The sequence below is a fragment of the Oceanisphaera sediminis genome (assembly GCF_039539745.1).
GTDB classification, from domain to species: Bacteria; Pseudomonadota; Gammaproteobacteria; order Enterobacterales; family Aeromonadaceae; genus Oceanimonas; species Oceanimonas sediminis.
This window is the reverse complement of record NZ_BAABDS010000015.1, coordinates 1-57,671: the sequence shown is the minus strand read 5'-3', so window position 1 is coordinate 57,671 and position 57,671 is coordinate 1. Positions and strand designations below refer to the sequence as shown.

46 protein-coding genes and 2 pseudogenes (1 of these 48 running past the window's edge) are annotated in these 57,671 nt (G+C 57.9%); 13 read left to right on the top strand and 35 right to left on the bottom strand.

The features are described from left to right. From ABD827_RS06405 to ABD827_RS06395, 3 genes are all read right to left on the bottom strand, one after another. Positions 1-600 carry the 5' portion of a Gfo/Idh/MocA family protein gene (locus tag ABD827_RS06405; RefSeq protein WP_344963398.1) on the bottom strand. Its footprint begins 348 nt before the window's first position, so the window shows 600 of its 948 coding nt (coding positions 1-600); it begins with the start codon at positions 598-600; the stop codon falls past the left edge of the window. A 119-nt stretch (positions 601-719) separates the two neighbouring features. After that, positions 720-1,997, bottom strand: a complete 1,278-nt coding sequence (gene tviB / locus ABD827_RS06400; protein ID WP_344963396.1) for a Vi polysaccharide biosynthesis UDP-N-acetylglucosamine C-6 dehydrogenase TviB — start codon at positions 1,995-1,997, stop codon at positions 720-722. Positions 1,998-2,021: 24 nt separating this feature from the next. Then, on the bottom strand, positions 2,022-2,744 hold the full coding sequence (locus tag ABD827_RS06395; RefSeq protein ID WP_344963394.1) for a hypothetical protein: 723 nt from the start codon (positions 2,742-2,744) through the stop codon (positions 2,022-2,024). Positions 2,745-3,309: 565 nt separating this feature from the next. Between ABD827_RS06395 and rcsF the strand changes: the two genes are divergently transcribed. The 4 genes from rcsF to ABD827_RS06375 all read left to right on the top strand — a co-directional run bounded on the left by rcsF (position 3,310) and on the right by ABD827_RS06375 (position 7,930). Then, complete coding sequence (gene rcsF, locus ABD827_RS06390) at positions 3,310-3,678, top strand: Rcs stress response system protein RcsF (RefSeq protein ID WP_344963392.1); 369 nt, start codon at positions 3,310-3,312, stop codon at positions 3,676-3,678. A gap of 190 nt (positions 3,679-3,868) precedes the next feature. Beyond that, positions 3,869-4,579, top strand: a complete 711-nt coding sequence (gene tsaA / locus ABD827_RS06385; RefSeq protein WP_344963390.1) for a tRNA (N6-threonylcarbamoyladenosine(37)-N6)-methyltransferase TrmO — start codon at positions 3,869-3,871, stop codon at positions 4,577-4,579. A gap of 78 nt (positions 4,580-4,657) precedes the next feature. Next, positions 4,658-6,376 (top strand): proline--tRNA ligase, encoded by a 1,719-nt coding sequence (locus tag ABD827_RS06380; protein ID WP_344963388.1) that lies wholly within the window; start codon positions 4,658-4,660, stop codon positions 6,374-6,376. 402 nt (positions 6,377-6,778) lie between these two features. Continuing rightward, on the top strand, positions 6,779-7,930 hold the full coding sequence (locus ABD827_RS06375; RefSeq protein ID WP_344963386.1) for a patatin-like phospholipase family protein: 1,152 nt from the start codon (positions 6,779-6,781) through the stop codon (positions 7,928-7,930). A 60-nt stretch (positions 7,931-7,990) separates the two neighbouring features. Here the strand turns inward: ABD827_RS06375 and tilS are convergent, their stop codons facing one another. The 20 genes from tilS to rpsB form a co-directional block, all read right to left on the bottom strand. Beyond that, a complete protein-coding gene (gene tilS / locus ABD827_RS06370; protein ID WP_344963384.1) occupies positions 7,991-9,310 on the bottom strand; it encodes a tRNA lysidine(34) synthetase TilS in 1,320 nt (439 codons plus the stop codon). Between the two features lie 326 nt (positions 9,311-9,636). Next, a complete protein-coding gene (locus tag ABD827_RS06365; RefSeq protein ID WP_344963382.1) occupies positions 9,637-10,386 on the bottom strand; it encodes a M48 family metalloprotease in 750 nt (249 codons plus the stop codon). A gap of 113 nt (positions 10,387-10,499) precedes the next feature. Next, on the bottom strand, positions 10,500-13,442 hold the full coding sequence (locus ABD827_RS06360) for a ligand-binding sensor domain-containing diguanylate cyclase (protein ID WP_344963380.1): 2,943 nt from the start codon (positions 13,440-13,442) through the stop codon (positions 10,500-10,502). A gap of 188 nt (positions 13,443-13,630) precedes the next feature. Then, positions 13,631-14,584: an acetyl-CoA carboxylase carboxyl transferase subunit alpha gene (gene accA / locus ABD827_RS06355; RefSeq protein WP_344963378.1), complete on the bottom strand. Its 954-nt coding sequence runs from the start codon at positions 14,582-14,584 to the stop codon at positions 13,631-13,633. A 12-nt stretch (positions 14,585-14,596) separates the two neighbouring features. Beyond that, positions 14,597-18,070 carry a DNA polymerase III subunit alpha gene (dnaE, locus tag ABD827_RS06350; protein WP_344963376.1) on the bottom strand — a complete coding sequence of 1,158 codons (3,474 nt, stop codon included), beginning with the start codon at positions 18,068-18,070 and terminating at the stop codon, positions 14,597-14,599. Further along, a complete protein-coding gene (rnhB, locus tag ABD827_RS06345) occupies positions 18,067-18,684 on the bottom strand; it encodes a ribonuclease HII (RefSeq protein ID WP_344963374.1) in 618 nt (205 codons plus the stop codon). Before rnhB ends, dnaE begins: the two co-directional genes overlap by 4 nt. A 10-nt stretch (positions 18,685-18,694) precedes the next feature. Further along, positions 18,695-19,843 carry a lipid-A-disaccharide synthase gene (gene lpxB, locus ABD827_RS06340; RefSeq protein WP_344963372.1) on the bottom strand — a complete coding sequence of 383 codons (1,149 nt, stop codon included), beginning with the start codon at positions 19,841-19,843 and terminating at the stop codon, positions 18,695-18,697. Next, positions 19,836-20,627 carry an acyl-ACP--UDP-N-acetylglucosamine O-acyltransferase gene (gene lpxA / locus ABD827_RS06335; protein WP_344963370.1) on the bottom strand — a complete coding sequence of 264 codons (792 nt, stop codon included), beginning with the start codon at positions 20,625-20,627 and terminating at the stop codon, positions 19,836-19,838. The genes lpxB and lpxA overlap by 8 nt, the downstream gene beginning before the upstream one ends. A gap of 2 nt (positions 20,628-20,629) precedes the next feature. Continuing rightward, entirely contained in the window at positions 20,630-21,091 is a 462-nt protein-coding gene (gene fabZ / locus ABD827_RS06330) for a 3-hydroxyacyl-ACP dehydratase FabZ (protein ID WP_071473405.1), read from the bottom strand. A gap of 34 nt (positions 21,092-21,125) precedes the next feature. Continuing rightward, positions 21,126-22,151, bottom strand: coding sequence for a UDP-3-O-(3-hydroxymyristoyl)glucosamine N-acyltransferase (lpxD, locus tag ABD827_RS06325; protein ID WP_344963522.1), 1,026 nt, complete (start codon positions 22,149-22,151; stop codon positions 21,126-21,128). Positions 22,152-22,189: 38 nt separating this feature from the next. Continuing rightward, on the bottom strand, positions 22,190-22,684 hold the full coding sequence (locus tag ABD827_RS06320; RefSeq protein ID WP_344963521.1) for an OmpH/Skp family outer membrane protein: 495 nt from the start codon (positions 22,682-22,684) through the stop codon (positions 22,190-22,192). Positions 22,685-22,970: 286 nt separating this feature from the next. Further along, positions 22,971-25,433, bottom strand: a complete 2,463-nt coding sequence (gene bamA / locus ABD827_RS06315; protein WP_425567971.1) for an outer membrane protein assembly factor BamA — start codon at positions 25,431-25,433, stop codon at positions 22,971-22,973. Positions 25,434-25,462: 29 nt separating this feature from the next. Then, the gene (rseP, locus tag ABD827_RS06310; RefSeq protein ID WP_344963517.1) at positions 25,463-26,812 is read right to left on the bottom strand and encodes a sigma E protease regulator RseP; all 1,350 of its coding nucleotides are present in this window, start codon (positions 26,810-26,812) and stop codon (positions 25,463-25,465) included. A 10-nt stretch (positions 26,813-26,822) separates the two neighbouring features. Continuing rightward, entirely contained in the window at positions 26,823-28,013 is a 1,191-nt protein-coding gene (gene ispC, locus ABD827_RS06305; RefSeq protein WP_344963368.1) for a 1-deoxy-D-xylulose-5-phosphate reductoisomerase, read from the bottom strand. Next, positions 28,013-28,861 carry a phosphatidate cytidylyltransferase gene (locus tag ABD827_RS06300; protein ID WP_344963366.1) on the bottom strand — a complete coding sequence of 283 codons (849 nt, stop codon included), beginning with the start codon at positions 28,859-28,861 and terminating at the stop codon, positions 28,013-28,015. Before ABD827_RS06300 ends, ispC begins: the two co-directional genes overlap by 1 nt. A 353-nt stretch (positions 28,862-29,214) precedes the next feature. Beyond that, positions 29,215-29,985, bottom strand: coding sequence for a polyprenyl diphosphate synthase (gene uppS, locus ABD827_RS06295; RefSeq protein WP_344963364.1), 771 nt, complete (start codon positions 29,983-29,985; stop codon positions 29,215-29,217). Positions 29,986-30,078: 93 nt separating this feature from the next. Next, positions 30,079-30,636: a ribosome recycling factor gene (frr, locus tag ABD827_RS06290; protein ID WP_298718201.1), complete on the bottom strand. Its 558-nt coding sequence runs from the start codon at positions 30,634-30,636 to the stop codon at positions 30,079-30,081. Positions 30,637-30,729: 93 nt separating this feature from the next. Then, the gene (gene pyrH / locus ABD827_RS06285) at positions 30,730-31,458 is read right to left on the bottom strand and encodes a UMP kinase (protein ID WP_204794428.1); all 729 of its coding nucleotides are present in this window, start codon (positions 31,456-31,458) and stop codon (positions 30,730-30,732) included. Positions 31,459-31,530: 72 nt separating this feature from the next. Next, complete coding sequence (gene tsf, locus ABD827_RS06280) at positions 31,531-32,409, bottom strand: translation elongation factor Ts (RefSeq protein WP_344963358.1); 879 nt, start codon at positions 32,407-32,409, stop codon at positions 31,531-31,533. Positions 32,410-32,516: 107 nt separating this feature from the next. Continuing rightward, a complete protein-coding gene (rpsB, locus tag ABD827_RS06275) occupies positions 32,517-33,242 on the bottom strand; it encodes a 30S ribosomal protein S2 (RefSeq protein ID WP_204794426.1) in 726 nt (241 codons plus the stop codon). A 379-nt stretch (positions 33,243-33,621) separates the two neighbouring features. On the opposite strand from rpsB, the gene map reads away from it, so the two are divergent. After that, positions 33,622-34,413, top strand: a complete 792-nt coding sequence (map, locus tag ABD827_RS06270; RefSeq protein ID WP_344963354.1) for a type I methionyl aminopeptidase — start codon at positions 33,622-33,624, stop codon at positions 34,411-34,413. Positions 34,414-34,649: 236 nt separating this feature from the next. Here the strand turns inward: map and icd are convergent, their stop codons facing one another. Next, positions 34,650-35,903 carry an NADP-dependent isocitrate dehydrogenase gene (icd, locus tag ABD827_RS06265; protein ID WP_344963352.1) on the bottom strand — a complete coding sequence of 418 codons (1,254 nt, stop codon included), beginning with the start codon at positions 35,901-35,903 and terminating at the stop codon, positions 34,650-34,652. Between the two features lie 190 nt (positions 35,904-36,093). On the opposite strand from icd, the pseudogene rluE reads away from it, so the two are divergent. The 6 genes and pseudogenes from rluE to ABD827_RS06235 form a co-directional block, all read left to right on the top strand. Further along, positions 36,094-36,705: pseudogene (gene rluE, locus ABD827_RS06260) on the top strand (23S rRNA pseudouridine(2457) synthase RluE); the annotation flags it as partial. Positions 36,706-36,738: 33 nt separating this feature from the next. Then, complete coding sequence (locus tag ABD827_RS06255; RefSeq protein WP_344963350.1) at positions 36,739-37,173, top strand: NUDIX hydrolase; 435 nt, start codon at positions 36,739-36,741, stop codon at positions 37,171-37,173. A 446-nt stretch (positions 37,174-37,619) separates the two neighbouring features. Next, the gene (mnmA, locus tag ABD827_RS06250) at positions 37,620-38,726 is read left to right on the top strand and encodes a tRNA 2-thiouridine(34) synthase MnmA (protein WP_344963348.1); all 1,107 of its coding nucleotides are present in this window, start codon (positions 37,620-37,622) and stop codon (positions 38,724-38,726) included. Continuing rightward, positions 38,723-39,346: a high frequency lysogenization protein HflD gene (hflD, locus tag ABD827_RS06245; RefSeq protein WP_344963346.1), complete on the top strand. Its 624-nt coding sequence runs from the start codon at positions 38,723-38,725 to the stop codon at positions 39,344-39,346. The genes mnmA and hflD overlap by 4 nt, the downstream gene beginning before the upstream one ends. Before the next feature lie 43 nt (positions 39,347-39,389). After that, positions 39,390-40,757, top strand: coding sequence for an adenylosuccinate lyase (gene purB / locus ABD827_RS06240; protein WP_344963344.1), 1,368 nt, complete (start codon positions 39,390-39,392; stop codon positions 40,755-40,757). A 439-nt stretch (positions 40,758-41,196) separates the two neighbouring features. Continuing rightward, on the top strand, positions 41,197-42,339 hold the full coding sequence (locus ABD827_RS06235; RefSeq protein WP_344963342.1) for a ribosomal protein uL16 3-hydroxylase: 1,143 nt from the start codon (positions 41,197-41,199) through the stop codon (positions 42,337-42,339). Between the two features lie 107 nt (positions 42,340-42,446). Here ABD827_RS06235 and ABD827_RS06230 read toward each other — a convergent pair whose 3' ends face one another. Both ABD827_RS06230 and pdxH read right to left on the bottom strand, forming a co-directional pair. Beyond that, a complete protein-coding gene (locus ABD827_RS06230) occupies positions 42,447-42,944 on the bottom strand; it encodes a GNAT family N-acetyltransferase (protein WP_425567970.1) in 498 nt (165 codons plus the stop codon). Positions 42,945-42,955: 11 nt separating this feature from the next. Next, positions 42,956-43,594: a pyridoxamine 5'-phosphate oxidase gene (pdxH, locus tag ABD827_RS06225; RefSeq protein ID WP_344963340.1), complete on the bottom strand. Its 639-nt coding sequence runs from the start codon at positions 43,592-43,594 to the stop codon at positions 42,956-42,958. A gap of 168 nt (positions 43,595-43,762) precedes the next feature. Between pdxH and ABD827_RS06220 the strand changes: the two genes are divergently transcribed. Beyond that, positions 43,763-44,014 carry a YfhL family 4Fe-4S dicluster ferredoxin gene (locus tag ABD827_RS06220; RefSeq protein WP_344963338.1) on the top strand — a complete coding sequence of 84 codons (252 nt, stop codon included), beginning with the start codon at positions 43,763-43,765 and terminating at the stop codon, positions 44,012-44,014. 268 nt (positions 44,015-44,282) lie between these two features. Here ABD827_RS06220 and ABD827_RS06215 read toward each other — a convergent pair whose 3' ends face one another. Then, positions 44,283-45,461 carry an MFS transporter gene (locus tag ABD827_RS06215; protein ID WP_344963336.1) on the bottom strand — a complete coding sequence of 393 codons (1,179 nt, stop codon included), beginning with the start codon at positions 45,459-45,461 and terminating at the stop codon, positions 44,283-44,285. Between the two features lie 128 nt (positions 45,462-45,589). Then, positions 45,590-46,114, bottom strand: a complete 525-nt coding sequence (locus tag ABD827_RS06210) for an acyloxyacyl hydrolase (protein ID WP_344963333.1) — start codon at positions 46,112-46,114, stop codon at positions 45,590-45,592. A gap of 227 nt (positions 46,115-46,341) precedes the next feature. Between ABD827_RS06210 and suhB the strand changes: the two genes are divergently transcribed. After that, positions 46,342-47,145, top strand: coding sequence for an inositol-1-monophosphatase (suhB, locus tag ABD827_RS06205; RefSeq protein ID WP_344963331.1), 804 nt, complete (start codon positions 46,342-46,344; stop codon positions 47,143-47,145). 721 nt (positions 47,146-47,866) lie between these two features. Here the strand turns inward: suhB and ABD827_RS06200 are convergent. From ABD827_RS06200 to ABD827_RS06170, 7 genes and pseudogenes are all read right to left on the bottom strand, one after another. Beyond that, positions 47,867-49,636 carry a DEAD/DEAH box helicase gene (locus tag ABD827_RS06200; protein WP_298715508.1) on the bottom strand — a complete coding sequence of 590 codons (1,770 nt, stop codon included), beginning with the start codon at positions 49,634-49,636 and terminating at the stop codon, positions 47,867-47,869. 123 nt (positions 49,637-49,759) lie between these two features. Continuing rightward, positions 49,760-50,182, bottom strand: coding sequence for a hotdog family protein (locus ABD827_RS06195; RefSeq protein ID WP_344963328.1), 423 nt, complete (start codon positions 50,180-50,182; stop codon positions 49,760-49,762). Between the two features lie 82 nt (positions 50,183-50,264). After that, positions 50,265-50,504 (bottom strand): GlsB/YeaQ/YmgE family stress response membrane protein, encoded by a 240-nt coding sequence (locus tag ABD827_RS06190; protein WP_344963326.1) that lies wholly within the window; start codon positions 50,502-50,504, stop codon positions 50,265-50,267. 114 nt (positions 50,505-50,618) lie between these two features. Then, positions 50,619-53,675, bottom strand: a complete 3,057-nt coding sequence (gene ydiJ / locus ABD827_RS06185; RefSeq protein ID WP_344963324.1) for a D-2-hydroxyglutarate dehydrogenase YdiJ — start codon at positions 53,673-53,675, stop codon at positions 50,619-50,621. Positions 53,676-53,958: 283 nt separating this feature from the next. Beyond that, positions 53,959-54,888, bottom strand: a complete 930-nt coding sequence (gene rluF / locus ABD827_RS06180) for a 23S rRNA pseudouridine(2604) synthase RluF (RefSeq protein WP_344963513.1) — start codon at positions 54,886-54,888, stop codon at positions 53,959-53,961. Positions 54,889-55,010: 122 nt separating this feature from the next. Then, on the bottom strand, positions 55,011-55,481 hold the full coding sequence (locus tag ABD827_RS06175) for a methyltransferase family protein (protein ID WP_344963323.1): 471 nt from the start codon (positions 55,479-55,481) through the stop codon (positions 55,011-55,013). A gap of 245 nt (positions 55,482-55,726) precedes the next feature. After that, positions 55,727-57,400, bottom strand: a pseudogene (locus ABD827_RS06170) (SulP family inorganic anion transporter); the annotation flags it as partial. Between the last annotated feature and the right edge of the window lie 271 nt (positions 57,401-57,671).

Sequence of the window (57,671 nt, the reverse complement as noted above, 5' to 3'; positions counted from 1 at the left end):
GATAATGTCGCCAAAGATGAAGTGCAGCATGTCGTAAAAATGCACCCCAATATTGGTGGCAACACCGCCAGACTTTTCATCAAACCCTTTCCAGGATTTCAAGTACCACTTACCACGAGATGTTAAATAGGTTAAATCTACATCAAAGACTTTATCTGCCGGTGCCGCTTGTACCTTATCGCGCAGAGCAATAATCGAAGGATGTAAACGTAACTGCAAAATAGAGTTTACCTTGGCGCCGTACTGTTCTTGATAACGGTTAAGGGTGTCTAAATCTTTAGTGTTCAGCACTAATGGTTTTTCGCAGATAACATCAATGCCATTTTGTAAAGCAAACTTCATATGCGGCAGGTGCAGATAGTTTGGTGAACAAATTGCGATATAATCCAGTTTTTCACCTTTTTGCTTGAGATCTTCAACATAGCCAGAAAACTCTTCAAACTCGGTGAAAAACTCTGCATCAGGAAAGTGACTATCCATGATGCCAACTGAGTCATTGACATCCATGGCAACTACAAGATCGTGACCGGTTTCTTTAATTGCTTTTAAATGACGAGGAGCTATGTAACCGGCAGCGCCAACAAGACCAAATTTTTTCATTTTACACCTTGAAAACATTCATTAAATTTTAACAAAACAATTATTTCTGCCATTAAACCAACTGGATACAGGGGTATTAAATAATGCAAATTGGCCTTACTCCCTATTCCATAAAAAGCTTATAAACGTAGGTCTGAGTGGCCTAGAGGAAGTACGTACTTGACGTCGTACAACACATGGTTCTGTTTACCCAAAGTACGAATTTTATCTTCGCCCCACTCTTTAAATTCAGTATGATCAACCGCTAGCACTATGGCATCGTATTGGTTCGGGGTTAAGTTTTTTACTAACTCAATGCCATATTCATGCTTCACTTCGCTGGCATCTGCCCAACTATCATGTACGTCAACCTGCATGTTAAAACTTTTTAGCTCATCGACCATATCAATGATTTTAGTGTTACGAACATCCGGACAGTCACCTTTAAAGGTGAAGCCTAATATCAAAACCCGCGCTTCATCTATGTGTATTTTTTTGCGCGCAACGGCTTTTACCAACTGAGTCGCCGTATAACGGCCCATGCCATCATTAATGCGACGACCAGCCAGGATAACTTCAGGCTGATAACCCTCTTCTTTTGCTTTATAGGTTAAATAGTAGGGATCAACGCTAATGCAGTGACCGCCTACCAGACCTGGCTTAAAGGGTAGGAAGTTCCATTTGGTACCCGCCGCTTCCAGCACCTCTTGGGTATCAATACCAAGTAGATTAAAGATCTTGGCAAACTCATTGATAATAGCGATATTCAAGTCACGCTGGGTATTTTCAATGACTTTAGCGGCTTCGGCCACCTTGATCGAGCTAGCCGAGTGGGTACCCGCAGTGATAATAGAACCATAAAGCTGGTCAATAAAATTAGCAATCTCAGGAGTAGAGCCGGAGGTAATTTTTTTAATTTTAGTTAAGGTATTAACCTTATCACCTGGGTTAATTCGCTCTGGGCTATAGCCTGCATAAAAATCCTGATTAAACTTAAGGCCTGAACCTTTCTCAACAATAGGTATACAAACTTCTTCCGTCGCACCGGGATAAACTGTGGACTCATAGATGACAACGTCATTTTCTTTCACTACAGTTGCCAGCATGGCTGACGCTTTACGCAGTGGCGTGAGATCGGGGGCGTTAGCTTCATCAATGGGCGTGGGTACGGTAACAATATAAACATTACAGTCAGCAAGATCGGCAACATTGCTGGTAAATTTTAAATTCTTTGCTGATATTAATAACTTGTCATCTACTTCTAACGTAGAGTCATGCCCGGCAACGAGCTCATTGATGCGATTTTGGTTAATATCAAAGCCAACTACATCGCGAGTCTTGCCAAACTCTACCGCTAAAGGTAAGCCGACATATCCCAAGCCAACGACTCCAACCTTAGCTTTTTCTAATTTACACATCACAGTACCTTAATATACTTAAATTTATTTATTATCGTTACGCAAGCTAGCGCAGACGTGACTGGAAAACTCACGAATAAAAACGAAAACGATCGCCAGAATAGTAGAGAGTATTAATCCCAAAGCAACAATGAGCCCAGCTCTGCTTTTGGCTACCGTGCTCGGTATATTTAATGGTTGAGCAAGAGACGCTATACTTGTTGCTATTGGCTGTACTCCTATACTTTCTAATGTTGAATTATCATATTTGTCGTTCAACTCCTTAACTAATCTTTCGTGTCGCAATAGCAAAGGCTCTAATATTTTCTCATGATATTTAGATACACTCTCACTTTGCCCTTGTTCGGCAATAGTGACCAACTTTATGATATTTGAACCACCGCTCTGATTATCTATTATAACATCAGCATTATGCGAGTTACTTTTAGTAGCCAAAGGAACAAATGCATCTGTTAGCTGAGTTTTAATTCCCGCAAGAGGCTCTATAAATACGGTTGGTGTTTTATAGCCAACCGTCACCAGCGTTGTAAACTCTTTGTTTGTATTCTCAACTACCGGCGCCGGGCGTTTTAGCCAAGCGAGCAAAAAAGTGACCAATAATCCGATAATAAAGGTAGAAAATAGCCAGTTGCGGCGTTTTACCAAGACTTTCGCCAAGTCGACTAACGAAATTTCATCATCTCTGTAGGCATAGGATGGCATGGGTTGGTTGAAACGTGCGTCTTGCGGGAGTGGTGATTGGCTCATATTGCTTCTTCTGATTGTCTGCTAGTTGTATTTATGGTGTTTTTGTTGCAGGCACGCTACCGCCCATAGGATTCTGTTGGCCATTCCCCCACGGCACATGTCTGCATTGGTATTTCTGCCCTATCTGTCTGCCAAAGCGCCAAAAATTGCATTATGCAAGCCACTGGCACCTTGCAAACAAAGGTGCGCAAGTTTACTGGATTTGGCTGATGGATAAAACCTTGTTAGCAGTATGCATATGGAGTAAGGGAGGATATTTTTTGCTCGGGGTATTATGTGGTTCTACCACTGACATTCTGACAATTTGAAGTCCGAAATAACGGAGTAGCCCCCACCCCGCCTCCCCTTGGCGGTAATCCGCTGTTAAGCTCGTATCCCCGCTGTTAGGGGAGGAGCAGATCGGCGCCGGTTTGCTGGCTCGGTGCTATCCTGTGCATTCCTTTGGTCGAATGAATTCGCTCCTACAACCACATTCGAACACTTGCGGCCCTAATTTCATTCGATCTTCTGTCATGCCTTGTGCAGAATAAGGTCAGCTTCTTTTTCTGAATTAAGGACTTGTCTTATGCGTCTTCTCGGGGTTTCTCTGCTGGCGGTTGCGTTGTCCGGTTGTGCGGGCTGGGGCTTTAACAGCAACGTGTCACCAGATGGCATCAAGGATTACTACAAGGGCGATGGCGTGCGACTGTACAGCAAGGCTGAGCTGGAAGGCGTGAATTATGTCACCCAGGGCTCGGTGGAAGGCGAAGCCTGCCAGATTGAAGCCGCCGAAGCGCCGCCGAAGGAAGCGGATGCTCGCGCCAGCGTGCGTCGCCGGGCGGCAGACATGGGTGCCAACGGTATTCTGATGGATCGCTGTATTCGCTTTGATGACATGCCCGGCTGTATCGAGCAGGTGCTATGCAGCGGCCAGGCGCTGAAGGTTGCGGAATAAAAATGTGAGGGGTGAAGAGTGAGGGGGGAGGATCGTTTTTCACGCCGGAGCGTGGGAGAGACAGCCATGTAGGCCCCGTTTCAACGGGGCTATGCGCCCAACACTGCATAATTCGCCCGGATAAACGGGGCCATAATGCCCATTAATACATGATTTGCCCTTAATACGGGCCTGCAACTGGAAATCCACTATGACTTCCATTCATTTGGACCCCATCGGTGTTATTCGCTCGCCCTATAAAGAGAAGTTTGCTGTGCCGCGCCAGCCAGGCCTGGTCACCAGTGCCCGGGCCCGGCTGGAGATGCTTCCGCCCTATAACGAGCCCAGCGCCTTTCGCGGCCTGGCCGAATTCAGCCACCTGTGGCTGGTGTTTGTATTTCATCAGACTCAGGACAAGGGCTGGAACCCTACCGTGCGTCCACCGCGCCTGGGTGGTAACGAGCGGGTCGGGGTCTTTGCCACTCGCTCCACCTTTCGCCCCAATCCGCTGGGATTGTCGGTGGTAAAACTGCACGACATGTGCAAAGACGGCAACAAGGTATGGCTGGAACTGGGCGGCGTCGATCTGGTCGATGGCACTCCCATCGTCGACATCAAGCCCTATCTGCCCTGGGCCGATGGTGTGGCTGGTGCCCACGGCGGCTTTGCGCCGGCACCGCCGGATATCAGCATGGAAGTGCACTTCAGCCCCGCCGCCGAGCAGGCCTGCGCCCGCTCCGACATTCCGGATCTGCGGCAGTTCATCAGCGAAGTGCTGGTGCAGGATCCGCGCCCGGCCTACAAGCGCAACGGCGAGCAATGGCAGCAGTATGGGGTACGGCTTTATCACTACAATGTGCGTTACGAAGTGTTGGGCCAGCTGACCCGGGTGTTGAGCATAGAGCCGGAAGCTCAGGGTTAACGGCGCTTCTGCCTGACGCCCCCCCCTGCTACAATCTCTTTCTTTAACGGATTTTAAAAATCAACAAGGTTTAAGCGCATGCGTACCACTCAATACTTGCTTTCCACCCTCAAAGAGACCCCGAGCGATGCCGAGGTGATCAGCCATCAGCTGATGCTGCGTGCGGGCATGATCCGCCGGCTGGCATCCGGCCTGTACACCTGGCTGCCCAGTGGCCTGCGGGTATTGAACAAGGTCGCCGCCATCGTGCGGGAAGAAATGAACCGCGCCGGTGCGGTAGAAATGCTGATGCCGGTGGTGCAACCCGCCGAGCTGTGGCATGAAACCGGCCGTTGGGACAAATTCGGCCCCGAGCTGCTGCGCATCAAGGATCGTCACGATCGCGGCTTTGTGCTGGGCCCGACTCATGAAGAAGTGATCACCGCCATGGTGCGCAACGAAGTCTCTTCCTACAAGCAGCTGCCGCTGAATCTGTATCAGGTGCAGACCAAGTTTCGTGACGAAGTACGTCCCCGTTTCGGCGTGATGCGCTCACGCGAATTCATCATGAAGGATGCCTACTCCTTCCATACCAGCATGCAGAGCCTGGAGCAGACCTACGACGACATGTACCAGGCCTATAGCCGCATCTTCGAACGCATGGGGCTGGACTTCCGCGCCGTGTTGGCCGACACCGGCGCCATCGGTGGCAGTGCCTCGCACGAGTTCCACGTGCTGGCCCAGAGCGGTGAAGACGATATCGCCTTTTCTACCGAGTCCGACTACGCCGCCAACATCGAAATGGCCGAAGCCGTGGCGCCCAAAACCACCGCCGATGCCGCCACCCGGGAGCTGAGCCTGGTTGATACCCCCAACGCCAAGACCATCGCCGAGCTGGTGGAGCAATTCGGGCTGGATATCGAAAAAACCGTCAAGACCCTGCTGGTGAAAGCCACCGAGGATCAGGAAGCCCCGCTGGTGGCACTAATGGTACGTGGCGATCACGAGCTGAACGAAATCAAGGCCGAGAAGCTGCCGATGGTGGCCAGCCCGCTGACCTTCGCCACCGAAGAAGAAATTCGCGCCCTCGTCGGTGCCGGCCCCGGCTCGCTGGGCCCGCTGAACATGCCACTGCCGGTGGTGGTGGATCGCGCCGTGGCGGTGATGAACGACTTTGGCGCCGGTGCCAACATCGAAGACAAGCACTACTTCGGTATCAACTGGGGCCGGGATCTGCCGTTGCCGCAAGTGGCCGATCTGCGCAACGTCAAGGAAGGTGACCCCAGCCCCTGTGGCAAGGGTGTGCTGCAAATCAAACGCGGCATCGAAGTGGGCCACATCTTCCAGCTGGGCAACAACTATTCCAGCAAGATGAACGCCACCGTGCTGAATGAAGAAGGCAAGTCCACCGTACTGGAAATGGGCTGCTACGGCATCGGCGTATCCCGCATCGTGGCCGCGGCCATCGAGCAGAACCATGACGATCGTGGCATCATCTGGCCAGAAGCCCTGGCGCCGTTCCAGGTCGCTATCATTCCGATGAACATGCACAAGTCTGCCCGAGTGAAAGAAGTGGCCGAGCAACTGTATAACGAGCTGACTGCCGCCGGTATCGAAGTGCTGTTCGACGACCGTAAAGAGCGTCCGGGCGTGATGTTTGCCGACATGGAACTGCTGGGTGTGCCCCACAGCATCGTCATCGGCGAACGCAGCCTGGACAACGGCGTGGTGGAATACAAGACCCGCCGCGGTGGCGAAAAGTCAGAAGTCGCCATCGACGACATCACAGCTCGGCTAATCCAGACCATTAAAGCGTAAGGGGTAAGGGGTGAGGGGTTAGAAGTGAGGGGGGAGGAGTAAAACCCGGCAACTCGGCTTCTGCTTCCGATGACAGCAAAACGGCGCCGTTGGTACGGCGCCGTTTTTGTTTGAACCAAAGCCTTATTTTCGTAGGGTCGAATTCATTCGACCAAAATGTTACGCCGAACCAACTCCGGTCCAATAAATTGGATCTACAGCCATCGCATGTTTTATCCCTCACACCTTTCGCCTCACACTTCTCTGTGACTTCCCTTCCTGCCCTAGAAACGGCCATTTATACTGAGCCATAAAGGAATGTTCTTTCGTAGGGTCGAATTCATTCGACCAGGGTGTTACACCGAACCACCATCGGTCCAATAAATTGGACCCTACGGCCATCCTTACAAGGGAGGGACACGTATGGAGCAAGAAGAAAGCAACGCCTGTGCCATGGTACTGACCGGGGGTGGCGCCCGGGCGGCGTATCAAGTGGGCGTGCTCAAGGCGATTTCCGAGTGCTATCCCCGTGGCCAGCCCATTCCCTTCCCCATTCTTTGCGGCACCTCGGCCGGTGCCATCAACGCCACCGCCCTGGCCTGCTACGCCTCCTGTTTTCACCTTGGGGTGCGCAAGCTGGAATACGTTTGGCGCCATTTGCATACCGAAGACGTATTGCGGTTGCAGGTTGGCAGAATCGTTCGCCACTCCCTGAAAAGCCTGGTTTCCGGACTGCTGGGCCGCCCCACCCAGATGGCCCTGCCGCTGTTCGACAACAGCCCGCTGGAGCGGTTGCTGGAAAAGCTGATCGACTTTCAGCGTATCGACAACAATCTGCTCTACGGCGCCCTGGAAGTGCTGGCCGTCACCGCCTCCAACTACAACACCGGCGACTCCACCACCTTTTTTCAAGGGCGGCCCTATCATCAGCCCTGGGCCCGTGCCGGCCGTTCCGGTCGCTCGGCCATTATTACACCGCCGCACCTGCTGGCCAGCAGCGCCCTGCCCTTTATCTTTCAGCCCAGCCAGCTGCAAAACCACCACTATGGCGACGGCTCCATTCACCAGCTCAATCCGCTGAGCCCGGCCATTCACCTGGGCGCCAACCGTATTCTGATCATCAGCTTGGCACCGGACGAAACCGACTCCGGTACTCTGCCCAGCGACCCCAGCAGCTCGGACATCGCCGGTCATTTACTTGATACCGTATTCACCGACGCACTCACCTCGGACATAGAACGACTGCAGCGTATCAACAGCACCATACGGCTGGTGCCGGAGCGCAAGCGGGCGCAACTGTCGCTGCGCCATATCGACAACCTGGTGCTGAAACCAAGCCTCAACCTGGACGATCTGACCCACAAGCATTTTCACAAGCTGCCGTTCAACATTCGCGCCCTGCTGCGGTTGTTTGGCGTCGACGCCGGTGACGCCACCGGTCTGGCCAGCTTTCTGCTGTTCGAGCAGGATTACTGCCGCGAATTGATTGAACTCGGCTATCAGGATACCCAGCCCCGGCTAGAAGAGATCTGCCATTTTCTGGCGGTAGAGCCGAAGTTGAAGAAAACCGGGTGAGTTTCGTAGGGTCGAATTCATTCGACCGAGGGTATTATGCCGAACCGGCGTTACCATGCCTCACTCCGCCTCCCACTCCAGCTGCCAGCCGGCTTGTTCCGGATTCGGGGTGTAGTCTTTGCACACGAACAGGCCGATCGCGGCGACCAGTTCACTGCCCTGCATCAGCAACGGTATATTGGGGCGTTGCCAGGGCGGAATGCCGTATTCCTGCCACAGTTTTTTCAGCGGCCGAGAGCCGGAGCGGCCCGCCGGGCGAGCACGCAGGCCCGGCAGCTGAAAGGCGATATGCAATTGCTCCGGATCCAGATTAGCAATAAGGTCCGCACCAGCAGTCACCGGGCTGAGTCGCAGCCGGCCTGCGCCACAATGCAACCATTCGCCGGCATTCAGGCTGGCCAAGGGCTTGGGTTGTGCTTGTTCGTTCGGCAGGTAGAGACTTCCCTGATAACGACGAATGCAGGCCTGCCCCAAGCGCACTTCCGGCACCGCATCCGCGCGGGCCAGCGCCAGCTCCTGCCAGATCGCCTGCAGCTGACTGCGGCTGCTGTGAATATGATGCCGCTGCAGCCAGTGGCGCAGCACGTTATTTCGCCGGGCACGACTCAATGACTGCAGACCGGTAATCGACAGGCCACCGGCCGGGTTCAGCAGCCCGGGCAGATCCTGCTCGGCCAGCTCCAGCGCCAGCTCCACCTGCTCGGCGCACAGCTCGGCGCTACGGGCCAAGGTACGGTTGAAGGAAGGCCATTGCTGCAGCAAGGGTGGCAGAATGCGGTTGCGCAAGAAGTTGCGGTCAAAATCATCATCGGCGTTGCTGGGATCTTCCACCCAGTGCAAACCCTGTTCACGGGCAAAGGCTTCCAGCTGTTGCCGTGAACAGGCCAGCAGAGGCCGCCACTGCTGGCCCGGGCCAAACGACTTGCGCATAGGCATAGCCGACAGCCCCGCCACGCCGGCCCCCCGCTTCAGCGCCAGCAGCAGCGTCTCGGCCTGATCGTCCAGGTGATGGCCGGTCAGCAGGATCTCGCCGGGCTGCATGGCCTCGGCCAGCGCGGCGTAACGGGCATCACGCGCCGCCGCCTCAAGGCTGACTCTCGGCCCCAGCGCCACCTGCACCCTGACGGTTTGACAGATAATGCCGAATGACGCGGCCACCTGTGCACAGTGGGCCGGCCAGTCTTCTGCCGCCGCCTGCAGACCGTGGGCTATGTGCAGCGCCCGTACCGCTCTGCCCTGCTCCCGGGCCAGCCGTGCGGCCAGCGCCAGCAGCACCGTCGAGTCCAGCCCACCGCTAAAGGCCACCAGCAGACCGGTGTCGGGTGTCAGGTCGGGTGTCAGGTCGGCTGTGTGTCGGCAAAACTCGGCGTATAGATCCATGGATTAACTCTGCTCGTTGGGTGAGGGGTGAGGGGAACGACAGAAACCGGCGGCATCTGTGCCTAGGAACGATTTCATTTGACCAAAGATGTTACACCTAATACCGCCGGTCCAATGAATTGGACCCTACAGATGCCCACCCCGACACCGGGGTATGATTTTCGTAGGGTCGAATTCATTCGACCAACGGTGTGGTACCAAAACCGGTCGAATAATCTTACCTAAATAAGTCGACCCTACGAATAATCTGCAGGCGCGTATTTTACCCCTCACTCCTTTCTCCTCACCCTTTTCCCCTCACACCTTCCCCCTCACCCCTCACGCTGTTACCGGCAGCTGGAGTTGGCTGCCGCGTCTCGGGCCAGTTCGATACGCTTGGCGGTGGACGGGTGGCTGGAGAAAAGGCCGCCGCCGCTACCGGCATGCTTCATCAGTACTTGTTGCGCGCGCATGGCGGCGTAAGGATCCATCTTCAGCTGGCACAGCACTTCTACGCCGTAGGCATCAGACTCAAGCTCGTCTTTCTGGGAGAACTGGGCGCTGAGGAACTTGGTGCCAATGTCGCCATACTGGGAGGCAGCCAGCGCGCCTACGGTGCCACCGGCGGCCGCTGCCGCCTGACGCGCGGCGCTGGTCAGATAGGCGTTTTTGTACTGGTTCAGCGAATGATCAAACTTGATGTGGCCAATTTCGTGACCAATCACCGCCATCAGTTCGTCATCTTTCATCACGTCCATCAGGCCGGAATACACCCGCACCGTGCCGTCGGGCATGGCAAAGGCGTTGATTTCGTCGGCCAGATAGACCTGAAAATTCAGCGGCGTACCGTCAATGCTGGTCAGCCCCCGGGTCAGCCTGGTCAGGCGCTGGCTGTAGGCATTGCCGGCCGGAGCCAGCCGGTTTTCTTCATCCATCTGTTTGGCGGACAGGCTGGCCTCGGCCTGCAGTTGACTCTTGCTCAGGGTAAAACCCTGTAGTGCCGTCAGCCCGGCACCGAGCAGAGCACCGCTATCGCCGGACGCACAACCACTCAGACCCAGGCCGGCCAGTAGCGCGGCTATCAGTGTTTTTTTCATGTTGATCCCGATAAGTACATTCACAATGGCAATATCAGAAAGGAAAAAGGGGTCAGAGTCAATTAAGGGTTAATTGACTCCGACCCCTTTTATGCTTTTATGCTTTTATGCTTTTATGCTTTTATGCTTTTATGCTGAAACACCACCACCTGATTTCGGCCCTGATTTTTGGCCTGATACAGCGCCTTGTCCGCCTGAGACAGCAGCTTTTCTTCCGCAAAGAGATCGGCCTGTACCAGCCCCATGCTCACGGTCAGGCTCAACCCCGGTGCAATATGCCGGCAGTCGCACTCGGCAATGGCCAGGCGCACCCGCTCACACAATGTAAACGCATCGGCGGCATCGGTATCGGGCAACAGCAGGGTGAACTCTTCGCCGCCCCAGCGCGCCGGCGTATCGGTCACGCGCAGCTGCTGTTGCAGAATATCGGCAATCAGTTTAATCGCCTCATCACCGACCGCATGCGACCAGGTATCGTTCACCCGCTTGAAGTGGTCGATATCGACGATCGCCAGGCTTAGCGGCTGCCCGCTTCTTCTGGCACGAGCCAACGCATCGAATAGCGCCTCGTCAAAGGCACGGCGATTGGGCAGGCCGGTCAGTTTGTCTTCCCGCGCCTGACGCTCAAACGCCAGGGCCTGACGCCTCAGCTCATCGGTTTTTTCGGCCACCTGCCGTTGCAGCTCAACGGCTCGGGATTTCAACAGCCGTACCCGCAAGCGCATCAGCAGCCACAGCCCCAGCAACGCCAGGCTGCCGACCCCGACCCAGAACAGCGGCCGCTGCCACACAAAAGGCGCTATGGTCAGCGTCAGGCTCGCTTCCTGTTCGCTCCAGTCATCGTAGGGATAAGCTGCCGTCACCCGAAACACATAGTCTCCCGGCGGTAAATTGGTATATTCGGCCAGATGTTGCCGGCCACGCTCGACCCAGTCCTGATCAAAGCCTTGCAGCAGGGTACGGTACTGAATGCGCTCCGGCGTCACAAAACCCAGACCGGCAAAATGCAGTAACAGCCTGTTGCTGCCCGGCGCCAGCGAGAGCGACTCCTGGAAATCAACGACTTTGCCGTTGACCTCCAGTGACTCCAGTACCACCGGCAGCTCATTATCGGAAAATTCAACCAGGCGCCGTGGCTGGGTTCGGGCCACCCCTCGCGCCGTGGCTATCCACACACTGCCATCATTCGCCAGTGTGGCCGCCGGGCCGGAGCCACCGTTGGCCTGACTGCTGACCATGCCATCTCCCTCGCCAAAGAGTTCAAAATCAATCTTTGAGCGCGTTCCATCGGCCACCTGGTGCGCCTGTGCCAGACTGATCCGGATCACGCCCCGATTGGTGGTCAGCCACATGCCACCCAGGTGGTCCACCACAGGCTGAAACATTTTTTCGATAGGCAGGCCGTGCTTTTTCCCCACCGATGCCAGGCTGCCATCCGCATAACGATAGCGCAGCAGCCCCCGGTCGGTGGCCAGCCACACATAACGATCGTCCTCGGGATCCTGATAAAAACCAAAGGCATATTCGGCATTGTCCTGGCTGTTCAGATACACGGGTATGATACGGCCCTGTCGCACTATGGCCGCGCCAACACCGGTACCCACCCAGATATCGCCGTTGCTCGCTTCAAACAAGTTCATCACAAAAGAGCCCGGCAGCCCGTCCTGCTGGGTAAAGGTACGAAAGCGTCCCTGCTCAAAAAGACTGAGTCCTTCTGACGTTCCCACCCAGAGGCGACCGTCGCTGGCCGGCAATATCGCTCGTACTTCGTTGGCCGCCAGCCCCTGCTCCCGCTCATAGCGCGCCGTCATGTCGCCATTCATCAGCCGTAACAGGCCATGAGTGTAGGTACCGACCCACAGCTCGCCGGTATTCCCTTCCGCCAGGCTCAGCACCGAGGGGGCAAGTCCACCGGGCATGGTCAATGGCAGAGTGCCGATCTGTTGCTCCCGAATATGGCCCAGACCATTACTGGTACCCACCCATAAGGAACCATCGCTGTGCGCCAGCACGGTGCGCACATAGTCACCCACCAGGCCATCCTGCTCGGTATAACTGCTGAAGGGAGCATCGCGCAGCCGCATCAGGCCGCCATTGGTGCCGACCCAGATGCTGTGCTCGGCATCCTGCAGCAACGACACCACCCGCTGATCCGGTAACCCCTCGGCCAGCCCCATGCGTTCCATGCCAAAACGGCTGATGCGGATAAGGCCTCGGTCTATGGTGCCCAGCCACAGGTCACCGGCATCATCCTGCAGCAGGCTGCTGATGGACTCCCCGGCCAGCTCCGGATACAGAGTGCGAACCTCTGGTTGTTTGCCAGAAGATTCGGTCGCCGGCTCGGCCACATACATTCCTCGCTCCGAGCCTATCAGCACCCGCCCGCGGTTATCTCGCAGCAAGGCCAGTACCGGCACCGCCGGCACACTGGAAACCGGATGTATCTGCCCCTCGTCAATCCACACCAGGCCCTGAGCGGTACCGGCCCAGATTCGGCCGCTATCATCCTGCAGCAATCGATATACCCCGGCACCGGGCAGGCCGTCCTCCTCGCCGTAATGGGCCACGGTCAGTTCGCCGTCACGCACATAAATGCCGTCGTCCTGGGTGGCCAGCCAGAGCCGGTCGTTGCGGTCACGCAAAACGTGATTGATCATCGCCGGCGCATCGGGCTGTGGCGCCCAGCCTTGATGTTGATAACGGCTGAGCCCGCCTCGCGCCCCGGCGACCAGCAGCCCCTGGCCATCACTGACCAGGCTGCGTATTCCCGAGTCGGGCAGGCCGGTTTCTTCGCCGCGGCTAAAGACGCGAAACGCCTGCCCGTTGTAGCGGGACACCCCTTCCCAGGAGGCAAACCACAGGTAACCTTCTTCCGTCTGGGCCATGGCATTGATGGAGTTGTGCGGCAGCCCATCGCGGGTGGACCAGTGATCCTGATAAAAATGCGCCAGCGGCGCCTGAGCGGCCCACAGTGGCGGGCAGCACATCAGCAGCATGGCAATCCCGAAAATTCGCCATCCGTCATGCTGGCGTAAGCGGTTAAATAGCGCGTTCATCCGTGTGGTTGGCCTTTATGATGTGAGGCGTAATGATGGTATTCGATTGAGAATGGCAGGATCCTGCCATAGCCGGTTTAAAAAACAAACAGCTAAAAAATGTGAAGTGTTAGGGGTGAGGAGTGAGGTGAGGAGTGAGGTGAGGAGTGAGACGCCTTGCCCCTCACCCCTCACCCCTCACAACAGAATCAGCAGTAACCGTAGTTCATCAAACGCTGGTAACGCTGTTCCAGCAGGGTGTCGGTATCCAGCTGATCCAGATCGTTCAGATCGGTGATCAGCCGCGCTTTCAGGTTTTCGGCCATGTGCTGCGGATTGCTGTGGGCGCCGCCCATCGGCTCTTCCACCACGTTGTCGATCAGCTTCAGCTCGTGAATGCGGCTTGCCGTAATGCCCATGGCTTCGGCGGCCAGCGAGGCCTTGTCGGCACTCTTCCACAGAATGGAGGCACAGCCTTCGGGCGAGATCACCGAATAGGTGGAATACTGCAGCATGTTGACCCGGTCACCCACGCCAATGGCCAAAGCGCCGCCGGAGCCGCCTTCGCCGATCACGGTACAGATGATGGGGGTCTTGAGACCGGCCATGACTTTCAGGTTACGGGCAATGGCTTCAGACTGGCCACGCTCTTCGGCACCCACACCCGGGTAGGCGCCGGGGGTGTCGATAAAGGTCAGGATCGGCATCTTGAAGCGCTCGGCCATTTCCATCAATCGCAGCGCCTTGCGGTAACCTTCGGGGCGGGGCATACCGAAGTTGCGCTTGATCTTCTCTTTGGTTTCACGGCCTTTCTGCTGGCCAATCACCATCACGGGGCGACCTTCGAAGCGGGCAACGCCACCGACAATGGCCTTGTCATCCGCATAGGCGCGGTCACCGGCCAGCTCGTCGAATTCACCAAACATCATCTCGAGATAATCGAGGGTGTAAGGGCGACGCGGATGGCGGGCCAGCTGGGAGATCTGCCAGGGGCCCAGGTTGTTGAAGACCTTTTTGGTGAGCTCGTCGCGCTTGATTTCCAGACGCTTGATATCTTCACCCAGGTCGATCTCCATTTCGCCTTCACTGACATGGCGAAGTTCTTCAATCTGGGCCTGCAGCTCGGCAATCGGTTGTTCAAAATCCAGGAAATGGTGGCTCATCAAAGATACCTTCTATTCAAAAATTAGTTCGACTTTATCCTGACCCAGCAACTGCTTCAACGACGCCAGCATCTGGTCGGTGGGGGTTACCCGCCACTCGGTGCCCAGAGTCAGCTGCGCCCGCGCTCCTGGTCGGCAATAGGTCACTCGAACAGGACAGACTCCCGCCCGCACGGGGGTGAGTATGTCCAGCAATTGGGTAAAAAAGTCCTGATCTACCTGACTTTTATCGATGTTCAACGCCAAACCACGAGCAAAGCGCTCGCGGGCGTCACTGATATCAAGCACTTCTCGTGCCGACATTTTAAGGCCGCCGGAGAAGTCATCAAAGCTGACCTGTCCGCTGATGACCAGGATTTTATCCTTTTCCAGCAAAGACTCATAGCGTTCCAGTGCTTCCGAGAACAGGGTCACGTCCAGGCGGCCGGATCTGTCGTCCAGGGTAAGGATGCCCATGCGGTTGCCCCGCTTGGTGGTCATCACCCGGGCGGCAATCACCAAGCCGGCGGCGGTGGTGGTTTTATCGCGACTGGTGGCCTGCAATTCTATCAGCCGCCCCGTGGTGTAATGGCGCAGCTCTTTGGCATACTGGTTGATCGGGTGCCCGGTCAGATACAGCCCCAGGGTGTCCCGTTCGCCGTCCAGCCAGACGTTGTCGGGCCAGGCCGGCACATCCACGAAGGCATGCTCTATGTGCGCTTCTTCCACCAGCACGCCGAACATGTCGCTCTGACCCAGTGACTCGGCCCTGGCATGCTGCTCCGCCGCCTTCATCGCCTCGGTCAGGGTCGCCATCAGCGAAGCCCGATGCGGGCCCAGCCGGTCCATGGCACCGGACAGGATCAGCTTTTCCATCACCCTTTTGTTCAGCTTTTTCAGATCGACCCGGTTGCAGAAGTCGAACAGATCACGGAACGCACCGCCCTGCTCTCTCGCCGCCAGAATCGAGTCTATCGGTGCCTCACCCACGCCCTTGATGGCGCCGATGCCGTAGACGATATGGCCGTCTTCGTTAACGGTGAAGCGATAACGGCCGGAATTGACGTCCGGCGGCAGCAAGTTCAGCCCCATGCGCTGGCATTCGTCGACCAGGGTCACCACCTTGTCGGTGTTGTCCATGTCGGCGGTCATTACCGCTGCCATAAACTCGGCCGGGTAGTGGGTTTTCAGCCACAGGGTCTGGTACGACACCAGGGCGTAGGCGGCGGAGTGGGATTTGTTGAAGCCGTAGCCAGCAAACTTTTCCACCAGATCGAAGATCTTGATCGCCAGTTCGCCATCGATGCCGTTTTCTGTCGCCCCGGCCTCGAAACCGGCACGCTGCTTGGCCATTTCTTCCGGCTTTTTCTTGCCCATGGCCCGGCGTAACAGATCCGCGCCGCCGAGCGAATAGCCTGCCAGCACCTGGGCGATTTGCATCACCTGCTCTTGATAGAGAATGATGCCGTAGGTGGGCTCCAGAATCGGCTTGAGTGACTCGTGCTGCCAGGTGGCATCCGGGTAAGACACCGCCTCGCGACCGTGCTTACGGTCGATGAAGTTGTCTACCATGCCCGACTGAAGCGGCCCGGGCCGGAACAGCGCCACCAGGGCGATCATATCTTCGAACGAGTCGGGCTGCAGCCGCTTGATCAGATCCTTCATGCCGCGGGATTCGAGCTGGAACACCGCCGTGGTTTCGAAGCGCTTCAGTACCTTGAACGAAGCCTGATCCGTCATGGGAATGGCGGCGATGTCGACCGGGGGCTTGCCTTCTTTCGCCAGCCTGGGGTTAATCATGCCCAGCGCCCAGTCGATGATGGTCAGGGTACGCAGGCCGAGGAAATCGAACTTCACCAGACCCGCTTCTTCCACATCGTTCTTGTCGAACTGGGTGACCGGGTTGCGGCCGTGCTCGTCGCAATAGAGCGGCGAGAAGTCGGTGATGCGGGTGGGTGCTATCACCACACCCCCGGCGTGCTTGCCGGCGTTACGGGTCACCCCTTCCAGCGCCCGCGCCATGTCGATCAGCGCCTTGACCTCTTCGTCCTGATCGTACATTTCGGGCAGCTTGGGCTCGACCTCGAAGGCCTTGGCCAGGGTCATGCCCGGATCCGGCGGTATCAGCTTGGAGATGCGATCGACAAAACCGTAAGGGTGGCCCAGCACCCGACCCACGTCGCGTACCACCGCCTTGGCGGCCATGGTGCCGAAGGTGATGATCTGGCTTACCGCGTCCCGGCCATACAGCTCGGCCACGTGGTCGATCACCTCGTCGCGTCGGTCCATGCAGAAGTCGATATCGAAGTCGGGCATCGACACCCGCTCCGGATTCAGGAAGCGTTCGAACAGCAGATCGAATTCGAGCGGATCCAGGTCGGTGATCTTGAGCGCATAGGCCACCAAGGATCCGGCGCCCGAGCCCCGACCGGGACCGACCGGAATGCCGTTATCCTTGGACCACTGGATAAACTCCATCACGATCAGGAAGTAACCGGGAAAGCCCATCTGGTTGATCACTTCCAGCTCGATCTTCAGTCGCTCGTCGTACTCGCCCCGTTTTTCGGCACGCACGGCCGGATCGGGAAACAGAAACGCCAGTCGCTCTTCCAGCCCGTCTTGCGAGCATTTGACCAGAAAGTCTTCGATGCTCATGTCGCCGGTAGGAAAGTCCGGCAAAAAGTACTCACCCAGCCGCACCGTCACGTTACAGCGCTTGGCGATCTCCACGCTGTTTTCCAGCGCCTCGGGAATGTCGGCAAACAGCTCGACCATCTCGGCCGGGCTTTTCAGGTACTGTTCCGGGCTGTAACGCCGGGGGCGGCGCTTGTCGTCCAGGGTGTAACCGTCGTGAATGGCCACCCGGATCTCGTGGGCGTCGAAGTCGCTTTTATCGAGAAACACCACCTCGTTGGTGGCCACCACCGGCAGGCCGTCGCGCTCGGCCACCGCCACCGCCATGTGCAGGTAGCTTTCTTCGTCCGGTCGCTCGGTTCGTTGCAGCTCCAGGTAATAACGATCCGGAAAATGCTGCCGGTAAAAACCGAGACACTGGCTGACCAGCGCCTCGTTGCCCTTGAGCAGGCCGATGCCCACATCGCCTTCGCGCCCGCCGGACAGCACGATAATGCCTTCGCTGAACTCGGCCAGCCAGGCCTTGTCCACCAGCGGCCGATGCTGTACGTGACCGCGCTCGTAGGCCTTGGAAATAATGCGGGTAATGCTCTGGTAGCCGGTATTGTCCATCGCCAGCAGGGTGAGGCGAAACAGCTGTTCGCCCAGCTCGTCGCTCTGTACCCAGATATCGGTGCCGACGATGGGCTTGAGCCCCTTGCGGTGCGCATCGCCGTAAAAGCGGACCAGGCCGCAGAGGTTCATCTGATCGGTCAGCGCCAGCGCCGGATAGCCCAGCTCGCTCGCGCGCTGGTTGATGGGGCCGATTTTGGCCACCCCATCCACCATGGAAAAGTCCGAGTGAATGCGCAGATGGACGAAAGGCGTACTCATTTGCCAGCCGCCGCTAAGTCATTGCCGGCAGCCAGCAGCGCCGCCACCGGCTTGAAGCTGCAACGGTATTCCGGCAGCACGCCATGCTCGGCCAGCGCCGCCAGGTGATCCCTGGTCGGATAGCCCTTGTGGCGGGCAAAGCCGTACTGGGGGTGCAAGGCATCCAGCGCGATCATCTCCTGATCCCGCGCCACCTTGGCCAGAATGGAGGCGGCACTGATTTCGGCCACCCGGCTGTCGCCCTTGACCACCGCCTGAGATGGCATCGGCAGGCTGGGGCAGCGATTACCGTCGATAAACACGAAGCCGGGTTGCACGGCGAGTGCCGCCACCGCCCGGCTCATGGCCAGCATGGTGGCCTGCAGAATATTCAGCTCGTCGATTTCGGCCGGCGAGCAGCGACCGATGGCCCAGGCCAGGGCGCGTTCGCGAATAAGTGGCGCCAGCAACTCGCGTTTTTTCTCGCTCAGTTTCTTGGAATCATTGAGACCGGGAATGGGGTTATTCGGGTCCAGGATCACCGCGGCGGTGACCACATCGCCGACCAGCGGGCCGCGGCCCACTTCATCGACGCCCGCCACCAGCACGCCCTGGGGATAAACGATGTCTGTCATATCATGTTTGTCATATTCTATTGGCCAGTTCCAGCACCGCCAGCGCGGCCTGCTCGTCGGCGTTACAGCGAATTTTTTTATGCAGTTGGGTAAATTGCGCCACCAAGCTACTGGTGTCGTTGTCCAGCAACTTGCCGACTTCGTCCACGATATGGCCGGGCGTGCATTCATGTTGAATCAGCTCGCTCACCAGCATTTGATCCGCCAGCAGGTTGGGCAGTGAGGCATAGGCGGTATGCACCAGCTTGTTGGCCAGCCAGTAGCTGACCGGCTTGAACCTGTAGCCCACCACCATCGGCTTCTTGGCCAGCATTGCCTCCAGGGTGGCGGTGCCGGATGCCAGCAGAATCACATCGGCGGCGGTCATCACATCCCGCCCCCGGCCTTCGATCAGGGTGATATCGAGATGGGGCGCCACCTGCTGCTTGATGGCCATAAACTCTTCACGCCGTTTGGCACTGACCAGCGGCACCACAAATTCCAGCTCGGGGTGGCGCACCTTGAGCTGTTTGCAGGCTTCCAGATACACGGGGCTGAGCAGGGTCACTTCCGCATGCCGGCTGCCGGGCAACAGGGCCAGGTAACGGCCATCGGGCTTGAGGCCCAGCCGCTCGCGCGCGCCTTGAGTGTCGGGCACCAGCGGCATTTGATCGGCCAGGGTATGGCCGATGAAGCGACAAGGGGCATCGAAACGGTCGTAGAAGGCTTTTTCAAACGGCAGAAAGGCCAGCACCATGTCGGTGGCGGCCTTGATCTTGTGAATTCGGTTTTGCCGCCAGGCCCATACCGAGGGGCTGACGTAATGCAGGGTGGCAATGCCACTCTTGCGTAATTTAAGTTCGACACCGATGTTGAAGTCCGGGGCGTCGATGCCCACGAACACGTCGGGCGGATTCTCGATGAAGTGGCGAATGATCTGCTTGCGAATGGTCAGAATACGCGGCAGTCGGCCCAACACCTCGACCAGCCCCATCACCGCCAACTCCTCCATCTCGAACAGGGCGGTACAGCCCTCGGCCACCATCTGGGGGCCGGCGATGCCTTCGAACACCGCATTCGGATGGCGCGCCCGCAGCTCGCGAATCAGACCGGCGCCCAGGGTGTCGCCGGACACTTCGCCGGCGACGATACCGATACGCAGGGGGCGAGCCTCAGGCACGAATGATACCGCGCTCGTTTTGCTTGAGAAACTCGACCATGATGCCCACTTCCGGCTGCTGCTGGTTCAGCGCTTCCAGCTCGGGAATCACTTCGTCCACGGTTTTTCCGCTTCTGAAAATGATCTTGTAGGCTTTCTTGATGGCCGAAATCCCCTCGGGGGAAAAGCCTCGACGGCGCAAACCCTCGGAGTTCACGCCGAACGGCTTGGCGTAGAGACCGGCGGCCATCACATAGGGCGGCACGTCCTTGTTCAGCGCGGCACAGCCGGCGATAAAGGCGTGGCTGCCGACCCGGCCAAACTGGTGAATGGCGGCATGACCGCCGAAGATCACGTGCGAGCCGATGTGCACATGGCCCGCCAGGGTGGCGTTGTTGGCAAAGATGCAATCGTCACCGATGCGACAGTCGTGCGCCACGTGCACGTTCACCATGAACAGGTTGCGGCTGCCGACCCGGGTCAGGCTTTCATCCTGACTGGTGCCCCGGTGAAAAGTGCAGGACTCGCGAATCACGTTATCGTCGCCGATTTCCAGCACGGTACGCTCGCCGGCGTATTTCTTGTCCTGGCAGTCTTCTCCGATGGAGCAAAACTGAAAGATGCGATTACGCTGGCCGATACGGGTGGGCCCCTTGATCACCACATGGGGGCCTATCCAGCAGTCGTCGCCGATTTCCACTTCCGGGCCAATCAGGGTCCAGGGGCCGATTTCGACCCCCTTGCCGATTTTGGCGTCCGGATGGACGATGGCGGTTTCATGAATTACTGCACTTGGCTCTATCACACTCAACCCTCGCGTTTGGCACACATCAGTTCGGCGGTACAGACCACTTCGCCGTCGACGGTGGCAACACCGGTAAATTTGGCGATACCACGACGTTCTTTAAGATAGACCACGTCCAGCACCAGCTGGTCTCCCGGCACCACGGGGCGCTTGAAGCGGGCGTTGTCGATAGAGGCGAAATAATACAGCTCGTTGGGCTTGGGCTTGCCCACCATCTTGAACGCCAGAATGCCGGTGGCCTGGGCCATGGCTTCCAGGATCAATACCCCCGGAAACACCGGCTTGTTCGGAAAATGGCCGGTGAACATCGGCTCGTTGAAAGACACATTCTTGATGCCTCTCAGGGTCTTGCGCTCAGGGCTAATTTCATAATGTGCCACCTTGTCTACCATCAAAAACGGGTAGCGGTGCGGCAGCAGTTCCAGAATTTCCTGGATATCCAACTGATTCTGTTCGTTATTCAGTTCATTGTTCAAAATGTAACCCTACCAATTTTGCTTAATTTTTTTTGTCTGACTGCTTTTCAAGCCGGTTTAACCGCTTGTGCATATCGTCGATGCGCATCACCCGCGCCGCCGTTTTACGCCATTCTTTATTGGGCTGCAACGGAATACCGGAAGAATAGAGACCCGGCTCGGTAATGGGCCGCATTACCATGCTCATGCCGGTGATGGTCACTCCATCACAGATCTCGATGTGACCATTGATCACCACGGCGCCGCCAATAATACAATATTTACCGACTTTGAGACTACCCGCCATCACGGTACCACCGGCAATGGCGGTGCCGTAACCGATGCTGACGTTATGGGCAACCTGGCACAGATTGTCGATTATCACATTATCGGCAATGCAAGTATCGCCCAATGCACCGCGGTCTATGGTGGTGCCGGCGCCAATTTCGACCCGGTTACCGATAATCACGGTCCCCAGCTGCGGAATCTTGACCCACTCGCCCTTGTTGTTGGCATAACCGAAGCCGTCGCCGCCAATGATAGCACCCGACTGCACCAGGCAGCGTTCGCCCAGCTCGACTCTATGGTACAGAGTCACGTTGGCCCACAGGCGGCTGTTGGCGCCGAGACGAGCGCCTTTGCCGATAAAGCAACCGGCGCCAATCACCACGCCATCTCCCAGCACCACCCCGGATTCGATCACCGCATTGGCACCGATGGCCACGCCTTCCCCCAGAGTGACATCGTCGGCAATCACCGCCGTGGGATGAATATCCACCGCCGGTTGCGGCGTGGTGTCCAGCGCCTGGGCGGCCAGGGCAAAGCCCAGATACGGGTCGGTCATCACCAGGCTGGCCACCGGGCACAGTGCCTGATCGGCACTCGTGACGATCACCGCCCCGGCCCTGGTGTTTTTCAGCAGGGAGTGATACTTGCTGTCCGACAAAAAGGCCACCTCGTCCGGGCCTGCCTTGTCCAGAGTGTTGACCCGACGAATAACCCGACTCGGGTCACCCTTGAGTTCGGCATTCAGCTGCCGGGCCAGTTCCTGTAACGTGATCTCTTGCAACCTACTAGTCATAATCAAATACTCATCAAAACCGGGCTTTACTTGCTGACCTTGCCGATCACCTGTTTGGTGATATCGAGGGCCGGTGAAACATAGACGACGGCGCCCCGCTCGATCACCAGATCCAGCCCCCTGGCCCTGGTGATCTCGTCGATGGCGGTTTGAATACGCGCCAGCATTTTCTTGCGCTCTTCGCTCTCGCGGCGAGCCTGATCTTCTTCAAGCTTGCGACGCTTCTGCACATAGGCGCTCTGCATTTCGTTCAGCTTTTTCTGGGCCTCGGCCTTTTGCTGATCGTTCATGAACGCCATGTCCTTTTGCTGCTTTTCAATAAAGCTGCGGCCATCGGCTTCCATTTTCTGCACTTCCTTGACCCGGGCACCAAACTCGCTTTCCAGTTGCCTGGCCACCGCCTGACGCTGGGGCATGTTCTGGAAGACGGCACCGGTGTCTACCACCGCAATCTTGCCACTTTGGGCATGAGCCAGAGTCGCGGTCAGCATCAGGGCCAGTACGCCCATCATTTTCATCATCTGTTTCAAGGTAAGCTCCTGTTTAAGTAAATGTGAGGAGTGAGGTGTGAGGGGAAACCCCTGCCCCCCCACCCAGCCTCCCCCTGGCGAAAACCTGCCGTGATATCTGTATCCCCGCTGCCAAGGGGGAGGAGCAGAACGGCGCCGCCTTTTACAATCGACGCCATACGGTTCCCTCCCCTTTAACCTCATCCCTGCAGAATAACGGCGGGGTGCAACGCAAGGGGAGGGTCAGGGTGGGGTTACTGTACTTCCCTCACCTCTAACACCTCACCCCTAACGGGGTTTAAAACGTCCGGCCGATGTTGAAGTTGAACACCTCGGTACGGTCGCCTTCCACTTCTTTCAGCGGGCTGGCGAGCGAGAACACCAGCGGGCCCAGCGGTGACAGCCATTGCATGCTGACGCCGGCGGAGGCGCGAATGTTGGACGGATCGCCGAAGTCGTAGATCAGGTCGCATTGGCTTACACAGTTAGCGGCATAGTCCGCCGAGAAATTGGTGTTCCACACGCTACCTACGTCCATGAACACGCTGGTACGCAGCGAGCGTTGCAGATCTTCACCGGCGAACGGCGTGGGCACGATCAGCTCGGCCGAGGCCGCCACCAGGGCGTTGCCGCCGATGGTGCTGTCGTCGCCTTCAAATTTGCCATTTCTTTCATATACAGCCCGCGGGCCCACCGAGTTGCTCTTGAAGCCACGCAGGGTGCTGAAGCCACCGGCGTAGTAATTCTCGAAGAAAGGCAGGCCCTGGCTGCCGTTGGTGGCATCGCCGTAACCGTCACCGTAAGAGGCGCGGAACTTGCCGGTCAGCACCCAGTTATGCTCGCGGTCGAGCGGGAAGTAATGGGCATCGTCGAAGCTGGTCTTGTAATACTGCAGATCCGAGCCGGGTACCGTTACCTTGAGCGACAGGTTCTGGCGATTACCGGCGGTGGGGAAGTAACCCCGGTTCAGGGTATTGCGGGTCCAGCCGGCGGTGACATCGAAGGTATTGAAGCTGATTTCATCGTTCGCAGACACATTCTCGCCATGCAGTCTCCAGAAGTCGTCCAGCTGCACATAGCTGTCGCTCGGCTTGCCCAGGCTGTTGTGCTCGAAGCCGGCACTGAAGTTCAGCCGGTTGTCTTCGTCAATCGGGAAGCCGCTCAGGGCACGAACGCCATAGAGGGTGCTGTCGTAATCGGCCAGGTTGGCGTCGTCGGCTTCAAACTGACGGTAATAGAGTCGGCCACCGAGGCTGACACCATCGACGGTGAAGTAAGGGTCGGTGTACTCCAGCGACACATCCTTGGAGTAGTCGTTCATCTGGGAGTTGATGCCCACCCGGTTGCCGGTACCGAGGAAGTTGTCCTGCTGCAGGCCCGCCTGAATGCTGAAACCGGAGTCGGTACCGAAGCCGATGCCGAAGTTGATGGAGCCGGCCGGCTGCTCCTTGACGTTGACGTCCAGATCCACCTGATCGTCTTCACCGGGAATGCGGCGGGTTTCCACCTCGACGGTTTCGAAGAAACCCAACCGGTTCAGGCGGGTACGGGATTGCTCCACGTCTTCGGTTGACAGCCGGGCGCCTTCCATCTGGCGCATTTCACGGCGCAGCACCTCGTCTTTGGTGATGGTGTTACCGCCGAAGTTGATGCGGCGCACATAGACCCGGTTACCCGGATCGATATTGACCACCAGCTCCACTTTCTTGCTGTTTTCATCGATCTGCGGAAAGGTGGCAATCTTGGGGTAGGCGTAGCCGAAGCGGCCGAGGAATTTGGACAGCACCTCTTCCATATGGGCCACATCGGCGGCGGAATAGAGATCACCGGCACGCAGTGGCACCAGCGCTTCCAGCTCGGACTGGCGGTCGATAAGATTGCCGCGCAGGTTGACGCCAGACACCGTATAGCGCTCCCCTTCGGAAACGTTGAGGGTGATATAGACCCCTTCCTTGTCCGGCGACATGGACACCTGGGTCGAGGTCACCTCGGCCTTGAGATAACCCCGATCCCGGTAGTAGGAACGCAGGGTTTCTATGTCACCGGCCAGCTTCTGCTTCTGATAGCGCTGATCGGCCATGAAGTTCCACCAGGGCACGCTGTCTGACAGCTGCAGCTGACCCAACAACTGTTCTTCGCTGAACGCCTTGTTGCCGACGATGTTGATCTGCTTGATCTCGGCGGCCGGACCTTCCACGAATTCGAATTTAAGATCGACCCGATTGCGCGGCAGCGGCGTCAGCACCGCCTTGACCTGGGCCGAGTATTTGCCCACGCCGTAGTAAAAGTCTTCCAGTCCCTGTTCGAGCGAGCTCAGGGTGGTGCGATCCAGTGGCTCGCCAATGCGTACCCCGGCCCCTTCCAGACTCTGCTTGAGCTGCTCTTCCTTGATTTCCTCGTTGCCGCTGAAGCTGATACCGGCAATGGTCGGCCGTTCGGTCACCTGTACCACCAGAATGCCGTTGTCGCGCAGCAGCTGTACATCTTCGAAGTTACCGGAGGCATACAGGCTCTTGATGGCCTCGGCCAGGCGTGCGGAGTCCACTTCTTCACCGACTCGCACCGGCAGGCTAAGCAGGGTCGCCCCCAGGGTGACCCGCTGCAGCCCCTTGACCTGAATGTCCTGCACCACAAAAGGGCTTATGCCACCCTGAGCATGGGCCAGCATACTGGCGCCCAGCAGGCAGGACGCCACCAGCGTATTTTGAACCGATCTTTTTTTAATTGCCCTTTCTTTGGCAGACCTTTCTTTAACAGACATGGTGTGACTTTATCCTTGTGTCGGTCGCCCTAGAGGCGAGCAAAATCGTTAAACAGCGCCAGTCCCATCAGCATTATCAAGAGCGCAGCGCCAATCCTGAAACCGATTTCCTGTATTTTTTCCGGTACCGGTCGTCCGGTCACCGCTTCTATCACATAAAACAGCAGGTGCCCGCCGTCGAGCACCGGCAATGGTAACAGGTTGATGATGCCGAGGTTCACGCTGACCAGCGCCATGAAACCGAGAAAATAAACCAGGCCGAACTCGGCGGTCGCGCCGGCGCCCTTGGCAATGGAAATGGGGCCGCTCAGGTTGTCTACCGAGACGATGCCGGTCAGCAGCTTACCGAGCATCTGGAAGGTCAGCACCGTCAGATCCCAGGTTCGGCTGATACCGGCGCCGATGGCCGCCAACGGGCCATAGGTGAGCTCGAAGCGATACGCTTCGTCTACCGGCAGCACCTCGGGCGCCACGCCCGCATAACCGATGACCCGGTCGCGGCTTTCACGCCGCTCCGGCGTCAGCGTCAGCGTCAGGCTTCGACCCTCACGCATCAGCTGAAGTTCCACAGGAACCTCGGGAGAAGCCTGAACCAGCGACACCAGTTGCCGCCAGTCGGCCAGCGGCTCACCATCGATGGCCTGCAGGGTATCACCTGACTGCACACCGGCCGCGGCGGCGGGGCCATTATTGACCACCTCGGCTACGGTCAGCGTGAGTTCGGGACCGACCGGCTCCAGCCCCAGGGCTCTGATCGGCGACATTTCATCCGGGTCAAACTGCCACTCGGCCAGTGGAATAATGGCCTCTCGCCGTTGCCCGGTGCCGTCGGCTACCTCGAACCGGGTTTCGTCATCACCAATACGCCCAAGCAGGGCAAAGTTGACTTCTTCCCAGGTACGCACCGCCTTGCCGTCGATGGCCAGAATTTCCATGCCCGGCGCCAGGCCGCCCTCGGCCGCCGGTGAGGATAAGGTCACATCGTTCAGCACCGGCTTGACCGCCGGCACGCCAATCAGAAACATCAGCCAGAAAGCGAAAATGGCAAAGGCAAAGTTGGCCATGGGGCCGGCAACCACGATCGCCATACGCGCCCACACCGACTTGCGGTCGAACGCCTGATCCTGCAAATGGGCAGGCACCTCATCCACCCGGCCGTCGAGCATCTTGACGTAGCCGCCGAGCGGGATCAGCGCCACCACATATTCGGTGCCGTCCTTACCCATGCGTCGCCAGATGGCCTTGCCGAAGCCGATGGAGAAGCGTTCTACCTTGACGCCGTTGCGCCGCGCCACCCAGAAGTGGCCGTACTCGTGTACCGCCACCAGAATACCGAGGGCGACAATAAAGGCGCCCAGATTCCACAGTATGTCGCCCATCATGTTTTCCTTATCGATTCTGTATCAAAGCGGTGGCACAGCGGCGTGCTGCGCCATCCAGCGCGATGATCTCGTCCAGGCTCGTCGCCCGGGTGCTGCCCAGCTGTTGCATCACAGCGTCGTTAACCGAAGCGATGGCCATAAAATCAAGCGAGCCGGCCAGAAAGGCCGCGACCGCCTCTTCATTGGCCGCATTCAGTGCCGTGGTGGCGCCCTGGCCGCTGGCACAGGCGTCGATGGCCAGCTGCAGGCAAGGGTAACGCGCCATGTCCGGCGCCATAAAGCTGAGCTCACCCAGCTTGCAGAAGTCCAGCGGTGCCACCCCGGAGGCGATGCGCGCCGGATACGCCAGCGCATGCGCTATGGGGGTCATCATATCCGGCTGGCCGAGCTGGGCCAATACCGAACCGTCCGAATACTGCACCATGGAGTGAATGACCGACTGGGGATGCACCAGCACCTCAAGCTGGCTCGGCGCGGCATTGAACAGCCAGCGCGCCTCTATGTATTCCAGCCCCTTGTTCATCATGGTGGCGGAGTCGACCGAAATTTTCGGCCCCATCGACCAGTTGGGGTGCGCCACCGCCTGAGCCGGCGTCACACCGGCCAGCTGGTTCACCGGGGTATAACGGAAGGGACCGCCGGATCCGGTAAGCAGTATCTTGCCGACCCCCGCCTCCGCCAGACTGCCCCGCCCCGGGTTTTGCTGCAACTCGGCGGGCAGGCACTGAAAAATGGCGTTGTGTTCGCTGTCTATCGGCAACAGCTCGGCACCGCTGCGATGCACCAGGTCGATGAACAGCTCGCCACTCATCACCAGCGCTTCCTTGTTGGCCAGCAAGACCCGCTTGCCACTCTTTACCGCCGCCAGGGTAGACAACAAACCGGCGGCCCCGACGATGGCGGCCATCACTGTGGTGACCTCCGGCTCGGCGGCCACCTCGCACAAGGCCTCGGCCCCGCTCAGCACCCGGGTTTTACTGCCCTGCTCCGCCAGCTGCCGACGCAGCTCCCGCGCCGCCGACTCATCCACCATCACCGCATAACGGGGCGAGAATTCCAGGCAATCGGCCAGCATGCGTGCAACCTGCCGGTGGGCGGTCAACGCAAAAACGCGAAAGCGCTCGGGGTGCCGACGCACCACCGACAGCGTGCTCTGACCGATGGAGCCGGTAGCCCCGAGTATGGTGATGAGTTCCATCAGCTTAATACCCGAACGACGACGATAAATACCGGTAGGGCGGCGGTGAGGCTGTCGATGCGATCCATGATGCCACCGTGACCCGGCAAAATGCTGCCCGAGTCCTTGATGCCCGCTTCACGCTTGAACATGCTCTCGACCAGATCGCCCAGCACGGACGCGAATACCGCCACCACGGAGGCCACCAGCAGCACCACACTTTGTTGCATCGGTAGCGCCATGGTCTGCGTGACCACCAGTGCCAGCAGGCTTGCCGCCACCACACCGCCGATCATGCCTTCTATGGTCTTGCCGGGGCTGACCCGGGGGCACAGCTTGTGCTTGCCGAACGCCTTGCCGGCAAAATAGGCACCGGTGTCGGCCACCCATACCAGCGACATCACGAACAACAGCAACCAGGCACCGAAATAGGGATTCTGTTCATATTCGTAGCTGCGCAGCGCCAGCAACGCCCAGAAAAAGGGGATCAGGCTGAACAGCGCAAACAGCGCCTTCAGCCACAACCGGCCTTGCCAGAAGGCCGCGCTGCGCGGGTACACCAACACCAGCACCAGCGACATCAGCCACCAGACGGCGCCGGCGCCGAGCACCAGCGCGACGGTATCATTCAGATCCGGACGCCAGACCTGATCGATCGGCACCATGGCCATCAGCCCAATCAATACCAGGGCCAGCGATACCATCACCACATTGGCCTTGCGCGGATCGATAAAACGCCCCCACTCCCGGCCCGCCAGCAAAAAGACACCGCCGGCAAAGAGCGTAAAGAACGGCAGCGGCAACAGAAAAATGGCGGCCAGTACCAGGGGGATCAGGCACAGGGCCGTGATGATTCTAAGCTTTAACAAGAAATATCCTCTCTTATTGAAGTGAGGGGTGAAATGTGAGGAGTGAGGGGTAAACACCTGACTCTTCACTCCTTACGCCTCAACGCTCACGTCTTTATATGTACGTAAGATCGATTTCAATCGACCAACCCAACCTGGGTGCTCCCCGTAGGGTTGAGTTCAATCGACCCACGAACGTAACATCAAATCAAAAACGGTCGAATAAATTCGACCCTACGCTGACGAACATTCCGACTACACCGTCATCCTGACGAAAGTCAGGATCTTGTGTAGTCTGCAGCAAGATACCAGAGCCGAGCCCAAGGGGAGGGAGCAAAACTATTCCCTAATCCCTATTCCCTAATCCCCAGTCCCTAATCCCTATTCCCTATTCCCCGCCCTTCTGCCAAGGCGCGAATTTGTGCGCCGGTGCAGCCGAAGCGGCGTTCCCGTGCCACAAAGGCGGCAATCGCCTCACTGAAAGCGGCTTCGTCGAAGTCGGGCCAGAGTACAGGGGTGAAGTGCAGCTCGGCGTAGGCCAGCTGCCACAGCAGAAAGTTGCTGATACGCTGCTCGCCACCGGTGCGGACCAGCAAGTCGACCTGCGCCAGGTCGGCCATGGTCATCAGGCTTCCCAGCTGGTGCTCGGTGATGTCGGCGGGGTCGAGTTTACCGGCTGCCACCTGCTCGGCTGCACGGCGACAGGCCTGGGTGATGTCCCAGCGGCCACCGTAGTTGGCGGCAATATTGAGGGTCAGCCCGGTATTGGCGGCGGTAAGCGCTTCGGCATCGGCAATTTTGCGTTGCAGATGCTCGCTGAAACCGCGGTGATCGCCGATCACCCGCAGGCGAATGTTGTTGCGGTGCAGCTTGCGAACCTCCGAGCCGAGCACGGCAATAAAGAGACTCATCAGGGCACTAACTTCATCTTCTGGCCTGCGCCAGTTTTCGCTGGAGAAGGCGAACAGGGTCAGGGCATCCAGCTTGAGCCGATAGGCAAAACTGACGGCGGCACGCACCGATTTTACACCGGCCTTGTGCCCGCTGACCCGGAACTTGCCCCGTTGTTCGGCCCAGCGGCCGTTGCCGTCCATGATGATGGCGACATGACGGGGTAGCTGAGATGGGTCGTCGAATGCTGCCATTGTTTGGCTCGCTGGCATTAAATCACTCCTGCACAAAGACAAACGCCGTGCAGGCAAGCTACACGGCGTCGGCTACTATACCTGATGTAAGTATCAGATTTCCATTAACTCTTTCTCTTTGACGGCGAGGGCTTCGTCTATCTTTTTGATATAGAGATCGGTCAGTTTCTGGATGTCGTCCTGAGCACGACGATCGTCGTCTTCGGAAATTTCCTTTTCTTTCAACAGTGCCTTGAAGTCACCGTTGGCGTCGCGACGGATATTGCGAATGGCCACCCGGCCCTGCTCGGCTTCGTGACGTACGACCTTGATCAGGTCTTTACGACGCTCTTCGGTCAGTGACGGCAACGGAATGCGGATCATGGTGCCGGTGCTGGACGGGTTAAGACCCAGATCGGAACTCATGATGGCCTTTTCTACCGCCTTGATCATGGTGCGATCGAATACCGTCACCGCCAGGGTACGGGAGTCTTCGGTGGTGATGTTGCCTACCTGCTTCAGCGGGGTAGCCGCACCGTAGTAATCCACATAAATGGTGTCCAGCAGGCTGGGATGCGCCCGGCCGGTACGAACCTTGTTCATCTGGCCCTTGAGTGACTCAAGGCTCTTTTCCATCCGCGTGTTGGCGTCGTTCTTAATCTCGTTAATCACGGTTTATATCCTTGTTTTATCGTAAGGGGTGAGATGTCAGGCGTGAGGAGTAAAACACCTCACCCCTTTTACCCTTCACCCCTCACCTGCTAATTATTTCCGGCTGATGAGGGTGCCTTCGGTTTCCCCCATCACGGCACGGCGCAACGCACCCGGCTTGTTCATGTTGAACACTCGAACCGGCAGGTTATGATCCCGGGCCAGGGTAAAGGCGGCCAGATCCATCACCTTGAGTTCGCGATCCAGTACATCATCATAATCCAGCTGACTGTACAGCTCGGCATCCGGGTTTTTCATCGGATCTTCACTGTAGACGCCGTCCACCTTGGTGGCCTTCAATACTACGTCGGCTTCAATTTCAATGCCACGCAAACAGGCGGCAGAATCGGTGGTGAAGAAAGGATTGCCGGTACCGGCAGAGAAAATCACCACGCGGCCCTTGCGCAGCAAGCTGATGGCATCGGCCCAGTTATAAGGGTCGCACACGCCTTCCAGAGTAATAGCAGACATCAGACGGGCATTCACATAAGCACGGTGCAGGGCATCGCGCATGGCCAGCCCATTCATCACGGTGGCCAACATACCCATGTGGTCGCCCACCACGCGGTTCATACCCGCCTGGGCCAGGCCCGCACCGCGAAACAGGTTGCCGCCGCCAATCACCAGGCCGACCTGAACACCCAGTTCAACCAGTTCTTTGATTTCCTGAGCCATACGTTCGAGTACGGCGGGGTCAATACCAAAGCCTTCTTCACCTTGCAGCGCTTCGCCGCTCAGTTTAAGAAGAATGCGTCTGTATGCGGGTTTAGGATTGGTACTCATGCTTTTCTATTCCTGGTCATAGAAAGACCGCGACACAAGTCGCGGTCTGGATAGCACTAACAACGGCGGGAATTAACCCTTGGAAGCAGCGATTTGTGCCTGAACTTCGGCAGCGAAATCTTCTTCTTTCTTCTCGATGCCTTCACCCACTTCAAAGCGGACAAAACCGATGGCATCGGCGCCGGCCTGCTTGAGGCGCTCGGCAACAGAGATAGAAGGATCCTTAACGAAGGGCTGACCGGTCAGAGAGATTTCACCGGTGAACTTCTTCATGCGACCTTCAACCATCTTCTCGGCGATTTCTTTCGGCTTGCCGGAGTTGACGGCGATGTCGACCTGAATTTCGCGCTCTTTGGCCACGACTTCTTCAGACACATCTTCGGGCTTGACGAACTGCGGGTTGGAAGCAGCAACGTGCATTGCCACGTCTTTGGCCACTTCTTCGTCACCGCCTTTCAGGTTGGCGATAACGCCGATGCGGGTGCCGTGCAGGTAAGTGGTCAGGTTGTCACCTTCCACCAGCACGATACGACGCAGGCTCATGTTTTCACCGATCTTGGCGATCAGGTTGGTCAGAGTCAGCTCGACGCTTTCGCCATTTTCATACTCGGCCGCCTTCAGGGCGTCCAGGTCGTTGATTTTGTTTGCCAGCGCAATGTCGACAATCTTGTCACCGAAGGCGCGGAAACCGGCGTCTTTGGCGACAAAGTCGGTTTCGCTGTTCAGCTCGATCATCACGGCGGTGTTGCCAGCCTGACGCTGCAGGATGATACCTTCTGCGGCAATACGGCCGGCTTTCTTGGCGGCTTTGGCCTGACCGGACTTGCGCATCTCTTCGATGGCCAGTTCAATGTCGCCATTGGCTTCGGTCAGGGCTTTTTTACAATCCATCATGCCAGCGCCAGTGCGCTCACGCAGTTCTTTTACCAGGGCGGCGGTAATCGTTGCCATGTCTAATTTCCTCGATCTTGGTCTACAAGAAAACAGGGGCACAAGGCCCCTGTTAACCCATTACTTTCGTATGGTTAATAAAGGCTGAAGCCTAGGCTTCGACTTTATTACTCTTCTACGACGTAGTTGTCTTCGGCTTGCACGGCCAAGTCTTGCGCACGGGCAGCAATCACGGCGTCGGCAGCGGCATTCAGGTACAGCTGGACGGCACGGATAGCGTCATCGTTACCGGGAATGATGTAATCGATGTTGTCCGGGTTAGAGTTGGTGTCAACAATCGATACTACCGGAATGCCCAGGTTGTTGGCTTCCTTGATAGCGATGTGCTCGTGGTCAGCGTCTACTACGAACAATACGTCGGGCAGACCGCCCATGTCCTTGATACCGCCCAGGGACTTCTCCAGCTTTTCCATTTCGCGAGTACGCATCAGCGCCTCTTTCTTGGTCAGCTTGTCGAAGGTACCGTCTTGAGCCTGGCTTTCCAGCTCTTTCAGGCGGCTGATGGATTGACGTACAGTCTTCCAGTTGGTCAGCATGCCACCCAACCAGCGATGGTTGACGTAGAACTGATCACACTTGGTAGCGGCTTCTTTGACGGCTTCAGAGGCTGCGCGCTTGGTACCAACAAACAGGATTTTACCCTTCTTGGAAGCCACGTTGCCCAGATAGTTCAACGCATCGTTGAACATGGGAACGGTTTTTTCCAGGTTGATGATGTGAACCCGGTTGCTGGCGCCGAAAATGAACGGCTTCATCTTGGGGTTCCAGTAACGAGTCTGGTGACCAAAGTGAACGCCGGCTTTCAGCATGTCGCGCATAGATACTTGTGCCATGATTTCCTCAAATAAGTGTATTGGGTTAGGCCTCCACACATCCCATGACTCCGACCCGAAGGCACCCTGGAGCATGTGCCGATGTGTGTGTGTATTAAGAAGGTGAATGTGTGTGATGGATAAATCTGCAGGCATGCCCGCAGATGCAACTATCACGGCGCGCTTTATACCATAAAACCGGCCCCTGCACCAGCGTTGCCGTTATTCGTCTGCAGCCTGGCTACGGCTTGACTACTGGTGGAACTTAGCGGCACTTGGCGTTACACTTTTTGTCCTTTTGTCGGCCATCCTTATCGGCCTTCCTTATTGGCATAGCCGATAGCCGCCCTGCAAGACAACGCAGCCCTGAACCGGACGCCCACCCACAGAGACGAGTTTGATGAGCATAGTCATAAAAACCCCGGAAGAAATAGAAAAAATGCGCGTAGCCGGTCGCCTGGCCGCAGACGTGCTGGAAATGATTGAACCGCACGTGCAAGCCGGCGTGACCACCGACCAGCTGAACCAGATCTGCCATGACTATATCGTGAACGAGCAGCAGGCGATTCCGGCGCCGCTGAACTATCACGGTTTTCCCAAGTCGATCTGTACCTCGGTAAACCACGTGATCTGCCACGGCATTCCGGCGGACAAGAAGCTCAAGGAAGGCGACATCATCAATATCGATATCACGGTGATCAAGGATGGCTACCACGGTGATACTTCAAAAATGTTCATGGTCGGGAAGCCCGGCATCATGGCCGAACGCCTGTGCCGGGTAACCCAGGAATGCCTGGAGCTGGGCATCAAGATGGTGAAGCACGGAGTACACCTGGGCGACATCGGTGCCGCCATTCAGCAGCACGCCGAGGCGCACAACTATTCGGTAGTGCGGGAATATTGTGGCCACGGCATCGGTGCCGAGTTCCACGAAGAGCCGCAGGTACTGCATTACGGCAAACCGGGCACCGGTGAAGTACTGCAAGCAGGCATGTGCCTGACCATAGAGCCGATGATCAACGCCGGCAAACGCCAGAGCAAGATGCTGGGCGACGGCTGGACCGTGGTGACCAAAGACCGCAGCCTCTCGGCCCAGTACGAGCACACCCTGCTGGTAACCGAAGACGGCTGCGAAGTACTGACCCTGCGCAAAGACGACAGACTGCCGCGGGTTATCAAGGCTGGCAGCTAAACTCCGGCAAGCTGTCGCGGCCCCTTCCGTCGACAAACTCTGCCCTGCAGAATAAAAAACGGCGCTGTTGATACAGCGCCGTTTTTGTTGGTATTGCACTACCTAATGGTTTGCACCGTATAAATCGGAACCTACAGATGTCGTAGGGTCGAATTTATTCGACCGACTTTAATTCTGCGATTCCCTCTTGGTCGATTGAAATCGACCCTACGATCGTTCGACGAACATTGAGCCTTTTACATCTGCGTCACTATGTCTTCGGCAAATTCGGAGCAGCTGCGCAGGGTAGCACCGTCCATTTGCCGCTCAAAGTCGTAGGTGACCGTCTTGTTGGCAATCGCCCCTTCCATGCCCTTGACGATAAGATCCGCCGCCTCGGTCCAGCCCAGGTGGCGCAGCATCATCTCGGCGGAGAGGATAAGCGACCCCGGGTTGACCTTGTCTTGCCCCGCGTACTTGGGTGCGGTGCCGTGGGTGGCTTCAAACAGGGCCACGCCGTCGCCGATATTGGCGCCGGGGGCGATGCCGATGCCGCCCACCTGGGCCGCCAGCGCATCGGAGATATAGTCGCCGTTCAGGTTCATGCAGGCAATGACATCATATTCCGCCGGGCGCAGCAGTATTTGCTGCAGGAAGGCGTCGGCAATCACGTCCTTGACCACAATTTCCTTGCCGGTGTTGGGATTTTTGAACGAACACCAGGGGCCGCCGTCAATCAATTCGGCACCGAATTCTTCTCGCGCCAGCGCATAACCCCAGTCTTTGAAGGCACCTTCGGTGAACTTCATGATGTTGCCCTTGTGCACCAGGGTCAGGGAGTCGCGGTCGTTATCGATGGCATACTGCAGGGCGGCACGCACCAGGCGCTGGGTACCGGCCTTGGAGGTCGGCTTGATGCCGATGCCGCAATCTTCGGGAAAGCGGATTTTCTGCACGCCCATGTCGTTGCGCAGAAAGTCGATCACCTTCTGGGCTTCGGGGCTGCCGGCCTGCCATTCGATACCCGCATAGATGTCTTCGCTGTTCTCGCGAAAGATCACCATGTCGGTCAGCTCGGGCTGCTTTACCGGGCTCGGGGTGCCCTGGTAATAACGCACCGGACGCAGACACACATACAGATCCAGTTGCTGGCGCAGCGCCACGTTGAGCGAACGAATGCCGCCGCCCACCGGGGTAGTGAGCGGCCCCTTGATGGCCACATGGTAATCACGAATAAGCTCGAGTGTTTCTTCCGGCAGCCAGGTGTTTTCACCGTAAACATGGGTCGACTTCTCGCCGGTATAGATTTCCATCCAGCTGATCTGCCGCTCGCCCTGATACGCCTTGGCCACGGCGGCATCGACCACCAGCTTCATCGCCGGGGTCACATCCACGCCGATGCCGTCGCCTTCGATAAAGGGAATAATGGGATGGTGGGGTACCTGCAGCTTGCCGGTGTTATCCAGGGTGATTTTTTGCCCTTCTGCCGGCACCGTTACCTGTGAAGTCATCGTGTTCTCCTGCTTGTTATTGATGGCGGTGTTCTACGCACAGCTTGCCCTCTTCCTCAGGCAGCCTCGGCAGCATAGGACAAAAAAACGGCGATAGATATTGAGCCGATCACAGTTCGACCGTGCTGCCCGTTAGCCGACAACAGCGGATTTTGTTATGCTGAAGCCCCTGTTTATCAAGACGTTTCGCATGAAAGCCAGAAAACCACGGCCCGCATCAGGTCCCAGGCCCAAGCCGGCCAGAGTTAAGCCTAAACCGGCGCCCGCCCGGCCGCCGACCACGCTGCTGTTCAACAAGCCCTATATGGTGCTGTGCCAGTTTACCGACGGCGATGGCCGCCAGACCCTGGCCGATTTTGTGAAGGTGCCCGGCGTTTATGCCGCCGGCCGGCTGGACCGGGACAGTGAAGGCCTGCTGCTGCTGACCAACGACGGCGCCCTTAATGCCCGCCTGACTCAACCCGGCCGCAAAACCGCCAAGACCTACTGGGTGCAGGTAGAAGGCGCCCCCACCGAGGCGGAGCTGGAGCCCTTGCGCCGGGGCGTAACGCTGAAGGATGGCCCTACCCTGCCCGCTCGGGTACGGCTGATGGATGCCCCGGATATCTGGCCGCGTACCCCGCCTATTCGCGAGCGGCAGAATATTCCGACCAGCTGGCTGGAAATCCAGATCATCGAGGGGCGCAACCGTCAGGTGCGGCGCATGACCGCCCATATCGGCTTTCCTACCCTGCGGCTGATCCGTTACGCCATCGGTGACTGGACCCTGGATAACCTGCCCTCGGGCCAATGGAGAAAGTTATGAGCCATCATCCCTTTGCGGTGACCCTTTGCGGTGACCCTGGCGGTGATCGTGCGTGCCGGTGATCGGTTTTTAATGGTGGAAGAATGGCAGCAGGGCCGGGTGATGTTCAACCAGCCCGCCGGCCATCTGGAACCCGGCGAAACCCTGCTCGACGGTGCCCGCCGCGAACTGCAGGAAGAAACCGGCCTAACTCTGCCGCTGGAGCAGGCGGTGGCCATCTATCAATTTGAGGCGCCGGACAACGGCACCCATTTTGTGCGCTTCACCTTTTGCACCGAGGTACCGGAGCCGCTGGCCACCCAGCCGCAGGATCCGGACGGCGATATCATTCGCTGCCACTGGCTGACCCTGGCCGAAATTGAAGCCCTCGGCGATCAGCTGCGCAGCCCGCTGATTTTGGCCTCGTTTCGCGATTACCTGGCCGGACAGCGTTTTCCGTTAAGTGCCTTGAAGCAACAAGGTTAGAATCGGGAAACGGAAGAAAAAGGGGTCGGAGTTGCCCCCCGCTGTAGAGGCTGCCTGCTGATCGTTGGGATTCGCTCCGCTCATCCCAACCTACGGAACTGCCTGCCTTGTAGGGTCCAATTCATTGGACCAACCCATACCCATGTGTAACACAACCGGTCGAATAAATTCGACCCTACGACTGACGAACCAGAAAGCCCGTCATCCTGACGAACGTCAGGATCTGGTGTTTTCTGCATGAGATACCGGGTCAAGCCCGGCATGACGGAGTATTGGGCCCGGCATGACGGACCTGCGGGGCCGTCGTGACGTACATTACAACTGCGCTCTGTATTTTTCTTCCCGCTTCCAGCTACTTGCTTCCCGCTTATGGCTTTCTTTCCCTCCCGCTGGCGGCATTTGTCTGGTAAAATGCTGGCCGTTTTGCATACAGGTAACGGCGAGTGATGAGCGATAACAGTCAGCTAAAAGTGATTGTCGGCATGTCCGGCGGTGTGGATTCTTCGGTTTCGGCCTGGTTGCTGCAGCAGCAGGGCTATCAGGTGGAAGGCCTGTTCATGAAAAACTGGGAAGAAGACGACACCGACGAGTATTGCTCCGCCGCCGAGGATCTGCGTGACGCCCAGGCGGTGTGTGACAAGCTCGGCATCGAACTGCACACCATCAACTTTGCCGCCGAATACTGGGACAATGTGTTCGAGCATTTTCTGGCGGAATACAAGGCCGGGCGCACGCCTAATCCCGATATCCTGTGCAACAAGGAAATCAAGTTCAAGGCCTTCCTGGAGTTTGCCGCCGAAGATCTGGGCGCCGACTATATCGCTACCGGTCACTACGTGCGCCGCAGCTTCGACGAGCAGCCCCGCATGCTGCGCGGCCTGGACGGCAACAAGGATCAGAGCTACTTCCTCTACACCCTGAGTTCGCAGCAGGTAGCCAAGAGCCTGTTTCCGGTGGGTGAGCTGGAAAAGCCGGAGGTGCGCCGCATCGCCGAGCAGCTGGAGCTGGTCACCGCCAAGAAGAAAGATTCTACCGGTATCTGCTTTATCGGCGAGCGCAAGTTCACCGATTTTCTGGCCCGCTACCTGCCCGCCCAGCCCGGCAAAATTGAAACGGTGGATGGCGTGGTGATCGGTGAACACCAGGGGCTGATGTATCACACCCTGGGTCAGCGCAAGGGCCTCGGCATCGGCGGCCTGAAAAATGCCAGCGACGAGCCCTGGTACGTGGTCGATAAAGAGCTGGATCGCAATGTGCTGGTGGTGGCTCAGGGTGATCATTCGCGCCTGTATTCCCACGGTCTGATTGCCCGTCAGTTGCACTGGGTGGATCGCATGCCCGTCAAGGACGCCTTTCGCTGTACCATCAAGACCCGTTATCGTCAGACCGATATCCCCTGCCTGGTCGAGCCGCTGGATGACGACACCATCAAGGTCACCTTCGACCAGCCGCAGGCGGCGGTTACGCCGGGCCAGTCCGCCGTGTTCTACCATGGCGACACCTGCCTCGGCGGCGGTATTATCGAAACCCGTTTCAGTCAGGAGCACGCGTGAGTCACAGCCTCGAAAACCAAACCCTGGCCTTTGCCGGCATCTGCCAGGCCGCCAGTCTGGTGCAAAAGGTCGCCCGTGAGGGCAGCATCGACGATAAGAGCCTGTTCGAAGCCACTCTCAACAGCATTCTGGTCACCGACGCCGAACAATCGGTAGATATTTACGGTGGCCATGACAAGCTCGGCCTGGGCTATCAGACATTGATCGATCAGCTCGACAACAACAGCAGCCGCAAGAACGCCGAGCTGACCCGTTATCTGGTCGGCATTGTCGCGCTGGAGCGCAAGCTGGCCAAGCGCCGCGACCTGATGTCGATGCTGGGCGAGCGCATCAATCAGGTAAAGCGCCAGCTGCACCACTTCGAGCTACTCGACGAGCAGGTGCTGGCCAATATGGCCAGTGTGTACAGCGATATCGTCAGCCCCATAGGGCCGCGTATTCAGGTGGCCGGTAACCCGAGCTACCTGCAGCAGCCGCTGGTGCAGCACCAGATTCGGGCGTTATTGCTGGCCGGTATTCGCAGCGCCGTACTCTGGCGTCAGCTCGGCGGCAAGCGCCGTCATATTCTGTTTTCTCGCAAGCGGCTGGTGGCTCAGGCCCAGGCGGCATTGCGGTATTAACCATCCTTTATTGTTACCCCCCAACGTTCAGGAGTCCTTGTTCATGGAATTGTCAGCATTAACGGCTATTTCTCCGGTTGATGGCCGTTACGGCACCAAAACCCAGGAGCTGCGCGCCATTTTTTCCGAATTTGGTTTATTGCGCTTTCGTGTAGAAGTCGAGGTACGCTGGCTGCAGGCGCTGGCCGCCCATGCTGAAATTACCGAGGTGCCCGCCCTGTCCGCCGAGGCCAACGCCCTGCTGGACGCCATTGTCGTCGACTTCAACGAAGCCGATGGCCAGCGCATCAAGGATATCGAGCGCACCACCAACCACGACGTGAAAGCGGTGGAATACTTCCTGAAGGAAAAGGTGGAAGTGCTGCCCGAGCTGGCCGCCGTCAGCGAGTTCATTCACTTTGCCTGCACCAGCGAAGACATCAACAACAACGCCCATGCGCTGATGCTGAACGCCGGCCGTGACCAGGTGGTGGTACCCTATTGCCAGCAGCTGGTTGATGAAATCAAGCGCCTGGCCGCCCAGTATCGCGACGTACCCATGCTGAGCCGCACCCACGGTCAGCCCGCCTCGCCCACCACTCTGGGCAAGGAAATGGCCAACGTGGCCTACCGTCTGGAGCGTCAGCTCAAGCAGATCAAGTCGGTAGAAATGCTGGCCAAGATCAACGGCGCCGTGGGCAACTACAACGCCCACCTGTCTGCCTATCCGGAAGTGGACTGGGCCGGTTTTGCCGAGCGCTTCGTCACCGGTCTGGGGCTGACCTTCAACCCCTACACCACCCAGATTGAACCGCACGACTACATTGCCGAGCTGTTCGACGCCATCGCCCGCTTCAACACCATACTGCTCGACTTCGATCGCGACATCTGGGGTTATATCTCGGTCGGTTACTTCAAGCAGAGAACCGTGGCCGGTGAAATCGGCTCCAGCACCATGCCGCACAAGGTCAACCCAATCGACTTCGAAAACTCCGAAGGCAATCTGGGCCTGGCCAACGCCATCTTCAACCACCTGGCCGCCAAGCTGCCGGTGTCTCGCTGGCAGCGCGACCTGACCGACAGCACAGTGCTGCGCAACCTGGGCGTGGCCGTGGGCTATTCGCTGATCGCCTATCAGGCAACCCTGAAAGGCATCAGCAAGCTGGAAGCCAACCCGACCGCTCTGACCGCCGATCTGGATCAGAACTGGGAAGTGCTGGCCGAGCCGGTACAAACCGTGATGCGTCGCTACGGCATCGAGAAGCCCTACGAGAAGCTGAAAGAGCTGACCCGTGGCAAGCGCGTGGATGCCGAAGGCATGCGCGCCTTTATCGACGGTCTGGAACTGCCCGAGTCGGTGAAGGATCAGCTCAAGCTGCTGACCCCCGCCAACTACATAGGCCAAGCCATTCAGCTGACCGACGAGCTGTAAACCCAGCCGGAAGCGTTAAGCTGAAAGCTGGAAGTTAAAGACAAAACACCGAGCCTGTTGGCTCGGTGTTTTTGTTTGCCCGTTATGCGCAATCGTTAGGCCCTTAGGCGCCCATTTATGCGGCGCAAACCTGCAGGCACACCAGTTTTTTCAGGCACGGTACATAACCTGCAGATTTAGCGTTGTAGATATTGCCCTGCTACGCAGGCCCTGCCAGCTGAAGCGGCAGCTACAAAAACCACAAGTCTGGCCGCCTCGTAGGGTCGAATTTATTCGACCGCTTTTGGGCCGTGCCACCATTTTGGTCGAATACTCTTGCCTAAAATAAGTCGACCCTACGACAAACTCCCGCTTCCCGCTGAAATCTATCATTCTCTGCTGCGCCTAGGCATAATAGCCCGCTATTCTTAACCTATTAGCCCCATCATTACAGGTCCCCATGCACAGTGCACTGAAACTGGATATCGACGACTTTCTGGCCAACTACTGGCAACGCAAGCCCAAGCTTATCAAGGCCGGTTTTCCCGGTTTTGAAGATCCGCTCAGCCCGGACGAACTGGCCGGCCTGGCGCTGGAGCCGCACATCGAATCACGCCGGGTTTGGCGTGCAGATGATCGCTGGAACGCGGAAACCGGTCCCTTCGAAAGCTACGATCATCTGGGCGAAACCGACTGGACTCTGCTGGTGCAGGCCGTCAACCAGTGGCACCCGGCAGTACAAGATGTGGCTGAAGCCTTTCGCTTCATTCCCGGCTGGCGGTTCGATGATGTGATGGTCAGCTTCTCCACTCCCGGTGGCGGCGTGGGCCCGCATATCGATCAGTACGGGGTCTTTATCATTCAGGGCGACGGTCGCCGCCGCTGGCGCGTAGGGCTGCCACAGACGCTGAAACAGTTTGCCGCCCACGGGGCCCTGCGTCATTGCGAGGCCTTTGAGGCGGAAATAGACGAAGTGCTGGAGCCCGGCGATGTACTCTATATTCCACCCGGTTGCCCGCACGAAGGCTATGCCGAGACCCCGGCGCTCAATTACTCCATCGGCTTTCGCGCACCGGATGCACGGGATCTGATTTCCGGCTTTGCCGATCACATGCTGGCGCACGAGTCGGATAGCCGTCGCTTCGACGATGCCGCCATGGCACCCTGCTCGGCCCACGGTCGCATCGACCATCAGGCGATGCTGCAGGTGAAGGCGCTGATGGTCGAATTGCTGGACGATCCGGTACGAATGGCCGACTGGTTTGGCGAAATGATCTCGGAAGCCAAGCACGACCTGGATCTGGAGCCGGTAGAGCCGCTCTACAGCCTGGAAGAGCTGGTATTGCGCCTGGATCATGGCGACCATCTGTATCGGCTGGCCGGTGCCCGCTGCTTCTATATGGAAGGCAGTGAGGATGTGTTTTATCTGGACGGCGATCGCTACCAGCTTGACGAGCCGGATGCCGACGCCATCGCGCTGCTGTGCGATCAGGCCCGGATCTGCGGCCCCGAAGTGGCCTGCCTGAAACAGCCCGAGGCGTTGCTGGAAGTGCTGCTGCCACTGGTGAACCAGGGCTACTGGTACTTCGAGGAAGACGAATAATAAAATCAGGGATTGGGGATTAGGGATTAGGGATTAGGGATTAGGGATTAGGGATTAGAATAAAGGGGTCGGAGTCATTTATTAAAAATGACTCCGACCCCTTTTATTTACGTCAGGTCATCAAACGCCGGATGGTAGCTGACCAGACCGGTGGGAGCCGGTTGCTTGAGTGCCAGTGCCATGAAGGCATCGCCCGCCTCGGGATAGGCGCATTTCAGGCCCAGCTCGCGGGCAGGCCGAAAGCCGAAGCGTTGATAGAACGCCGGCTCGCCCAGCACCACCACTCCGGCCCAGTCGAGCTCGTTGGCGCTGTCGAGTGCTTCCCGAATCATCGCCGAGGCCACGCCCTGCTGCTGACAGTCGGGCCAGACGCTGACCGGCGCCAGTCCCAGCCAGCCGATATCCTCGCCGTTCACCAGCACCGGACTCATCACCAGATGGCCGACGATGGCGCCTTCGTATTCGGCAATCTGGCTCAGGCTGATGGCACCCTGCTCGCGCAGGGCCCATACCAGATCCGCTTCGTCGTCCCGACCGAAGGCGGCACAAACTACCTCGTCGATGTCGTCGCCATCACCCGGCCGCTCGGTTCTGCATATCAGCATGATGACAGGTCCTATGGCGCTAGCCGATCGATGGTCCAGCCGTCGGCGCCTTCACGCTGATACAGAAAACGGTCGTGCAGACGGTTGGCGCCACCCTGCCAGAACTCAACGGTGTCGAATTTTACTCTGAAGCCACCCCAGAAGCTCGGCAGCGGCACCTCGCCACTGGCAAATTTCTGTTTCATTTCCATAAACTTGGCTTCCAGCAGGCCACGGGCGGAAATACGCGATGACTGCTGCGAGACCCAGGCACCGATCTGGCTGTCTTTGGGACGACTACTGAAATATTTCATCACCTCCAGTGCCGACAGACGCTCCACCTGACCGGTGACGTGCACCTGGCGTTCCAGCGTATGCCAGGGAAACAGCAGACTGATACGCGGATTACCCGCCAGCTGGCTGGCCTTGCGGCTGCCCATGTTGGTGTAGAACACGAAGCCACGCTCGTCGGTATGCTTGAGCAGCACGATGCGCTGATACGGCTGCCCGCGCTCATCTACCGTGCCCACCACCATGGCGGTGGGATCGGCCAGGTTGGCGGCAATCGCCTGCTGCATCCAGGTTTCAAACAGAGACAAAGGGTTATCCGGCAAATCCTTGCGGCGCAAGCCGCCTTGCAGGTATTCCCGCCGGTAGTCGGCCAGTTCCATAGACAGGTCTCTCATAGTTCGGGGATAGGCTATTGTGCTTTGAGCGTGGATGATTGGCAAGAAGGCTGCCGCCAGAGCGGGATCACGAAACCTGAGAATACCGGGCAGTGGTGATATAATTCGGCCCTGAACCGTTTTTTCGTCCTGCCCGTTACTGCGAGTACTTTAATGGCCCTGCTGATCACCGACAAATGCATCAACTGCGACATGTGTGAACCCGAATGTCCGAACGGTGCCATCACCTTTGGCGCCGAGATCTACGAAATAGCGCCGGATTTATGCACCGAGTGTGTGGGCCATTATGACAAGCCCACCTGCATCAGCGTCTGTCCCATCGACTGCATCATCGATCACCCCGAGCATCGGGAAACCGAAGAGCAGCTGTGGGACAAATATGTGCTGCTGCACCATCAGGGTTGATTTGGCAGCTACAAAAACCGCAAATCTGCCCGCCGCGTAGGGTCCATTTCAATGGACCAGCCGTGCCATCATGTAACGATGAGGTCGAATAAATTCGACCCTACCAACCGTAATTCCCATTCATGCGGCGCAAACCTGCAAACGGCGCTATGCCTGATGAATAGGTGTTAACGGCCAGCAGAGCTGGCCCTGCCAGCTGAAGCGGCAGCTACAAGAGCCCCTATCCTCACGCCTCCCCCTTCACACCTCACTATTCACCCCTCACAATTTAAATGCCCGGCTCTGGCAAGGCATCCGTTCTTGGTATCAGCAGCCAGGCCACCAGTCCGGCAAAGGCCAGCAGCAGGCCGCCCAGCACCGACTGATTCATTTGTGGCAAGGCCCCCTGCACCAGCAAAAAGATACCGCCGCCCAGATTGGCGCTGCCACCGAGCAGGGCACCGGCGGTGCCGCTGTGTTGCGGGAACGGCGCAACCGCCCTGGAGGTGGCTACCGGAAACAGCAAGCCGGCACCGGCAAAGTAAACGCCGCCTCCCAGTACTAGCCCGGCCACGCTCCAGCCGGGCTCGAAGGCGGATGCCAGCACTATGCTCGCCCCCAATAGCAAGGCCACCGTGGACACCCACTGCAGGCGGTTAATCGACCAGGTTGCCGCCTTCAGCGAGGCCAACATGGCACCGGCAAAATACAGCGGCAGCGGCAGAATAAACAGCAGGCTGATTTCGGTGCTGGTCAGCCCGCTCTGCTGGCTGACCAGCACGCCGAATACCGCCTCATAGAGGATAACGCCGGCGAAGGCGGCCATCAGCATGCCGAGCTGACGGCAAAAGGCACCGTTGTGCAATACGTGCTGATAGGCCGGCAGCATCGGCTGGGCATGGCGACGTTCCGCCGGCAGGGTTTCCCGAAACCAGCACACCATCACCAGGGTGATCAACAGGCCCACCACCAGCAAAAACAGATACATGGATTGCCAGCCGAAGTGCAGGTTGAGGTAGCCGCCGATCAGCGGGGCCAGCAACGGGGCCAGCATGATGCCCATGGACACATAGCCGTTGTAGCGGATCAGATCGGCGCCTTCAAACTTGTCCCGCATCAGGCTGCGGCACAGGCTGCCCGCCGCCGCCGTGCCGGCGCCCTGAATAAAGCTGCCGAGAAGCAGCATCGGAAACACCGGCCAGGCCAGAATCAGCGCCGAGCCCAGTACGTAGACGGCCAGCCCGGCCAGCAGCACGGGGCGACGACCAAAGCGATCCGACAGAGGGCCGTAGATAAACTGGAACAGACCATAGGGGATAAGATAAAACGCCATTACCAGCGGCAGGCTGCTGCCGGCCACCTGCAATGCCTCTGCCATGTCGCCCATGGCGGGCACATAAAGGGTTTGGGTCATCTGACCCGAGGCCACCATTAACACCGTAAGTAATACCAGGGACAGGCCTGACATGGCCGCGCACTCCAAAAGGTGCCCGAACGGGCAGACTGTGATTTGGATCGCATCATAATCAACGGAGGGATGAACTGGCAATAGCGAGCAGAGCGACCTTTTGTAATAGCCAGACCCAGTTTTTCTAATCAGAAATCATAACGATAGATAATATTCCAGCTGCTTATTCCATCGTTGGGCTCCTTGATGCCGCCATTGGACAGATGCCAGCCTTCCAGTGCCAAACTGTGGTGCGCAACCGCCACCCCTACACCTACCCGGCTGCTGAACTGAAACCGGCTGGACAGATCCCGTGATCCAAGCCGGGTCTGGCTGATCCAGGCCGGCCCCACACCGGCAAGCAGGAAAGGCGTCCAGCCGCCGTTGTGTTCGAAACGATGGTGCTCGACACTATAATGTTCGAAGCGATAATGCAGCATCGGTATCAGGCTCAGCTGCATCAGGTCATCGTCATCGGACTCCCAGTAACTGCCATTGATACCCACGCCGTACCACAAGTGCCCGCTCCCCAGACTCCGCCAGGCTTGCCGCCACTCCAGGCCCGCATGGTAAGAGTCGGCACCATCGCCACCACCGGCCCCCAGCATCAGGTTGCTCTCGGCACAAACCGGCATGGATAACATCAACAAGGCAAACAGACTCGGTTTGTTCATGCGCTTTATCTCTGGTGACGACCTCATTTAACCATAGCCGTTTTATGCGCCGAGCCGGGATAAGGGAACCGGGATCAATCGCTTTCATCAGCTCTCATCACCTCTCATTACATGGGTATTATCGATGTCCGGTCGGCTGACGGGGATTTAGTCCTTGCCTGGTTCGGGTTCACAGGTATAATACGCCGCTCAAATTTCGTTCTTTAACATCAAGTGGGTTCACTCATATGCATCCGATGCTGAATATTGCGGTGCGCGCTGCGCGCAACGCCGGTCAAGTTATCGTCAAGGGTTTTGCCAATCCGGATAACACAGAAGCACGCCAGAAAGGCCAGAACGATTTTGTTACCAATGTCGATCTGGACGCAGAAAACGCCATCGTCAATACCATCCGCAAGTCTTACCCGGAGCATACGATTATCGGCGAAGAATGTGGTGAGCTGACCGGCAGCAATCCGGATTACCAATGGATTGTGGACCCGCTTGATGGCACTGCCAACTTCGTAAAAGGCATTCCCCACTTCGCGGTTTCCATCGCGCTGCGTGTCAAGGGCCGCACCGAGCAGGCCGTGGTTTACGATCCCATTCGTGACGAACTGTTCACCGCCAGCCGCGGTGCCGGTGCCCAGCTGAACGGTTACCGTATTCGTACCGGCAAGGCCAAGGATCTGAACAATACCGTTCTGGCTACCGGCTTTCCGTTCAAGCAGAAGCACCAGGCCGACGCCTACCTGGCGATGTTCAAGGATATGTTCATTCAGTGCTCCGACATTCGCCGTGCCGGCGCCGCCAGCCTGGATCTGGTGTACGTGGCCGCCGGTCGTGTCGACGGTTACTGGGAGCTGGGCCTCAAGCCCTGGGACTTCGCCGCCGGCAGCCTGATCGCCCGTGAAGCCGGCGCCATTGTGACCGACTTCGTTGGTGGTCATAACTATGAGCGTAACGGCAACATAGTGTGTGCCAACCCCAAGGTGTTGAAAACCATGCTATCTACCATTCGCGAGCACCTGCCGGAATCTCTGGCCAGCTGAGTTAGCCCCTCGGTATAAACAGCCCCGCCCCGGCGGGGCTTTTTTGTGCCCGGCGTTTGCGGTTGGGGATTAGGGCAAGAAAAGCACAAACCTGCCCGCCGCGTAGGGTCCAATTCATTGGACCGGCCTAACCACCGTGATACGCCATTGGTCGAATACATTCGCACGGCCCCCGTAGATACCATTTATGCGGCGCGAATCTGCAGGCACGTCGGAATGTTCAGGTACGGCGTATGGTCTGCAGGTTCTGTGTTGTCGGTATTGCCCTGCTTCGCAGAGCCTGCCAGCTGAAGCGGCAGCTACAAAAACCACAAGCCTGCACGGCTCCTTGTAGACACCACTTCAGTGGGGCGATCATGCATCAATCAACAAAACCTCCCGACTGAAGTCGAGCCCACAGGTGGCTCATGTAGGCGCCGCTTCAGCTGGCGCGAACCTGCATGCAAATCGGAACATTCAAGCTCGACGCATGATCTGCAGGTTCGGCGTTATGGGTATTGCCCTGCTACGCAGGGCCTGCCAGCTAAAGCGGCAGCTACAAAAACACAGCTCAGCCCGTAGGGTCCATTTCAATGGACCGACCCAGCCAGGGTGTGCCACACCACCGGTCGAATAAATTCGACCCTACGAAATACGGCGGCCGTAGGCGCCGCTTTCCCCGCACAGCAAAAAGGCCTGCCGGTTACCCGGCAGGCCTTTTAATCGCGGTGTGAAGCGGTGATTAACCGTTCAGGCGCTTGTCGTTACGACGCGGTGAACGCGGCTTGCGATCGTCGTTGGGACGGAAGCTGCGACGGGGCAGCGGGCCACCCTCGTACTTGGCCAGGTTCAGCGGACGCTGACAAACACGCACGTTCTGCAGTACCTTCTGCACGTCGGCAGTCATGCCTTCCGGCAGGTCAACGGTAGAGAAATCGTCGTGAATCTGGATCTGGCCGATGTAACGGGATTCCAGATCCGCCTCGTTGGCGATGGCACCCACCAGGTGACCCGGCTTGACGCCGTGTACCCGACCCACGTCTACGCGGAAGGTTTCCATGACCACACCGGACACATCGTCACGGCCGCCACGAGGGGTACGCGGACGCTCGCTGCGTTCGCCACGCTCACGGTTTTCACGTACATCGGGACGACGAGCGGCCTGCGGACGATCTTCCATGAACAGAGGACGGTCACCCTGCAGCAAACGAGCCAGACCGGCGGCCAGCTGAGAGCTGTCCATGCCTTCGGCCTGCAGCGACTCGATCATTTCAACGAACGGTGCCAGTGATTTCTCATCGGCTTCAACGCTGACACGCAGACGAGTCTTGAAGCGCTCGGCACGGATCTTGTTGATTTCATCGGCAGACGGCATCTGCATTTCTTCAATCGGCTGGCGAGTATGACGTTCCAGGTTGTACAGACCGCGCTTTTCACGACCGGTTACAAACAGGATGGCGTCACCTTCACGACCGGCACGACCGGTACGACCGATACGGTGTACGTAAGACTCGTTGTCGTGCGGCATGTCGAAGTTGACCACATGGCTGATACGCTCGACGTCCAGACCACGGGCAACCACGTCGGTGGCTACCAGGATGTTCAGACGACCGTTTTTCAGACGCTCGATCACTTTTTCACGCAGTTTCTGCGGAATATCACCGTGCAGCGCTTCACAGGCGTGACCTTCACGACTCATCATGTCGGCCAGATCTTCGGCATCTTTACGAGTACGCACGAATACCAGCATGGCATCCATGTTTTCGGTCTCGACCAGACGGCACAGACCTTCGTGCTTGTTCATGCCACGCACAAACCAGTAACGCTGACGAATGCTGGAGTTGGTACGGGTCTTGTTTTCGATGCGCACTTCTTTCGGGTTTTTCAGGTACTTTTGCGCAACACGCTGAATGGCCGGCGGCATGGTGGCCGAGAACAGGGCAATCTGACGGGTAGACGGAGTCTGTTCCAGAATCCATTCAACGTCGTCGATAAAGCCCATGCGCAGCATTTCATCTGCTTCGTCCAGTACCAGTGCTTTCAGATTGTCCAGCTTCAGGGTGCCACGACGCATGTGGTCCATCACTCGGCCCGGGGTGCCGACCACGATGTCGACGCCGCGCTTCAGGGCGCGAATTTGCGAATCGTATGCCTGGCCACCGTAGATGGACAGAATACGGATGTCTTTGCGGTACTTGGCGTAGCCTTCGAAAGACTCGGCAACCTGAATGGCCAGTTCGCGAGTCGGCGCCAGTACCAGTACCTGCGGGGTGGCATTGCCACCGGTGATGGTGCTCAGCAGCGGCAATGCGAATGCTGCTGTTTTACCGGTACCGGTTTGAGCCAGACCCAATACGTCCTGACCGCTTAACAGAGTAGGAATGGCGGCAGCCTGAATGGCAGAAGGCGTCACGTAACCGGCATCGGTCAGTGCTTTTAAGACTTCAGGGGCCAGACCCAGCTCGGTGAAAGCAGGTGCGTCGGTAGCAGGTACAATAGAAGTATTTGTCATTTAACAGTTCCGAATTAATAGAATGTCGGCGGACTGATACAGTAAAAGGCCAGGGACAACCTATTCTCGCCAAAGACGAGGGTTTCCCTTTACAGAGTGTGTTTAACACTAAGATTCACAAGGCTAATCTGGCCGTTTTTGTCTCAACACCGCCATGGTTGACTTTCCGGTAAAAACCAGTCCGCCTTTCTCATCATGGATGTCGATCTGCCAGACTTGTGTCGTCGCGCCCAAATGGAGGGGACGGGCAACCCGACAAGGGTTGCGTCGTTTGGCGCGGACGTGATGCGTTATGTTCCTAAAAAACGCAATATAACCCGCTTCAACGCACATATTTTGGCAGCTACTAAAACCCAGGGTCTTGGCGAACACATCTGATGTATCACCACGTAGCATGCCGAATAGGCGGGTTATTACGATGTTCAAGCAACACATTACGGCTTGAATATCGTGACCCACATCACAAAAGGTCATGCCCAACTGGGCTGAGGGCGCATTCTCTGTTAATTGATGTGATTTGTCCAGCGTAAATTCATCTTTCCACATATTTAACTGCAGGGAATGGGGACTGTAACAGCAGGGAATAGGGATTGGGGGCGCTAATCCCTAATCCCTAATCCCTAATCCCTCATCTTTTTATTCTGCCCACAATAAAGATCAAGAGTACGGCGCCGAGTACCGACATGATCAGGGAGCCAATCACGCCGGTAGCCGCCAGCCCCAGCAACCGGAACACCACACCGCCGAGAAAGCCGCCTACCAGGCCGACCAGAATATTGCCCAGCAGGCCGAAGCCCTGCCCTTTCATCAGGTTACCGGCGATCCAGCCTGCCAGACCGCCGATAATCAAACCCAGTATCAATCCCATATGCTCTCCTTTTGTATCAAATGATCGTAGGGTCGATTTATTTTAGGTAAGAGTATTCGACCGCTATGACAATTGCTCATGCCATTGGTCGATTGAAATCGACCCTACGAAAGCTCAAGCCAACAAGCTTAGCAGCGCCTGCACCGGGTGTTTGATGCCTTGCCCTTCGATGCGCTTGACCTGACTGCGGCAGGAAAAACCGGTGGCCATGCACCGGTCGCGCGGCAGTTTGTTCATCGGCTCGGCCCAGCTCATGCCATACAGCTGTCTGGAACCTTCTGCATGCTCCCGCTCGTGGCCATAGGTGCCGGCCATGCCGCAGCAACCCACGGCCACCGGCTCCAGTTTGGCGCCCAGATAAGCAAAGATCCGGCCCCAGTCCTGATGAGTGGCCGGCAGCGCGGTTTTTTCGGTGCAGTGGGCAAACAGATACCAGGGCTCGCCATCCGGCGTTCTGGCTGGCAGACGCTCCAGTTGTTGCAACAGCCATTCCTGCGGCAGCAGCACCTCGAACTCGCCCCGGGCCGGACCCAGCACCTTGGTGTATTCGTCCCGATAACAAAGCACCAGCGAGGGGTCCACGCCCACAAGGGGAATGTCGAGCCGGGCCAGATGGTTGAGGAACTGGGCGCTGTCGGCGGCCATGCCGGCGAAGCGGCGCAAAAAGCCTTTGACATGGGCCGGCTTGCCGTTGGGTTTGAACGGCAGCACCACCGGGTTGAAACCGAGCGCGGTGGCCAGTTGCACCAGATCGAACACTACTTTGGCATCGTAAAAGGAAGTGAAGGGGTCCTGCACGATCAGCAGGGTTTTCGCCTTCTGTTCGTCACTCAATGCCTGCAGCTCGGCCATGTCGAAACGCGCCGCCGGGCCGGTTGCCAGCAGGTTTTTCAGGCTGGGGTCGCTCACCAGCGGCATGTCCACCATGCCCAGCAGCGAGCTGGCGCCGCGCTGCACCCATTTGTTGCTCATCACCGGGTTGACCAGCCTGGGCGCCTTCGCCATCCAGGGGGTATAACTTTCGACCCAGGACACCATGTAATCCTTGGGCGGACGCTGGTAGCGCTGATGATACAGCTGCAAAAAGCGGGCACGGAAGGTGGGCACATCCACCTTGATCGGACACTGGCTGGAGCAGGCCTTGCAGGCCAGACAGCCGTCCATCGCCTCTTTCACTTCGTGGGAGAAGTCGTATTCGCCCCGGCTTTTCTGCCAGGTGTATTTCACCCGCTCCACCAGGCCCTTGACGCTGGCACCGCGGCTCATTACCGCCGCTTCTTCGGCCATGGGATCGAAACCCTGGGCCGCCAGCTGGCGCAGCCATTCCCGCACCAGACCGGCCCGCCCCTTGGGCGAATGGCGACGGTCGGCGCTCAGCTTCATCGAGGGGCACATGGGGGAGCGCACATCGAAGTCGAAACACAGGCCGTTGCCGTTGCAGTCCATCGGCTGGGTAAAACCGTCGCGCACATTGACCGGGATCTGACGGTCATAGAAACCGCGCTTGGTGGCGTCGACCGACACCAATTGATCCAGGCTGTCGAGCGGCGTGCAGATCTTGCCCGGGTTGAGTCGGTTGAAGGGGTCGAAGGCCGACTTGATGCGACGCAACTCGGTAAACAGGGTTTCACCGAAAAAGGTCGGGCTGTATTCGGAACGATAGCCCTTGCCGTGCTCGCCCCACATCAGGCCGCCGTATTTGGCGGTAAGCGCGTTCACCTGGTCGGAGATTCTGCGCAGCATCACTTCCTGCTCGGGATCCGTCATGTCCAGCGCCGGACGCACGTGCAGCACGCCCGCATCTACGTGGCCGAACATGCCATATTGCAGGCCGTGCTCATCCAGCAGGGCACGGAACTCGACAATATAGTCGGCCAGATTTTCGGGCGGCACCGCCGTATCTTCCACGAAGGCGATGGGTTTTTTGCGGCCCCTGGTGTTACCGAGCAGACCCACCGCCTTCTTGCGCATGGCATAGATACGGTTGAGCGAAGCGAGATCGTCACACACCTGATAGCCGATGATGCCCGCCTCGCCCCGCTCGATCAGGCCATCGAGCCGGGCACAGAGTGCCTCGACCTTCTCGCGCTGGGCGTCACCGTCCTGATCGGCGTATTCCACCATGTTGAGGCCGTCCATCACCTTGCCCGGCACGTCCTGAATGAGGTCGCTGACCGAATGCCAGATGATGTCTTCCCGCGCCAGACCCAGTACCCTGGAGTCCACGGTTTCCACCGACAGCGCCTTCGCCTCCACCATCAGCGGCGCATTGCGCAGCGCCGACTGAAAGCTGTCGTACTTGACGTTGACCAGGGTGCGATAGGTCGGAATGGGAGTGAGATCGAGCCAGGCTTCGGCGATAAAGGCCAACGAGCCTTCGGAGCCGCACAGGATGCGGGTCAAATCCAGGGTATGGCTGGCCTTGTCGTAGACGTGCCTGAGATCGTAGCCGGTAAGGAAGCGATTCAGCTTGGGAAAACGTGTTTCTATTTCACCGGCATGCCCGGTCACACTGTGATACACACAGCGATAGAGCTCCGCCTCCCGGCTGTCTTCTTCCAGCTTCTTGTCCAGCGCCTCACCGGAGACGGGGCCGGTTTCGATGATGGTGCCGTCCACCAGCACCGCGGTAACGCCCAGCACATGATCCGAGGTTTTGCCGTACACCAGCGAGCCCTGACCGGAGGCGTCGGTGTTGATCATGCCCCCCAGCGTCGCCCGATTGCTGGTCGACAGGTCCGGCGAGAAGAAAAGATCGTGCGGTGCCACCAGCTGATTGAGCCGGTCCTTGACCATGCCGGTTTGTACCCGCACCCGGCGCCCGTCCGCATCGATGTTGAGCAACTGATGCATGTGCCGCGACAGGTCCACCACTATGTTGTCGTTCAGCGACTGGCCGTTGGTGCCGGTGCCCCCACCGCGGGGGGCAAACCTGATGTCCTGATAGGCGGTTTTGGCCGCCAGACCCAGCATCACCACCAGATCCTGGGTGGAGCGCGGAAACACCACCGCCTGCGGCAGGCTCTGATAGACGCTGTTGTCGGTGGCCACCGCCAACCGGCTGGCATAGCTGCGTTCAATATCGCCACGAAAGCCGCTCTCGGCCAGTGCATCGAGAAAAGCAAAATAGGTAGGGGTTATCTGCTGCTGCAGATCTATCCTTGGGATCATAACGGCCTGTTCCCTGTCATTCGTTAAATACGCCCGGAGTGGCGGCCAGTATACACTCAGCGTTAATAACCGACCAGACGAGGTCTGGTATTGAAGCCCGGTAGCTCGGTTAAAAGTGCCCCCCACCCCGCCTCCCCCTGGGGAAAGCCCGCAGTCATATCTGCGGCCCCGCAGTCAAGTGGGAGGTAGGGTCCAATTTATTGGACCAGCCCAGCTTACGAGCAACACCACAGGTCGAATGAATTCGACCCTACGAAAGAATCGTTACCGCACCTTTCAGGTTTCAGCGTCCGGTCTTTTTGCCGCCGGTGCGGCTGCCTGGCCGAGAATTGGAACGCGAGCCGGGCCGGCCGGCCCCTGGCGGAGCTGAACGTCGATCGCGTCCGCTACCGGTCCTGGCCGGTTTACCACGGCTGGCCGTCGCCGGTTTGTCCTTGATGCGCGGGCCCTGGCGGGCGGCTTTGGGCTGTTCGAGAATGGAGGCTTCTTCGGTTTTACTCGAGTCACCGATCATGCTGTTGATCAGCGCCAGCTCCCGGGGCGTGACTTCACGCCACTGACCGGACTTCAGTCCGCCCAGTTCGATGTTCATGATCCGCACTCGTCTGAGGCTGGTGACGCTGAAGCCCAGGTATTCGGCCATGCGGCGGATCTGCCGGTTCAGGCCCTGGGTCAGGATGATATTGATGGTCTTGGGGCCGACCCTTCTGACCTTGCAGGGCTTGGTCACGGTGTCGAGTATCGGCACGCCGGCGCTCATGCGGGCAACAAAATCGTCGGTGATCGGCTTGTCCATCGAGACGATATATTCCTTCTCGTGGGCGTTGCCGGCGCGCAGTATCTTGTTGACGATATCGCCGTCGTTGGTCAGCAGAATCAGGCCGCAGGAAGGCTTGTCGAGCCGCCCGATGGGAAAGATACGCGCCTTGTAGTTGACCGCATCGACGATGTTTTCCGGAATCGCCCTGTCGGTGGTGCAGGTAATGCCAATCGGCTTGTTGTAGACCAGATACACCGCCTTCGGCTTGGCGCGCAAGGGCTTGCCGTTGACGGTCACCTGATCGGCATCGGTGACCTTGACGCCCATGCCCGCCACGTCGCCATTAACCGTGACTCGGCCCTGCTCGATTAACCGGTCGGCTTCACGCCGGGAACAGATGCCGGTTTCGCTGATGAATTTATTGAGGCGGGTCGCGCTCTTGTCTTCGCTCATGGGGTCGGAGATCTCTTGCTGTCGCCTGCCCGGGCAGGCGCTATGATGAAAAGCGGCCAGTGTAAAGTTGCCGGCAGTCGCTCGCAAGCCCGACCGCTTCATGTCTCGTGTCGGACTCCGTCCTATAGCCAACGCCGCACCCGACGGCAGTAATCGGAATACTCGGCACCAAACTTTGCCGCCAGCGCCCCTTCTTCCGCCCCTATCTGTACCCGGTTCATATAACCGACAAACAGCGGCAACCACAGCAGACCGAGGCCATTACCGAGCCAGACGGCCCAGGCCAGCAACAGCAGGGAGTCGCCCAGATAAACGGGATTGCGCGAATAACCAAAAATACCATTAGTCACCAAATTGCTAGTCTTGCCCGGGTTGAACGGCAATACCGTCGTCCGGGCCCGCTGCAATTGCCACACCGCCAGCAGCATCAGCGCCAGCCCGGTCAACATGATAAGGATCGCTATCCCCTGCTGCCCGAAAAAAGAGACCGTCCAGTGGTTCGCCTGTTGCTCGGTCAGCCACATCATGATGGCCGTCAGCGCCAGCACGGCCGGCGGGGGTAACCACAGGAGTCGACTTTGCCTTGGCGTCATAGCGGAAAGTCCCGCCGATTGAAGGCCGTTACCGGTAATGCCACCGACTCGTCGACTCGCTCTTGCCGGGTGTTGATGGCGGCTGCCGACTCCGGCTCGATCATCTGCCTCTTTACGCCGATATCAGCCGACGCCGACGCGCCCGACTGCATCCCTGCCGGGGTGCTGGCCGCTTGTTTGCCTGCGTTATTCTCTTTCGGGTCCTTGTCTTCCGCGCCGTCACCGGGCTCCGATGCCCAGTGATGGCGGCTGATACGCAACGCCTGATACAGATCGGGATAGACCTGAATACCTTCTTCCCCGACCCGAATGCCGGCCTGTTTCAGCCAGTGCGTCATCTGACCTCGCCTTCCGGCCATCACCATATGTACCCCGCGTCGTTTCAGTTCTTTATGAAGCTCCCCCACCATGCTCATCACGCTGATATCCTGATGGGTAAAGCAGGAAACCGCATCGATAATCAGGCACTTGGGCGGATGATGCTCACCGCCCAGCAGCAGCAAGACCCGCCGCTTGAAATAGGCGGCGTTGAAGTAGGTCAGCGGTGAATTGAAGCGATAAATCAGCACCCCGGTGATGGCCTTGACTTCTTCGTTATGGCCCAGGGTATGCACTATGCCTTCATCGTTCATGCCCATCAGTTGATCGGTCGGGCGCATCACATTGCGCAGAAACTGGAACAGGCCCAGCAGCACCGCCAGGGTAATGCCGGGGATCACCCCCATGAACAACACGCTGGCAAAGGTAATCCAGGCCAGCCAGAAAGCCGATTTATCCGAATGGCGCAACGCCCACAGACCTTTGAAGTCGGTCAGCGACAACGACGCCATGATCAGCACCACCCCCAGGGCGGCGGTAGGAATGTACTGCAACGGCGCGGTCAGAAAAAAGGTCACTACCGCAATCACCAGCGCCGCCACAATGGACACCAGCTGACTCTTGCCGCCGTTGGCATCGTTCACCGCGGTGCGCGAGTCGGCGCCGCTGATGGCAAAGCCCTGAGACATCGCCGACGCCAGGTTGGCAAAACCCAGCGCCCGGAATTCCTTGTCGGCATCGATATCGTAGCCGTTCTTGGCGGCAAAGCTGCGCGCCGTCAGCATCATGGACACAAAGCTCACCATGGCCAGGTTAAGCGCCGGCAGCACCAGCTCCCGAATCAGACCCGGAGGAAATTCGGGAAGCTGCAGCTGAGGAATGCCGCCACTCAGGGAGCCGACCACCGCCACCTCGAGCCGCGAAGGATTCAGCCCCCACAGCAGGGTGGTGGCGACGGCCAGTCCCAGCAGGGAGCTGGGCCACTGCGGCCGAAAACGCCGGCTCAGCAGCATCACCACCAGCGTCAGCAGGCTGATACTCAGGGTCGAAGTGTGGATATGGGAGACATAATCGGGCGCCGCCAGCAGTCGTTCAATCAGACCCGACTGGGTAAAGCTGAAGCCGAACACGCTGGACAACTGACCGACGATAATGGTGATGGCCACCCCGTTCAGCAGCCCCATCAGAATGGGGCGGGATAAAAAGTCGGCCAGCACCCCCAGCTTTAATCGACTGGCCACCAGACACCAGAAACCGGTCATGGCGGTCATGGTCATCACCAGTTGCCAGTGGCGGGTAGGATCCCCCGCCGCCAGCGGCGTGACCACGGCGGCAATGACCGCACAGGTGGCCGCATCCGGGCCGATAATCAGCTGACGAGAGGTGCCGAACAAGGCGTAGGCAAGCATAGGCAGAATACAGGAATAGAGCCCGACCACGGCACCAACACCGGTCAGCTCCGCGTAGGCGATGGCCACCGGTAGCGCCACTGCCGCTACCGACACCCCGGCCCGCACATCCGGCAACAACCAGGCCCGCTGGTATCCCAGCAGGGTGACCAGCCCCGGCATCCACCGTCCCAGAGAGAAAAAGTTGTTCATTTTTCAACCAATTATAATTATTTGTTTATATTTCATTATAGGGTGAGCCTCGGTGAAAATACCTGTTCATCTTTATTTGAACACCTTAAGTAAGATCTCATCACCGATGTGGGCTCTGGGGCTGGTTTGTCTTTCTCGTCACCCTCGCGAAAGCGGGGGTCCAGTGCCTTTGCTGGTGACTCGCAGCCTGGCCGTTCTGCGCCACAAGCCCTGGATTCCCGCCTTCGCGCTGAGGGATCCCCAAAAAAATAGGCAGACATGGTAGATTTTC

Bases quoted from the DNA above. Each gene is read 5' to 3' on its own strand.
- ABD827_RS06360 (WP_344963380.1), bottom strand. From the start codon at position 13,442: ATGAACGCGCTATTTAACCGCTTACGCCAGCATGACGGATGGCGAATT.
- ABD827_RS06190 (WP_344963326.1), bottom strand. From the start codon at position 50,504: ATGGGATTGATACTGGGTTTGATTATCGGCGGTCTGGCAGGCTGGATC.
- rnhB (WP_344963374.1), bottom strand. From the start codon at position 18,684: ATGACAGACATCGTTTATCCCCAGGGCGTGCTGGTGGCGGGCGTCGAT.
- accA (WP_344963378.1), bottom strand. From the start codon at position 14,584: ATGAGCCACCATTTCCTGGATTTTGAACAACCGATTGCCGAGCTGCAG.
- tsaA (WP_344963390.1), top strand. From the start codon at position 3,869: ATGACTTCCATTCATTTGGACCCCATCGGTGTTATTCGCTCGCCCTAT.
- uppS (WP_344963364.1), bottom strand. From the start codon at position 29,985: ATGGCAGCATTCGACGACCCATCTCAGCTACCCCGTCATGTCGCCATC.
- pdxH (WP_344963340.1), bottom strand. From the start codon at position 43,594: ATGGAACTGGCCGACTACCGGCGGGAATACCTGCAAGGCGGCTTGCGC.
- ABD827_RS06380 (WP_344963388.1), top strand. From the start codon at position 4,658: ATGCGTACCACTCAATACTTGCTTTCCACCCTCAAAGAGACCCCGAGC.
- ispC (WP_344963368.1), bottom strand. From the start codon at position 28,013: ATGGAACTCATCACCATACTCGGGGCTACCGGCTCCATCGGTCAGAGC.
- mnmA (WP_344963348.1), top strand. From the start codon at position 37,620: ATGAGCGATAACAGTCAGCTAAAAGTGATTGTCGGCATGTCCGGCGGT.
- rluF (WP_344963513.1), bottom strand. From the start codon at position 54,888: ATGAGCGAAGACAAGAGCGCGACCCGCCTCAATAAATTCATCAGCGAA.
- tviB (WP_344963396.1), bottom strand. From the start codon at position 1,997: ATGTGTAAATTAGAAAAAGCTAAGGTTGGAGTCGTTGGCTTGGGATAT.
- ABD827_RS06375 (WP_344963386.1), top strand. From the start codon at position 6,779: ATGGAGCAAGAAGAAAGCAACGCCTGTGCCATGGTACTGACCGGGGGT.
- ABD827_RS06235 (WP_344963342.1), top strand. From the start codon at position 41,197: ATGCACAGTGCACTGAAACTGGATATCGACGACTTTCTGGCCAACTAC.
- ABD827_RS06200 (WP_298715508.1), bottom strand. From the start codon at position 49,636: ATGACAAATACTTCTATTGTACCTGCTACCGACGCACCTGCTTTCACC.
- pyrH (WP_204794428.1), bottom strand. From the start codon at position 31,458: ATGAGTACCAATCCTAAACCCGCATACAGACGCATTCTTCTTAAACTG.
- ABD827_RS06175 (WP_344963323.1), bottom strand. From the start codon at position 55,481: ATGACGCCAAGGCAAAGTCGACTCCTGTGGTTACCCCCGCCGGCCGTG.
- map (WP_344963354.1), top strand. From the start codon at position 33,622: ATGAGCATAGTCATAAAAACCCCGGAAGAAATAGAAAAAATGCGCGTA.
- ABD827_RS06365 (WP_344963382.1), bottom strand. From the start codon at position 10,386: ATGAAAAAAACACTGATAGCCGCGCTACTGGCCGGCCTGGGTCTGAGT.
- ABD827_RS06195 (WP_344963328.1), bottom strand. From the start codon at position 50,182: ATGTGGAAAGATGAATTTACGCTGGACAAATCACATCAATTAACAGAG.
- purB (WP_344963344.1), top strand. From the start codon at position 39,390: ATGGAATTGTCAGCATTAACGGCTATTTCTCCGGTTGATGGCCGTTAC.
- ABD827_RS06395 (WP_344963394.1), bottom strand. From the start codon at position 2,744: ATGAGCCAATCACCACTCCCGCAAGACGCACGTTTCAACCAACCCATG.
- bamA (WP_425567971.1), bottom strand. From the start codon at position 25,433: ATGTCTGTTAAAGAAAGGTCTGCCAAAGAAAGGGCAATTAAAAAAAGA.
- rseP (WP_344963517.1), bottom strand. From the start codon at position 26,812: ATGGGCGACATACTGTGGAATCTGGGCGCCTTTATTGTCGCCCTCGGT.
- dnaE (WP_344963376.1), bottom strand. From the start codon at position 18,070: ATGAGTACGCCTTTCGTCCATCTGCGCATTCACTCGGACTTTTCCATG.
- ABD827_RS06215 (WP_344963336.1), bottom strand. From the start codon at position 45,461: ATGTCAGGCCTGTCCCTGGTATTACTTACGGTGTTAATGGTGGCCTCG.
- suhB (WP_344963331.1), top strand. From the start codon at position 46,342: ATGCATCCGATGCTGAATATTGCGGTGCGCGCTGCGCGCAACGCCGGT.
- rcsF (WP_344963392.1), top strand. From the start codon at position 3,310: ATGCGTCTTCTCGGGGTTTCTCTGCTGGCGGTTGCGTTGTCCGGTTGT.
- tilS (WP_344963384.1), bottom strand. From the start codon at position 9,310: ATGGATCTATACGCCGAGTTTTGCCGACACACAGCCGACCTGACACCC.
- ABD827_RS06230 (WP_425567970.1), bottom strand. From the start codon at position 42,944: ATGCTGATATGCAGAACCGAGCGGCCGGGTGATGGCGACGACATCGAC.
- ydiJ (WP_344963324.1), bottom strand. From the start codon at position 53,675: ATGATCCCAAGGATAGATCTGCAGCAGCAGATAACCCCTACCTATTTT.
- ABD827_RS06220 (WP_344963338.1), top strand. From the start codon at position 43,763: ATGGCCCTGCTGATCACCGACAAATGCATCAACTGCGACATGTGTGAA.
- icd (WP_344963352.1), bottom strand. From the start codon at position 35,903: ATGACTTCACAGGTAACGGTGCCGGCAGAAGGGCAAAAAATCACCCTG.
- tsf (WP_344963358.1), bottom strand. From the start codon at position 32,409: ATGGCAACGATTACCGCCGCCCTGGTAAAAGAACTGCGTGAGCGCACT.
- ABD827_RS06210 (WP_344963333.1), bottom strand. From the start codon at position 46,114: ATGAACAAACCGAGTCTGTTTGCCTTGTTGATGTTATCCATGCCGGTT.
- ABD827_RS06320 (WP_344963521.1), bottom strand. From the start codon at position 22,684: ATGATGAAAATGATGGGCGTACTGGCCCTGATGCTGACCGCGACTCTG.
- rpsB (WP_204794426.1), bottom strand. From the start codon at position 33,242: ATGGCACAAGTATCTATGCGCGACATGCTGAAAGCCGGCGTTCACTTT.